Source organism: Kutzneria sp. 744 (assembly GCF_000568255.1).
GTDB lineage: Bacteria > Actinomycetota > Actinomycetes > Mycobacteriales > Pseudonocardiaceae > Kutzneria.
In genome coordinates this window covers 5,571,041-5,619,547 of the sequence record NZ_KK037166.1, presented here as the reverse complement: position 1 = coordinate 5,619,547, position 48,507 = coordinate 5,571,041, and the positions used below count along the sequence as shown (strand labels likewise).

The window sequence follows — 48,507 nt, the reverse complement described above, 5'->3', positions numbered from 1 at the left end:
AAGCCGACCGTGCTCAGGCGTCCACGACGCGGCGAGCGAGCCGGTAGCGAACGCCGGTGATCTCGTGCTGCTCGCCCTCGACCCGACTGGGCGGTGATCCGGTAGTGGCCTTCATCGTCGTCGTCCACGCGGTGCCGGACCAGCTCCAGCGGCGTGACCCGGTCCAGGTACTCGCCGGCGAAGGCGTCCCACATCTGCCGCGGCGACACCTCGCCGCCCTGCGAGTCGGTGACGCCCTGGACGACCTTGGAGAACTCGATCTGCAGCCGGCGCGGCAGGTCGAGCTGGTGCTCGGTCTTCATCACGTAGGCGACGCCGCCCTTGCCGGACTGCGAGTTGACCCGGATCACGGCCTCGTAGCTGCGGCCGACGTCCTTGGGGTCGATCGGCAGGTACGGGACCTCCCACGGGAAGTCCTCGACCGGCACGCCGGCCCGGTCCGCCTCGGACTTCAGGGCGTCCAGGCCCTTGTTGATCGCGTCCTGGTGGCTGCCGGAGAAGGCCGTGAACACCAGGTCGCCGCCGTACGGGTGGCGCTCGGCCACCGGCAGCTGGTTGCAGTACTCGACCGTGCGCCGGATCTCGTCGATGTCGGACATGTCCAGCTGCGGGTCGATGCCCTGGCTGAACAGGTTCATCGCCAGCGTGACCAGGCAGACGTTGCCGGTGCGCTCGCCGTTGCCGAACAGGCAGCCCTCGATGCGGTCGGCGCCGGCCTGGTAACCCAGCTCGGCGGCGGCCACGCCGGTGCCGCGGTCGTTGTGCGGGTGCAGCGACAGGATCACCGAGTCGCGGCGCTCCAGGTGGCGGTTCATCCACTCGATGGAGTCGGCGTACACGTTGGGCGTGGCCATCTCGACGGTGGCCGGCAGGTTGATGATCACCGGTCGCTCCGGGGTCGCGCCCAGGATCTCGGTGACGGCGTTGCACACCTCGACCGCGTAGGACAGCTCGGTGCCGGTGTAGGACTCGGGCGAGTACTCGAAGCGGAAGTCGGTGTCGGGCTGCTTGGCGGCCAGCTCGACGGCGTACTCGGCGGCCGCGGTGGCGATCTTCTTGATGCCCTCGCGCTCCTCGCGGAACACCACGCGGCGCTGCAGGATCGAGGTCGAGTTGTAGATGTGCACGATGGCCTTGCGGGCTCCGCGCAGCGCCTCGAAGGTGCGGTCCAGCAGCTCGACGCGGCACTGGGACAGCACCTGGATGGTGACGTCGTCCGGGATCGCACCGTCGGTGATGATCTCGCGCACGAAGTCGAAGTCGGTCTGGCTGGCCGCCGGGAAGCCGACCTCGATCTCCTTGAAGCCCATCCGGACCAGCAGGTCGAACATCTTGCGCTTGCGGGCCGGCGACATCGGGTCGATCAGCGCCTGGTTGCCGTCACGCAGGTCGACCGCGCACCACAGGGGCGCTGTGGTGATGCGTTTGTCGGGCCACGTGCGGTCGGGTACCGAGATCTCCTCGACGAGCTCGTGGAACGGCCGGTAGCGGTGGACCGGCATCGAGCTGCCGCGCTGCGTGTTCCAGGCCGGCTGCTCGGCCGGCGCGGGACGGGAGGGCATACGGATCTTGCTGGACTCGCTCATGGGGTGAACTCCTGCTGACCGGGATGACTCGACCGGCGGCAGCGCTGAACTCCGAGACGGGGGGCCGGTCTGGATCAGACCCCGTCACGGCAGCGAAGCAGGAGGGCGAAGCGCACGGGCGGAGCGTAACCGCTATCGCCGGATCGTGAAACCCGGGACCCACATGCTGGGCATGATCGGGCACCTGGGGGCTGTGGTTAGGTGGACGCATGGCGTCAGGGGGCAAGAAGTCGGGCGTGCTGTCCACGGTGATCAACCTGTTCGGCGTGCTCACCGCCCTGGTCATGATCATTCGCATGCTGCTGGTGCTGAGTGGGTCGACCGCCGACAACGTGCTGTTCTCGGTGGTCAAGGTGTGGTCCGACCTGCTGGTTCTGTGGTGGGGCAACATCGTGCAGCCGCAGGGCGCGCCGGCCAGCGTGATCATCACCTACGCCCTCGCGGCCGTGTTCTGGCTGCTGGTGACCCGCATCCTCGCCCGGGTGCTGCGCTGACCCGTGTAGCGATCACTCGGGGTGGGTATTCACCGCTCGACGCCACCCGATCGGGTGGCGACCTGTATCGAGCGAGGTGAGGTCGGTCATGGCTACCTACGTTCGTGGCGGTCGTGCGACGGCGGGAACGGTGGTCCGCGTCATCGGCACGATCATCGCGGTCATCCTGGTCGCGCACATCCTGTTCGCGCTGCTGGGCGCCAACCCGGGCAACCCGCTCGTGGTGTGGGTCGCGCAGTGGGCCGGCGCGCTGGCGCTGTGGTTCGGCAACCTGTTCGCCACCGGCAGCGAGGCGCTTAATGTGATCTTGAATTACGGCCTGGCCGCGGTGTTCTGGCTGGTCGTAACGGGTCTCATCGCCCGAGTGCTCTACCGCGCCGGCTGATCGACGCCGGTCGGCCGGCGTGGCAGACTGCCCCGTATGGCCGAACAGACGGAGACGCACGCGCGCGGCAGGGTTGTCGGCATCGTCGCCGCCGTCCTGCGCTGGGTCGGCACGATCATCGCCGTCATCCTTGTCGCGCACGTGCTGCTCACCGTTTTCGGCGCCAACCCGGACAACCCCATCACCACCTTCGTCCGCGCCTGGGCCGACCCGCTGGCCCTGGCCTTCCGCGACCTGTTCACGCCGGCCGACGCCAAGCTCCGCGTGCTGGCCAACTACGGCCTGGCCGCGATCTTCTGGCTCATCGTCACCAGCATCGTGGTGCGCTTGGTCCGCCGCCTGGGCTGAGTTGTCCACAGGGCCCCAGTTGTCCACAGGCCGCCCGGTTTCAAGATCCACCAGAGGTGCGCGCCGGTAGGCTGGGTGGGGACGGCGGCCCCCGGGGAAGGGCGGGCCGCGCTTAGAAGGCGGCGGAGCCCCAGGTGTCGGTGAAAACCAGCTCCGACAAGGGTTTCCGGACGCGAGGGGCTACTTCCCGGGCGGCGAGGTCCTCGGGGAGCAGGGAAGGGGAGCCCAGCACGCCGACGGCGATCACCACAACGGCGCGGGCGGTGGGGGGCAGACCGAAAGAAGCGGCGATGGCCTCGGGGGAGAAGCCGCCCATCTGGTGGGCGACGAGGCCCTCGGCGACGGCCTGGAGCACGAGGTTCTGGCCGGCGAGGCCGAGCACGTAGTCGGGCTTGGGCATGGGGCGGCCGGTCTCGTCCTCGGTGACGACACAGCCGACGATCAGCGCCGACGCGGCGCCGGCCCAGGACTGGTTGCCGGGGCGCAGGGCGTCGAAGATCTGCTGGAACGAAGGGTCGCCGCGGCGGCCGACGAGCCAGCGGGCGGGCTGGGTGTTGCCGGAGGAGGCGGCCCAGCGGGCGGCCTCGAACAGGGACTCGAGCTGCTCGTCGGTGACCTTGGCGGACGGGTCGAGGGCCCGGGGGCTCCAGCGCTCGCTGATGAGGGGATGCACCTCAAATAGCGTAGGGCCACGCGGTGATGGCGTAAGCGCCGAACCAGGCACTCATCACCGACACGGTGACCAGGGTGAGCCACTGGGTGCTGCGGAGCCGCCGGACCAACGCCATGCCGACGGGGATGAGCAGCACGAACGCCGGCAGCATGAGCCGGGCCTTGGAGTTCATCAGGCCGTTGGAGCCCAGATCCATGATCAGCACGGCGATGCCGTAGGCGATCAGTGGCCATGGCACGCGCCGCCGGATGCACAGCACGACCAGGGCGATGGCGACGACGCAGAGCCCGACGGTGAGGACCTCGAGCACGGAGCGGCCGGAGGCGAGGGCGTCGAGGGCGAACTTGAAGGTGGCGATGCCGCCGTCGAACTGGGAGCCCCAGCCCCGCTGCTGCACCTGGAACCAGCCGTCCCAGCTGCCGGTCCGAACGCCGACCCACGCCAGGTAGCCGACGAGGCCGACGGGTGCCACCAAGGCGCCGACCCAGGGCCGCCAGCCGTCCTCGCGCCGCACGATGGCGATCACGGCGGCGAGGCCGACGGCGACGATGACGGCGGCGGCGGTCGGCCTGACCAGCCCGGACAGGGCGCAGAAGACGCCGGCCCACGCCCATCGGCGCTCCAGCGTGAACACGAGCGACCACACGGCGAAGGCGCAGAACAGGGCTTCGGAGTAGGTCATCGACAGCACGACGGCCATCGGCGAGGCGGCGAACAGCGCGGCCAGCACGAGACCGAGCCGCCGCGAGCCCCCGGGAACCGACTCCCCGAGCCGGACCACGCCGTAGGAGCAGGCCAGGCCGGACAGCACGGTCACGGCGAAGGCGGCGTCGACCAGCGTCACCCCGGGCACGTGGGCGATCAGGCTGGTCAGTGCCGGAAAGCCGGGGAAGAAGGCCAGCAGGTTGCTCTGGTCGTGCTGGAAGTGGGCGTCCACGAGGTCGCGGCCGGCCGCCCCGTAGCCGCCCTGCGCGAGCCCCAGGAACCAGTGCCCGTCCCACGAAGTGAGAGCAGTGGTGATGGATCGGCCGTTGCGGGCGGCCATCCAGGCCAGCACCACGAGGCCGATGGCGCGCACGCCGAGGAACACCAGAGCGGGCGCGGTCAGGTACGCGACCTGCCGCGACGTCGCGGAACTGGCCTCGGGCCGGGCCGTCGTGATGGCTGACACCCCGATCCCTTCGTCTGGCCACCGGGTCCGAAGGCGAGGGTACGCTGCGTCCGGACACGCTCTGGCCCGGTCTGCGAGGAGGTTCGATCAGTGGCACTGGTCGTGCAGAAGTACGGCGGCTCCTCACTGGAAAGTGCCGAGCGGATCAAACGCGTGGCCGAGCGGATCGCCGCCACCAAACGGGCGGGCAACGACGTGGTCGTCGCGGTCTCGGCCATGGGCGACTCCACCGACGAGCTGCTGGACCTCGCGTCCCAGGTCGCTCCGGTGCCGCCGGCCCGCGAGCTGGACATGCTGCTCACCGCGGGCGAGCGGATCTCCATGTCGCTGGTGGCCATGGCCATCCACGCCTTGGGATTCGAGGCACGCTCGTACACCGGGTCGCAGGCCGGCGTGATCACCACCGCCGTGCACGGCAACGCGCGCATCATCGACGTGACGCCGGGCCGCATCCAGGACGCGCTGGCCGACGGCGCGATCTGCATCGTGGCCGGCTTCCAGGGCGTGAGTCAGGACAGCAAGGAGATCACCACGATCGGCCGCGGCGGCACGGACACCACCGCCGTCGCGCTGGCCGCGGCGCTCAAGGCCGACGTCTGCGAGATCTACACCGATGTGGACGGCGTGTTCAGCGCCGACCCCCGCATCGTGCGCGACGCCAAGCACCTGCTCCAGATCACCTACGAGGAGATGCTGGAGATGGCCGCGGCCGGCGCGAAGGTGCTGCACCTGCGCTCGGTCGAGTACGCCCGGCGGTACAACGTGCCGCTGCGCGTCCGTTCCTCGTTCAACAACAAGACCGGCACGCTGGTGACCGGGTCGATGGAGGACCTTCCCGTGGAGCAGGCGATCATCACCGGCGTCGCGCACGACCGGTCGGAGGCCAAGGTCACCGTGACGGCGGTGCCGGACCACCCGGGCATCGCGGCCCGCGTCTTCCGCGTGGTCGCCGACGCCGAGGTCGACATCGACATGGTCGTGCAGAACGTCTCCCAGGTCGCCACCGGCCGCACCGACATCACCTTCACGCTGCCCAAGACCGACGGCCCGCGGGCGGTGGCCGCGCTGGAGAAGGCCAAGCCCGAGATCGGCCACAGCGGCGTGCTCTACGACGACCACGTGGGCAAGGTGTCGCTGATCGGCGCCGGCATGCGCTCGCACCCGGGCGTCACGGCGACCTTCTGCGAGGCGCTGTCCGAGGCCGGCGTCAACATCGAGATCATCTCCACCTCCGAGATCCGGATCTCGGTCATCTGCCGGGATACTCAGTTGGATGACGCGGTCCGTGCCCTGCACGATGCGTTCGAACTCGGCGGCGACGAAGAGGCCGTCGTCTACGCGGGGAGCGGTCGATGAGCACCAACGGTCCTGTGCTGGCACTGGTGGGCGCCACCGGCGCCGTGGGCAGCGTGATGATCGAGATCATCAACGCCCGTGAGACGGTGCCGTGGGGCGAGATCCGCCTGATCGCCTCGGCCCGCTCGGCCGGACGCAAGCTGACCGTGCGCGGCGAGGAGATCACCGTCCGGGCGCTCGCGCCCGAAGTGTTCGACGGCGTGGACATCGCGATGTTCGACGTGCCGGACGAGATCTCGGCCGAGTGGGCGCCGATCGCGGCCGCCCGCGGCGCGATCGCGGTCGACAACTCCGGCGCGTTCCGCATGGACGACGAGGTGCCGCTGGTGGTGCCGGAGGTCAACGCGCACAAGGCGACCGAGCGCCCGCGCGGCATCATCGCCAACCCCAACTGCACGACGCTGTCCATGATGGCCGCCCTGGGCGCCCTGCACCGCGAGTTCGGCCTCAAGGAGCTCGTTGTCGCCTCCTACCAGGCGGTTTCCGGCGCCGGCGCGCCCGGCATCGACCGCCTGTACGAGGAGCTGTCGGTCGTCGCGGGCAAGCAGCTCGGCGTGAAGGCCGGCGACGTGCGCGAGGCGCTGCTCGCGGCCGGGCTGGACTTCGAGAGCTCGCCGTTCCCGGCCCCGCTCGCGCTGAACGTGGTGCCGTGGGCCGGTTCCTACAAGGGCGACGGCTGGACCTCGGAGGAGCTCAAGGTCCGCAACGAGTCCCGCAAGATTCTCGGCATCCCGGACCTGAAGGTCTCGGCGACCTGTGTGCGGGTCCCGGTCATCACCACGCACTCGCTGGCCGTGCACGCGACCTTCGAGCGCGAGGTGACGGTGGAGCAGGCGCACAAGGTGTTCGCCGCGCAGCCGACGATCGTGCTGATGGACGAGCCGGAGCAGAAGAAGTTCCCGACGCCGGCGGACGTGGTCGGCGAGGACCCGACCTATGTCGGCCGGGTGCGCCAGGCGCTGGACTTCCCGAACACGCTGGACTTCTTCGTGTGCGGCGACAACCTGCGCAAGGGCGCCGCGCTCAACACCTACGAGATCGCCGAGACCCTGGCCCCCGAGTTCGGCTGAGGCGGACATGACCGAGGTCGTGTTGGGTGTCGACCTCGGCACCACGGCGACGAAGGTGGTCGCCACCCAGGCTGGACGACTACAGAAACGATGGAGGTCCGGTGGGGGATAGCAACGCACTCTTTAAAATCATATTCGCCCTCACGAACGGACGGGTCGATAATGACTACTCGTTAAGGCATCGTATGCCTTCACGTTTTTACCGACGCGTCTAGAGCTGTGCGACGTATCCCATTGGTAGGGTCAAACAAACTTACTGGCACCCAAGTACTACGCGATAGCAACAGGCCCAGAATATAAAAAGGCCCCCTCTAGTGAAATATGTCGAGTTCCGAATTCAGTGTCCGCATCACCTGGGACCAACGAGTCGCGCACTAGAAGTAGTACAAAAACTGTTTCGAAAGTGGATATTTTACACCGCCGAGCAGGGCTACGCCCTGGAGACGGGCGAGCACGGCGAGGCCGTGCAGGATCCGCAGGCGGTGTTGGCGGCGGCCACGAAGGCGTTGGCCGAGTGCGTCGAGAAGGTCGACGGCGAGGTCAGGGCGCTGTCGTTCAGCTCCGCGATGCACACGCTGCTCGCCCTCGACGGCCACGGCGAGCCGCTCACCCCGGCCCTGAGCTGGGCTGATCACCGTGCGGCCGATGTCGCCAAACGCTTGCGGGCGGACGAGGAACTGGCGCTCGAACTGCACGCGGCGACCGGCGCCCCGGTGCATCCGTCGTTCCCGCTGGCCAAGCTGGCCTGGTTCGCCGAACACGAGCCGGAGCTGTGCGCCCGGGCCGTGAAGTGGGCCGGCCTCAAGGACTACGTGCTTTCCAGGTTCACCGGACGGCTGGTCACCGAGCATTCCAACGCCTCCGGCACCGGCATGCTCAACATGCGCCGGCTGGACTGGCACGAACCGGCGCTGGCCATCGCCGGCGTGCACCCGGACCAGTTGCCGACGCTGGTCGCGCCGACCAAGGCGTTGTCGCTGGTCGACGGTGTCGCCGGCCTGCCCAGCGGTTTGCCGGTGATCGCCGGCGGCGGCGACGGTCCGCTGGCCAACCTCGGTGTCGGCGCGGTGCGGCCGGGCATGGCGGCGTTGTCGCTGGGCACGAGTGGTGCGCTCAGGGTCGTCCGCGACCAGCCCGGTGTCGACGAGCGCGGCCGCGTTTTCTGCTACGCCTTGGCCGACGGGCTCTGGGTGCTCGGCGGCTCGGTGAGCAACGGCGGCGTGGTGGCGCAGTGGGCGTCCGAGGTGTTCGGGGTCCCAGTGGCGGACCTGTTGGCGGAGGCCGAAGCCGAGCCGCCGGGTGCCGCCGGCCTGCTGGCTTTGCCTTACCTGCTGGGCGAAAGAGCGCCGTGGTGGGATCCGGACCCGCGTGCGGTGCTGGTCGGGCTGCGCCGCGAGCACGGCCGGGCCGTGATCACCCGGGCCATGGTCGAGGGCGTCGGCCAGCAGTTGGCCCTGGTGCTCGATGCCGTCCGAGACGCGGGCGCGGCCGTGCACGAGATCCGGGCCACGGGTGGGGCTTTCCGTGGTCCACTGTGGACATCGGTGATCGCGGCGGCCTTCGGCCAGGAACTGTCCTTCGTGGATGGAAACGAGGGATCCGGTGTGGGGGCGGCACTTCTGGGCTGGCGTGCGCTTGGCGAGCTGCCGTCCCTCGACGCGGCCGCGGACCTGGTGACACCGGTCGGCACGGTCGCGCCGGAAGAGATCGACAGCCGCCGGATGGCCCGCAACCGTCCTGCCCTGGAGCGGATCTACGAGGCGCTCAGGGAACTCGACAGCTGAGGCCGACCGAGCTGGTGTCCGCCCACCGCGACCGCGATGGCCACGCCCAGCAGCCCGACCCCGCCGGCCGCGACGAAACCCCAGAGCGGCATGGAGTTGTCCATCACGAAGCCGATCAGCGGCGCGCCGATGGCCGCCCCGATGGTGTACGCCGAGCTGTAGACGCCCATCACCGTGCCACGCACGGACTCCGGCGCCAGTCGGGTCACGGCGTCCGAGGTCGACGAGAACGTCGGCGCGCACAGCAGGCCGTTGGGCACCAGGGCCAGCGCGAGCAGCCACCACTGGCCGGCCAACAGGCCGACCGGCACCATCGTCACGCCGACCAGCGTCATCAGCACGACAAGCGGCAGCGGCCGCCGCATCGCGCCGTGCACGATGCCGCCGATCACCGAGGCCAGGCACCACACCGCGATGACCAGCCCGGACCAGCCCACCTGTCCGCTCGCTCGCAGTGCCGCGACGATCGCCACCTCGGCCCCGGCCATGATCAGCACCATCGCGCCGGCCAGCACCAGCACCGCGACCAGCGGGCCGCGCAGCCACGACCGCAGCGGCACGTGCTCGTGCTGCGCGGCCTCCTCGGACTTCACCGGCGGATCCAGCACGAGCAGCCAGATCCCGGAGAGCACCGTGCCGGCGCCGACGCACAGCATCGCCGTGGTCGAGGAGAACGCCGTGGTCAGGAACACCCCAGCGGCCGGCCCGACCATGTACGAGAGCTCGGTGAGCACCGAGTCCAGTGAGAACGCCGGCCGGCGGTAGCTGTCGTCCTCGGGCAGCAGCGCGACCATCGCCTGCCGGGCGGTGGACATCACCGGCAGCGACAGCAGGCCGCCGACGAACGACAGCACCATCAGACCCCAGTACGACAGCCAGGGCGCGGCGGCCCAGAACACCCCGGCGGCGATGGTCGTCAGCAGCAGCACCCGGCGGAGGCCGCGCCGGTCGAGCATCCGGCCGAGCACCGGGCCGCCGATCGCGATGCCGAGCGTCGAGGCCGCCGCCACCGCGCCGGCCTCGCCGTAACCCATGCCCAAGCCGAGCACCACGTGCAGGGTGATGGTCACGCCCGCGGCGGCCACCGGGATGCGGGCCAACCCGGTGACCACGAACAGCATGCGCACACCGGGAAGGGCCGTCACCCGGCCGTAGGACGTCAGGACCACACACCGATGTGACAAGGTCTGCGGCCGCGGCGCAACCGATTTCTTGTCTGATTCCAGAAAGCGTGGTGTCCTGGGCGGGATATGGCTACCGACGGATCCACCGTGGAGACCCTGAGGCGCAGGTTGCGCACCGCGGGGTTACGGGTGACGGCGCCGCGCCTCGCGGTGCTGGAGTGGCTTTCCGGTCACCCTCATACCACCGCTGACCAGGTCGCCACCGGAGTCCGCGACCACATCGGCTCGGTGTCGACGCAGGCCGTGTACGACGTGCTCAACGCCTGTGTGCGGGCCGACCTGGTGCGCCGGATCGAGCCCGCCGGCTCGCCGGCCCGGTTCGAGACCCGCACCGGTGACAACCATCACCACCTGGTCTGCCGGGGCTGCGGCCGCACCGAGGACGTGGACTGCGCCGTCGGGCCGGCGCCCTGCCTGGAGCCGTCGGACTCGATGGGCTTCGACGTTGTCGAGGCCGAGGTCGTGTTCTGGGGCTACTGCCCGGACTGCAAGCGGGCTCAGGCCAGCCAGCTGCCGACCGGGTAGCCGTTCAGCTCGTCGGCGTTGACCGCCTTGCGCCTCGGCCGCCCGTTGCGCCCGATGGCCAGCCCCGTCCGCAGCGCGCTGGCCGCCTCCAGGGTGGCCTCCTTGAACGCGTGCCCGATGCCCGTCATGCTCGCGAAGCCATGGAACAGGCCTTCGTGCCGGCGCAGCACCACCGGCACGCCGGCCTCGGCGACCCGGCGGGCGAACAGCTCGCCCTCGTCCCGCAGCGGGTCGAAGCCGGCCGTCGCGATGTACGTGGGCGGCAGCGCGCTCAGGTCCTCGGCCAGCAGCGGCGACACGCGGGGATCGGTGCGGGTCTCGGGGTCCGGGACGTAGCGCTCCATGAACCAGTCCATGCCGGTGTCGGTCAGGAAGTAGCCGTTGGCGAACAGATCCCGCGACCGTCGGCGGACGGTCGCGTCAACCGTCGGGTAGAGCAGCAGCAGGAACACTGGGCGGGGATTGCCCGAGCCCACCTGAAGTGCCGTCACGGTGGCGAGATTGCCGCCCGCGCTGTCGCCGCCGAGGGCGATGAGCTTGGGGTCCGCGCCCAGCGACGTCGCCTCCGCCGCGGCCCACTTGAACGCCGCCACGCAGTCGTCCACTGCGGCCGGGAACGGGTCCTCCGGCGCGAGCCGGTAGCCGACGGACAGCACCCGGACGCCGGCGTTGCGGGCCAGGAACCGGCAGAGGTGGTCGTGGCTGTCGATGTCGCCGATGGCAAAACCGCCGCCGTGGAAGAAAACCAGCAGCGGCGAGCCTTCCGGCAGGTCGCCGGGCCGGTACAGCCGGGCCGGAATGTCGTTGGGCAGCTGGAGATCCTTGGTCGTGACGGGCTCGATCGGCGCGCCGCCGACCAGCACCCGACCGGCGCGGATCGCCGCACGGGCCTGGCGGACGTCCGTGCCGTGCAGCTCGGTGCCGGCCAGCTGCTGCATCTTCAGCAGCAACTGCGCGTCCAGGTCGAGGGTCTGACCGTCGAGCCGGACGGGCTTGCCGGCCAGTAGTCGCCGGACCGGAGTGGGCAGCGCGAACAGCGCCTGGAGCACCCGGGCCTGCCACCGGAGCGGAACGGACTGCGCGAGGCTCGCCATGGCCCAGGACACTACCGGTCGGTAGGACCCATGCCGAGGGATCTTGACCTCAAGCATGCTGTAACTCGTACGGTGGACGTATGACGGTGACAGTGGTGGGGATCGGGGGCTCATTGCGGGCCGACTCGCAGTCCGAGCGGGCGCTGCACGTGGCGCTGTCGGGTGCGGAAGAGGCCGGCGCGAAGACGATCGCGCTCACCGGAACCGATCTTGTGCTGCCGTTCTACGACCCGGCCGTGCCCGAGCGCCCCGAGTCCGCGCAGCGGCTGATCGAGCTGCTGCGCGAGGCCGACGGCGTGGTCCTGGTCTCGCCCGGCTACCACGGCTCGCTGTCCGGCCTGGTCAAGAACGCCCTCGACTACGTCCAGGACCTCAGCGGCGACCCGCACCCGTTCCTCGACGGCCGTGCGGTCGGCTGCGTGACCAGCGCCATGGGGTGGCAGGCGGCAGTGAGCACGCTGACCGCCCTTCGCTCGATCGTGCATGCCTTGCGCGGCTGGCCCACGCCGCTCGGCGTCCCGCTGAACACTGCGGAGGTGCGCTTCGAGGCCGACGGCACCTGCTCCGATCAGCGCGCGTACGACTCGCTGCGGCTGGTCGGCCGTCAGGTCGCCGAGTTCGCCCTCGGTGAAGTCGGTCACCACCGGCTACATTGAGCCGGTTCGTGGCGTTGTACCCGTCAGTAACTTCGTGAGCGAGGAGAAGACGATGGCAGCGCTGTACACCGCCGAGGCGATCGCGATCGGCGAAGGCCGCAACGGCGAGGTCCGGTCCTCGGACGGCGTGATCGACGAGATCCTGTCCGTGCCGAAGGAGATGGGCGGTCCGGGCGGAGACAAGACCAACCCCGAGCAGCTGTTCGCCGCCGGCTACGCGGCCTGCTTCCACAGCGCTATGCAGGCGGTCGCCCGCCGGCAGAAGATCACGCTGCCGGAGACCTCCATCACCGCCAAGGTGAGCCTGTACTCGCTGGACAACGGCGCCTTCACCCTGGGCGTCGAGCTGGCCGCGCACGTGCCCGGCTTCGAGCAGGGCGCCGCCGACCAGCTCGTGACCGCCGCGCACCAGGTCTGCCCCTACTCCAACGCCACCCGCGGCAACATCGAGGTCACGGTCACCGCGACCGTGTGACCTGAGCCGCCGTTAGCCCGCGCCTCCTCGGGGTACTCGATCGACACGTGATCCCGAGGAGGCAGATATGGGCAAGGCCCCGATCACCAGCCCGCTCGAGGCCGGGGCGAAGGAAGAGACCGGTCGCGTCCTTCAGGAGGCGCTGGTCGACCTGATCGACCTGTCGCTGGTGGCCAAGCAGGCGCACTGGAACGTCGTCGGCCGCAACTTCCGCAGCGTGCACCTCCAGCTCGACGAGCTGGTCGCCGCCGCGCGGCAGTACACCGACCAGGTCGCCGAGCGCGCCTCGGCCATCGGCGTGTCCCCGGACGGCCGGGCCGCCACCGTGGCCAAGGACTCCGGGGTGCCCGACTTCGACACCGGCTGGCGTGACGACGAGGCCGTGGCGCGGGCCATCACCACGACGCTGGGCGAGGTCGTGCAGCGCATGCGGGCCCGGATCAAGACCACCGACGACACGGACCTGGTCACCCAGGACCTGATCATCGAGCTGACCGCCAAGCTGGAGGAAGCCCACTGGATGTGGCAGGCCCAGCTGGCCTGAAGCGTTGCGGGTGGGGCCTTGCGGCCCCACCCCTTGCTGTCACATTCCCAGCGCCCGGCGGGTGAAGTCGACCTCGATGGCCGTCTGCTTGATCGTCTCGGCCACCACCAGCGATCCGTGGCCGGCCTCGTACCGGTACACCTCGTACGGCGCCTTCCTGGCCGCCAGGCGATCCAGGTAGTTGTCGATCTGGCGGATCGGGCAGCGCGGGTCGTTCTCGCCGGCCAGCACGATCACCGGCGCGGCCACCTCGTCCACGTAGGTCAGCGGCGAGCACTCCCGGTACAGGTCGGGCAGTTCCTCCGGCGAGCCGCCGAACAGCGCCCGGTCGAAGGCCCGCAACGGTTCCATCTCGTCCTCGTAGGCGGCGACGTAGTCCGCGACCGGCACGCCCGCGACGCCCGCCGCCCAGCGCTTCGGCTGCACGCCCAACGCCAGCAGCGTCAGGTAGCCGCCCCAGGACGCGCCGTTGATCACGCACTTCGCCGGGTCGGCCAGGCCGGACTCGACCGCCCAGTCGTGCACCGCGGCGATGTCCTCCAGCTCGGTCAGGCCCGGGCGGCCCTCGATGGCGTCCCGCCAGGCCGAGCCGTAGCCGGTGGAGCCGCGGTAGTTCACCTGCACCACGGCGAAGCCGGCGTCCAGCCACACCGCGCGGTAGGCCGAGAACCGGTCCTCGTCGTTGGCGTGCGGGCCGCCGTGGATGGAGAAAACCGTTGGCAGCGGGCCATCTCCGGCGTTCGCCGGCTTGGTGATCAGCGCGTGCACGTCGCCGACGAAGGCGTCTTCCATCGGCTGCGACGACGGCGCCTTGTCGCCCGGCGGCTGCAGCAGCACCCGGTCGCCCTCGGCCGTCAGCACGCGCACCGCGGACGGGTGCTCGGCCGAGGACCAGGAGTACTCCACGGCACCGTCCGGCCGCGCGCCCGCGCCGCCGATCGTCCCCTGTGGAGTGTTCAATGTGGACAGCTGTCCGGCGGCGATGTCGTAGCGGTGCAACGTGGTCCGCGACCGGTGGCTGTGCACGATCAGCAGCGACTTGCCATCCGTGAACCAGTCGGCGGCGACCTCGCCCGGCAGGTCGAGGCGGATCTCCGTCTCGGTGTCCGCCTCCACGTCCCAGATCAGCAGCTCTTCCTTGCCACGGCGCTCGTGCAGCACCAGCAGCCTGGGATCACCCTCCACCGGGCTGAACGAGATCCCGTCCAGTCCCTTGCCCTTGCCGTCCCACTTCTCCGCCACCACCGCGCCGTCGGCCGCGTTCACCACGCGCAGCGCCGGGTGCCGGCTGTCGCCGTGCTCCGAGTGCGAGATCGCCAGCAGCCGCTCGTCCCGCGACAGGCTGGCCACCCCGCCGTCGTTCTCGTTGACGTAGATGACCTCGGGCTTGCCATCGCGGGTCACCCAGATCGTCGTGCCGTCATCCGTCGAGGCCCCGACCGCAATCCTCGAACTGCCAACCTCCAGCCCCGCCGGATACCCGTCGTGCACACCCTCCAGCGCCGGCCTGTGCTCGCCCCCGCTGTACGGCTCGACCACCCAGCTACCGAACTCGTCCCCGTCGGTGTCGTTGAACCACCAGATCTGCTCCCCGTCCGGGCTCAACGTCGCGTGCATCGTGCCGTTGGGCCGGTTCGTCACCTGGCGGTGCTCATCCGTCTCCCGGTTCCAGGCGTACACCTCCCACACCCCACTGGCGTTGGAGACGTACAGCGAGCGCTCCGGCGCGTTCAACGCCCAGTCCGGCAGCGACACCCTGCGCGCCGTGAACCGGTCCCTCCAGCGCTTCTCCGCCTCAGGATCCTCGAACAGCCGCTCCGGCACGCGCGCAACAGGATGAGTAGTCACCCCTCGATCCTGTCACGAGAGTCCCGTGCTTTTCGTAGCCGTTCGGCGCGGACCGGCCCGGTGGCGGCCGGCCCCGATCCGCGGTCCCCAGCGTGCCAGCGCCGATCCATCCTGTAAACGTTTTCGTCCAGTATCTTGCCGGCCATGCCGGTCTCAGTCCTGGTGCCGATCATCGTCGGCCTCATCGGCGTTCTGGGCGTCGTGTCCGGTCAACTCGTCACCACCTGGCGCGAGCGGGCCCGCGAGGCCGCCGCCATCCGCCGCGCCGACCAGATCTACTGGCGCGACAAGCGTTTGGACGCATGCCTCGCCCTTCTGGTCACCATGAACGCGTGGCGCGAACTTGCCGTCGACACCTGGCGTGGCCCCGCCGATGACCAGACCCTCGCCGAGCTGCACACCGCCGTCATCGCCATGAGCGATCAGCTCGCCATCCTCAAACTCATCGGCACCGACCCCATCCGCACGGCCGCCACCTCTGCCGTCGACGACCTCCTCACCACCTCCGCCGCCGCCCGCAACTCCCCCGCGACCGCCGACCTCGACCAGGCCTCCCGCCACCTGACCGCCACCATCCGCACCCTCCGCGACCATTTCCGCGCAGCCCTCCCCATCCCCTAAACCCTCCCCAAAGCAAAACGGAGCGAGAGGGGCGAACGGAGAACTAAGCGGCGAGCGCAGCAAAGCCCACCGCAAAGGCGCAGCCAAGCTGGGTCTCGCGAAGGCGCAGCCAAGCCCGGGTTGCGAAGGCGCAGCCGAGCTTTGGGGGGTGCAGGGGGGCGAAGCCCGCCCTGCCTTGGGGTCTGGGGCGAGAGCCCCAGAAAGCAAAAAGGGAGATCTCCGTGCGGTGGAATCCGCACAGAGATCTCCCAGATCTCCCGTCGGGGTGACAGGATTTGAACCTGCGACCTCTTCGTCCCGAAGCAAAGTTCCGGTCTGCTTCACGACGCTGTTCGTGCAGGTCAAAGGTGGTACGGCGTCCATGTGCGTCCAGGTGCGTACGCCCCTGATCAAGGGGGTTGTCACGCAGTTGGTCACTCACTGCCCGAACCAGAGGGCAACCGATCATGTCCGCCCGGCGTTCACTGGACGTGAAGTGGCTGATCGTGGCGTCGCTCGTCGGCGCGACCGGGTGCGTCGTCGTCCTGGTGTTGTCGCTGGCGCTCGGCCCCGCGTTGCCGATCACCGTGATACCCATGCTGCTGGCTACCGCACCGGCCATGGTCATCCTCGTCGTCGGTGTGGTGATGACCGCCGATGACAACCACTACCGCACCTTCCACAGATTCAGCCCGACATCGAAGCGGCTGGTCCTCCTGTTCGCCGTGCTCGCCCTGCTCGGCTTGATCGCGTTCCTTGCCGGCATGGGTCACACTCTCCCGGAACGGGTGGGCGACGAGTATGTGGTGGTGAGCAACCATGGCCATGACCGCACGGTGGTGAGCGAGTCCGACTATCTGGTCGCGACCGCCGCGATCACCAGGCTCGGAGCCGATCTCGCCTTGATCATGTACTCGGTCTCGGGCCTGGCCAATCTGGTCCGGATGCACTACCGCGCGCCCATGACCCGTGAAAGCCCGTCGTCCTGATCGGATAGCGGGTTCTCGACAGCCGTGGCGGTGAGATTTGAAGCTGCTAGGGGGTTTCACTCACACTCTTTCGAGGTCTGCGAACCACCGTCCGGTGCCGTTCCCCCGAGTCCACCCGGGTGCTCTGCCGCAGGTCAGGGCTGTTGTCGTATCGCATTGAACCTGAGCAAACTCCAGCGGACGCCAGTCGACTGAGACGAAGACTGAGACGACTCGTGGGGCAGCTCAGCCCCGGCGCTGGGCTGGCTGCCACAGTTGCCACGCTGCATGCCCTCGCTCGGGTCACCCGCCGCCGTGGCGGGAAGCGACCCAGACGCGTGGGTGGCTTTCACACGACGAGCAGCACTTCCAGGAGCCAGGTGGGCCTGGGCACTTCTCCAAAGAGACGCTTCCGCTACAGGCCAGGTGGTGGAACATCCGAACCAGCCCGTGGCGTCGTTGACCTGCACTGACCGAAACAGATACAGCGGCGCGCCGAGAATTTCGTCCAGCAATCACACTGCCAAGCCAACGGAGGAAGTACTATCGAAGCATGCTAAAAGTTCGCCTACTCGAAGCGCTAGCCAAGATTCCCCAATGGCTCTTCACCACGCTCAGTGCATTTTTCGTTGCAGCGGGAGTAATAGTCTCTACAATCGGAAAGAATCTAACAGGGCCGGCCTACTATATCGCCGTCATCTCTAGTGGAATCTTGGCCGGAATCGGAATTGTCCTACAGCGAGTGCAGCAGAAGCAGGAGCAGAGGCAGTCAAGATTCAACATAAAGCTCGAAATTAGTCCCACGACCCCCAAGATTCCGAGGTATACTGACTCCGGAAATCTAATTAAGAGCTGGCTTGAATCTGAGCAGGAAATTTGCCTAAGTTCGTTGAAATCGAGAACCAAAGGAGGGTTTGTAGATCTAGACAATCCGGAGCGAACAAGGCGATTTGGGGATGCCGACCCTCAAAACAGTCCGACAAGTCGAGAGATAATCGCCCTGGAGAAACGACAGAAGTCGGGGGAAACGCTAAGCAAGGAGGAGCAGGAGGCATTGACAAAAGCGCATGCAGCCTTTTCGGGGATGCTGCGGGCAAGTGCAGGTTTCTCAATCTTTCAAGAATTCGAAGATAGAACCGAAGATGCTTATCGAAATGAGGTCTCAAAGTACATTAAGTCGCTAGCAATCTACGCCAAAGACTGGTTGCTATGGAGCTATGCAAAGTCAGGTTACGGAAGAATTGAGGTCACGATAGTTAACTCTACAGATAAGACTTTGAATGAGGTCGAACTAAAGCTCGGGCTACACGAGAAAACAGCTGTTTATGACGGGCGTACTATTGCAAACCCGCGAACCCAACGACCCGAAAGACCAGCAGCTTTCGGTCAACGATCAGCCAGGTTGGAGATACCCAGCCTACTTACACAAGGCCTCCTGGTGCCGCCACGCGCGAGGTCAACGACGCAAGAGGCAGGACTTTTGCGACCAATATCGATTTCAACCAACCAGGCGACAGAGGTTACTTTCTCACCCGTAACAATTCGGCCACACTCGGCAGTAAAGCTAGAGGCGATTCATGTGCTAGCTGACCAACCTTCCGGCACAACAATAAGCGTCACATGGACCGCCTCTGCGACCAATGCAGATGGAAGGCAGTCGGGAGTGTTTGAAATTTCCACATCAAACAAAGCGCTGCCAGTACAGGAGTGGGTGATCTCAAAGCTTGAACTTCCCAATAAGCAGTAAACAATCACGTTCAACCCATACCTGACCGAGTCCGATTAGTCAGTTCGAATTTCGTAGCCCAGTTCGTATCGGTCAGCCGCAAGGATCATGTCGTTGACTTCCAATGCGACGCCGTTGGTATTGCGGGCGATGCGGGTCACGTGCAGCACTGGAACGCCCTCGGCCAGTTGCAGTGTGCTGGCTTCCTCGGGCGAGGGCATCCGAGCGCGAACAATCTCCTCGAACGGCGCGAACTCCTGGCCCGCCTCTTCAAGACGGCCGTATGCGCCACCAGGGCCGGTGTTGGTCTCCTCGATCGGAGTGCCGCGCGTAAATTCACGTGGAAGTCGCGACACGGCGAGTTGGACCGCCAGGCCGTCGGCGCGCATGACGCGGTCCCGGACGGTGACCTCCGTGCCGGGTTGGATGCCCAGCAGTTCCGCAGTACGTTCGTCGGCCGGCTCGAACCGAATCTTGACCGTTGTGGACGGCGTGAAGCCGCCAGCGGCGGCGTCACCGAGGAACGCGCCCTTGTTCTCCTGCCGGGCGGCCTTGGACAGGCGGCTTCGGGATAGGCGTTGCACCTTGCGCGGCGGAGTCACAAACACGCCGCGGCCGTGCTGGGAGTACACGACGCCTTCGGCGCGCAGGAGTCCGACGGCGTCGCGGATGGTGGGGCGGCTGACGTCGTAGGTCGCGGTGAGGTCCTGCTCGCTGGGCAGCTGAGCGCCGGGCGCGTATTCGCCGCTGGTGATCCGCTCGCGGATGTCGGCCGCGATCTGCCGGTACACGGGCACACCGGACCGCTTGTCGATGACCACGGTGGCACCTCCCTGGTCAGCATGTCTGGACGTCCTCACAAGCCTACGACTACCCGCGACATGCGGGTCCACGCGTCTTGACCAGCTTCGGGGCATGGTGCCAAGCTGGTCTCAACTTGTAAAGACGAGTGGACGTGCTGATAAGTGGGGTGGACATGGACGCCCGAACCGGGGCCGTAGCGGTCCTGACTGCGATCGTCGACGCGCTGGTCGAGTTCGGCCGGCGGCGTCGCGAACGCAGGCGGGTTCTGTCTGTCCTGGTCAGCGAGGTGAAGCAGCGGCGCGCGGCGCCCACCACAGCAGCCGTCGACCCGGGGTACGCCTCCCCGGACGCCTCCGGGTCGGCGGCACCCCTCGAAAGCCGAGCGCGCGCATGATGAACAAGCAGCTGATGCTGGCCTTGCGCACTGCCGAATGGCGCATGGGTGACATGTTCGCCGACCTGCTGCACGACCGCTGCACCCAAGCCAAGCGCGAGGACCTTGCCGGCGTGCTGTCCGTGCTGATTCCCCTGCTGACCAACGGCGCGAGGATCGTCATCGACACCGGGCAATGCGTTGAGGATCCCGCGCTCGACGTGAACCCCGCCCTAGCGGGCCACGGCGTTGACGAGGACGTCCCCCCGCACAAGCGCTGAGACTTGTTCGGTGGCAACTTCGTAGCAGAGCTGGCTGGTCCCCGGCACCGTTCGCGCCGAATGCGGACTGACGATCAGTCCAGGGCACGACCACAGTGGATGGTCGGCCGGCAACGGCTCTGGGTCGGTGACGTCAAGGGCGGCGCGTAGGCGCTGAGCGGCCAACTCCTGCACAAGGGCGTCGGTGTCGACGATGCGACCCCGGCCGGCGTTGACCAGGAGCGCGCCCTCCGGCATGGCGGCCAAGATCTTGGTGTTGATCAGGCCTTCGGTGTCGGGGGTAAGCGGGCAGATGACGACCACGACGTCGTGCTCGGTTACCAGGTCGGGAAGTTCGTCGACCCCGCGAACGTCGGCGCGGGCGGTTCGACCGACCAGCGTGGGGGTCGCGCCGAACGGCGGGAGTAGGCGGGCAACGGCGGTTCCGATCGCGCCGGCCCCGATGATGAGGACGCGCTTGCCGTGCAAGGTTTCGAAGTCGGTGCCGGGGAGTCGGTGAGCCCAGGTGTGCTTGTCCTGGTAGCGAACAAGCGCAGGCCACCGGCGGTACGTGGTCAAGATGGCCGAGAGGACCCACTCGCTGACCGGGCCGGCATGGGCGCCGCGGGCATTCGCCAGCATGACGCCGGATGGGACGTGAGGGTTCCACTCGTCGACGCCGGCGCTCAGCAGCTGCACGAGCCGGAGGTCGGGCAGCTGCTTGACGAGCGCGAATGGGCGCTCACTCCCGCGGTAGGGCGGCAAGAAGACTTCGGCGGTGCGCTGCTGGTCAGACAAGCTGGCCCCGTTCGGGTCGTACGTGATGACCTCGACGCCGGGCAGCTGACCAAGCAGGCTCACGCCAACCTGGTCCTCTGCCTCGTTGCTGACCAGCACGCGCAACACGTTGCTCATGCAGTCACGGTAGCCAGCAGCTGCTCCGCCTGTTCCTGCAATGGCCGAGCATCTGCGGAGTTGCTGATGATCGTGTGTTCGGTCGCCGGCTCGAACTTCAAATCGAGTCCATCGATGTACTTCTCCCAGTCCGCGAGCTTGGCGGCGTCGCGCGCCGCGCCGCGATGACGGATGTACCGGCGCATTGAATCGGCGTCGGTCCGAACCCAGATGACGTGCAGGTCAGCACCCAACCGCGCGAGGTTGGCGGCCGTGCGGTCGCACCACGTCTTGTCGGCCAGTTCGAGCGCGAACGGCGCGGTGACGATGGTGCTCGTGCCGCACTCGACGTTCTCCATCATGCCGGCGATAAGCGCCTCGTACTCGACGGGCCGGATCGAGGTCCGATACAGCTCTGACTCCCGGTCGTGGGGCGACTTGCCGAGCAGCTCCAACGCCTGTTCCACCACGGCGCGGGTGGTCGTGTCCTTGTCGAGCATCGGCCAATGTGTCTGCCTCGCAAGGATCCGGCCCAGCTCGGTCTTGCCACTGCCCGCGTAACCGCCGATGAGTAGGACCTTCGGCCTGCTCGGAAGGCTTCGCTCTGTGGGCGGCGGGTAGTTGACGAGGCGGCCAGCGCGCGGCTTGCCGATGATCAGCCCTTCCGCCGCGAGGATGTCCATCGCCCGGCTGACCGTCGCCGGTGACGTGTCGTACTGCTCCGCGAGCTGCTTCGACGTCGGCAGCGGCGCGCGATGGGGGAGCCGGCCGGCTTCGATCTCCGTGCGCAGGTGGTGCGCCAGGGCCTGTGATGTCGCCTTGCCCGAACTGGGGACGTTCCCGAGCTCCGAGTCCATCTGAGTCAGCGCCTCTCCTTGGCGAGTCAACGTGGCTCAAACCGTACCAGTGACCCGCGCGCACGGACTACCTGACACCCGGTAGATGGGCATTTACCTGCGGAGATGCGACGAGTTTCACAACACCTGTTGACTCGTGTTGACTCGCCTTGCTACGTTCTGACTCGCGTTGAACCGAAGTGAACCAGATCACCTCCCCGGAGGAGATCCACCACTCGGCCGTTCTTTGAGAACTGCATACGTTCCTGGATTCAGCGACTGGGCATAGGGGCTGACAACGGGGGCGGACCGCACGGCGACCACGACCGACGTGGCAGCCAGGTCCGTCTAAACCGGAGGGACACCCGACACGTTCGGGCCGTCCCGCAAGGTGCTTAAGCCTTTCCGCACAGAGCTTTCTGTGCGTCGACATGCGTTTGTCCAACTCGCTGCGTGTGCATGGTCCCGACGGGAAACCGTGGCGACACCTCAACCCGTGTGCCTGTCCGAAGTGGACGTATCGCAGCTGTTCTTTAAGAACTCCATAGCGTTCAAGCGGCCTGCCCGTCAGTCCCGCCAGCCACCCCCATTGTGGGGGTAACCGCCCCCACTGCGGGGGTGGCTGTTCAGCCTCCACCGTGTTCGTAGGTGCTGGCGGGCCGCCGCTCCAGTCGCGATTGCGGCTGGCTCTCCCGTGGACCGGCCACGCCGGCACCGGAGAGCACACCAACACCAACCGCACCCGTTGGGTGCCGTTCCTCCGCACCACCCGCCAAGCGCGGGCGCCCGCCGGCTTACCGGTGGGACTGCGGAGGTTCGGGAACCAACGGCATCGCCCTTGTTCCTGTCCATTCCCGACACAAGGAGCACCACACCGATGCACGCCAACGACTTTCCCGGTATCGACGACATCGCCGAGCCGACCGCCGCCAACCTCGACGCGATCGTCGCGGCCGGCACCCTGACCGCGCTGGACGCGGAGTTTCACTACCTGATCAGCCACCCGAGGCTGTCGGCCGAGTTCGCCAAGATGCGGGAGCAGGGGCCGACGGCCTCCGCCTCGCTGCTGGACGGCTCCGCCCGCGCCCGGCGGGACCGCCGCATCGCTCAGCGCGCCTTGGGCAGCACCGTGCGGGTGCTGCGGGTCCACTTCGACGCCATCGCCACCGCGCCCGTCTCGACCGGTGAGGCGGCCGCCTGATGGCCGAGATTCCGGTTCCCGCCGGCTTGCTCGCCGCCCGCGATCACGTCCGTGACGAACTGCGCCGCGCGGACAGCAAGGCCACTACGCTGCTGTCTCTGGTCGGCGCGGCGCTGGCCGGCGTCGTCGCCTTGACCGGGAGGAACCTGCCGCCGGTCGCCACCGTCGCGTTGTGGACCTCGGCCGTGCCGATCGGACTGAGCGTGCTTCTGCTGCTCTCGGCCATCCGCCCGAACCTCAACGGCGCGGCGCCCGGTAGCTGGCTGGCGTCGCTGACCACCGAGCCGCACGAGCTGATCAAGTACTACCGGACGGCGCATCCGGTCGACGTCGTGTACGACGTGCAGAGCCTCGCCCGGATCGCTTGCCGGAAGTTCATCCGCATCCGGCGCGCGGTGCACCTGCTCGTGCTGGGCCTGTTCGTGCTGGCCGGCGCGCTGGTCGCCTCCGTGGTGCCGTTGTAATGGCCAACAAGGTCCGGCCCGTCGTGCAGATGGCGGTGGCGTGGTCGCCGTATCCGGAGTTCACCCACGGCACCGAGGGCGGCTTGCCGCTGCTGCCGGTCGGGTGGGCGCCCAAACCGCTGTTGGCGACCGTGCGGCAGCTCAAGACGCTGGGACTGCGTCCGGGCGGTCACGACCCGGTGGCCGTGCTTTACGGCTACAGCCGCACCGGCGGCGCGCAGTGGTTCGCCAACCTCTACCTGATCAGCACGGCCAAGCCGATGCTGGCGATGACGCCGGCCAAGTGGCGTGCCCTCGCCAAGGCCAACCTCGCGCGCCGCTGCTGCCCGGAATGCGGCCGGGACCGCGGCTACATCATCGCGCCGAGCCTGGGCATGTGCTTCCCCTGCGTGGAAGACAGTGAAAACACCGACCCCGCAACACCTTCGGAAGTTGCAGCGTGAGCGACTACCGCAGCGCGATGGACGCGCCGATCGAGATTCGCGCCACCCGCCCCGGGTCCCCGGAAGCGGCCTCCTGGGTCTACCCCGACCAGGTCGACAGCACCCGCGAGCGCCTGATCGAGCAGGGCTACACCGTCACGTCCGTGACCAGCCACCGAAACGGGGATTGAGATGTCGAACAACAGCACCTGCCGTAACGGCCACTCCGCCAACAGCTCCGGCAATTGCTTCGTCAGTGGCTGCCCCGATGAGCACCGGCCGTCCGGCCGTGAGGACGGCAACTCCCCGGCATGGTCCGAGCGCACGTCCCGTTGACGCCCCGGTCCGGCAGCCCTCCCGCCAAGAAGACCTGCCGGACCGGGTCAACCACCCACCTGATCTACGACCAGAAGGGACACCACAGTGTCTCGCATCCTCGCCGTGCCCATGACCACCACCCGGCCTGACGTGTTGCTGTGGGGCACCTGCCCCCGCTGCCGGGAGATCCACTACACGCTGACCACCGAGGGCCTCATGCCGGAGCACCCGGTGCCCGGCTTCGGCCCCGGCCGCCCGACCTGCCGCGGCTCGTTCAAGCAGCCGCTGCCCGGCAGCGTGGAGCCCGCGCAGACCTGCTTCAACGCCAGCGGCAACTACGGCGTCGTGCAGATGGGAGCGGCGGCATGAGCAATCCCGACACGCCGCCGATGGCGTTCCCGGCGGAGCTGGAGACGCTGGCTGCGCAGGCCCGCGCCGACCTCGATATCGCCCGCAACGCCGACCCGGCCGACTTTCCCGCCTGGTGCCGCCGTATCGCCGCCGCCCGGCGGGTGCTGGCCGAGGTCTACAGCACCGCCCGCCAGCACACCGAGCCCGGCTCGCTGGCGTCCTGGGCGTTGTACGACGCCACGCGGCTGTGCGACGCGCACGCCGTGCGCCTGATCGCCCAAGCCAACGCCGCCGAGCAGGAAGGCCAGTGACCGCCATGCAGTACCGAGACACCCTCAAGAACTTGACGTGGGTGGCGGCCGCCGCGTTCGTGGGCTTGACCATCCTCACGCTGCTGTCGCAGGCGCTCACGCTGGTCCTGGCGCTGGTGCTCGCCCTGGTCGTCGACTTCGGGGAGCGGCTGGTCGCCATGGGGAAGGTCCTGTGCGACATGGTCGTGGAGGCCGGCACGGTGGCGACCCCGCCGATGCCCACCGGCTACCGCACCCGCGACATGGCCGCGTGGAGCACCACGTGAACCCGGCCGTGGTGTGGCCGGACCTGACGCCGATGCAGGCCGATGGGTTGGCCTGCGTCATCTGCCGCGCCAACTACCTGACCGCCCGCGGCAGTGCCCACCGGCCGGTCGGCTACGCCCCGGGCGGTGGGCAGGTCTTCGCCTGCCTCGGCGCGTGCGAGCAGGCCCTCACCGATCCGTGGGTCGAGTGGGTCTGCGACGACTGCACCACCGCCTACGGCTGGCACGACACCGAGGCCCTGGGCACCTGCCCCTGCGGCGGCTACCTGCGGCCGATCGGCCCGGACGGATTCGAGGTGACCTCATGAGCTTCACCACCATCCCCAACCCTGACGGCACCCGGCAGCCGTGCCGCACCTGCCAGGAGCCGACCGTGCTGGTCACCACCGGCACCGGCGCCGAACGCGTGCACTGCGGCACCTTCACCGCCCGCTGCCACACCACCACTTCTCGGAGGACGACGTGAAGCTGGGGACAACCGCGCTCACCGGGGGCCTGCTCGTGCTGGTCGTGGTCGCTGCGGCCCGCAACGGCGACCACACCACCACGCACACCCCGACGCCTCCGCTGGCCCCGGCCGCCGGGACGACTCACCACCCCGACCCCACCGCCACCGGCCGCGCCGGCACGGCCACGGTGACCGGCACCGAGTACGCCCGCGACCCGAACAACCCAGCCACCGGCACCCACTACGCCGAGTGCCGCGACACCGACGGCAGCGAGTACCGGGTCGTCGTCAGCGCGGCCACCGAGTACAGCCTGCGCACCGGGCAGCCCTGCCCGGCCGGCCCGCATCTGCCCACCGTGCGCCAGCAGTACCCCGAGCTCTACGACGAGCTCACCAAACCGTTGCCCTACAACGGCGGCGACCCTGACGGGCCCTGCGGCTCGTGGTCGGCCGTCGATCAGGCCCTCGCTGAGCAGGCACGCGCCGCGTGGCAGCGCTGCATGACCGCCCACGGAAACAGCCAGTGACCACCAACAAGGAGGTGACCCGATGACCACGCCCCGTCTCTACGACCCCCGCTCGCAACGCGCGGTCGCCGCCGGTATGGCCGAGCAGTACAAGGCTGAAGCCGCGAGGACCAATGCCGAGGCTGCGTTGGCCCTGGTCGCGGTGCAGACCGCGCAGGCCGAGGCCGCCGAACGGCTGGCCGCCGAGCGTTCCGCCCGCAAGCGCACCGAGCGGGAGACCGACCGCGCCGAGCGGCGCCGCCGCCGGGCCGAGCTGGTCGCGTGGGTCTCCGCGCGCTGGCAGCTGGCGCTGTGGCTGCCGGTCATCGTCGCCCCGGGTGTGTTGGCCTGGCAGGCCCAGTCCGCGTCTGGTGACGCCGTGTTCGGTGCCGGGCTTGGCTGGCTGCTGGCCTTGTTCACGGAGACCTCCGCGTGGCATGAGCGGATATAAGTATACAAACGAACGGGTAACTAGGCGTAATGTGGTAGCTAACGGGCCCAAGCGTGACTCCATTCTGACAGGCGAAAACGTCGGCCGTAGCCGTAACCGTGTCACATCATTATAAGCTCGTCACCGGGTGCCGACTTTCAAGTATAAGTACCTCTTTTACTATGCCCGGGATTGAACTGACCTCCGCGTGGGCCTTGCTTGGCGCGCGTGGAGATCCGGCGCCGCGCTGGGCTGCCGGTCGGGGCGACTACCGCCGCGGTGTGGTTGGTTGCTGCGGTGTCGGCCGCGCTGAACTACACCCACGGCGCGGCCGACCCGAACGCCAGCTGGCACGGCGTCGTGATGGCGCTGGTGTCGGTGGCCGGCATCGCGGTGCACCAGATCTCGCACTGGCGCACCGACGTGATCACCGCCGCCCGGGCGTGGTGGACCGGCCGGGCGGCGCGGCGGTTGGACCGTGCGGCCCGGCGTCGGGTGGCCCGGTTCGAGCGGGCCGCGGTCCGCTCCGCCACCGCGCTGTTGCACGCCGATGGGCGGGTGGAACTGCGGTACCCGGACGGGCCGGTCGCCTTGACCCGGTTCGGGCGGAGGGTGGCGGAGGCCCCGGCCTACAGCCTGGCTGAGGACGTCGCCCGCATGATCGACCGCACCGCCGCGGTGACCGGGTTCCGGCCTGTGGCGCTGCCCGGCTCCGGGCCGGTCAACCTGCACGAACAGTCCGACCCCACCCCGGTTGCAGCCGATGCCTCCGACCCGGATCGGGAGCTCTACCGCGAGGTCCGCGACCTGATCGCCGACGGCCAGCTGTCCTCGGCGCCGTCCGGGTGGCGGATCTACACCCACGTCATGAACCGGAGCGGCGACAAGGCCCGTGCCTACCGCGTGGCCGCGCTGCTGGCCGACGACCAGAACCGACCGCACTCGATCGAGCAGGAGGAGGTTGCCTGATGTCCACCACCACTGTGACCGGGGCACCGACCCCGGACGAACCCCAGATCCCCGACAACGTCCGGCCGCTGCGTCCGCTGGTCACCGGTGGTGCAGACCCGGGCACGACCGACCCTCACGCCACCGTGGCCGTGCCCGCTGAGGTCGAGGTTGAGCAGGCCGGGGAGATCGTCGACGCCGAAATCGTCGACGACATCCCGGCCGCGCTGGTCGACACCCCGACCATCGGCCGCCCGTCCTACCTGGACCGGATCTCCCAGCGGGAACGGCGTCCGATCCTGCCCGAGTGGACCAAGTCATGGGCCGACACCGAATCCGCAATGCGAGCGATGCTCACCCACCTGGGACACACCACGGCGTTTCACGCCGTGCGCGCACCCTGGTACGTGTCCAAGCTGGCGTTGCGGTCCCCGATCGGCGCCGGCCGGATGCTGCGCGGCATCAACCACTGGGTCACCGACGCCGAAGGCCGCCCGGTCCGCTCCGCCATGGCCCGCGCCGAGGACGCTGACCAGTACCTGAAGCTGTCGCGGCAGCGTGACGCCCGGGTACGACTGCGCACGATCATCATGCTGGGTGCGGCCGCGTTGGGCATGGCGTCCGCGGTCACCGGCTGGTTCCTGCTCCCGACGTGGGTGATCGGCGTGTGCATCTTCACCGCCGTGGTGCTGCTGGGGTTCCTGGGTGCCCCGGCGGATAAGCCGATCATCAGCCGCGCTGTGGTCGGCTCGTCGGTGCGTCCGCTGACCTCCGAGGTCATCGTGCACGCCTTGTCCGTGCTGGGCATCGGCCGGATCAACCAGGCCATGAGCAAGGACCCCAAGGGGGCGATCGCGTTCACCGCGCCGATCACCCGCGACGGGCCCGGCTGGCGCGCGGACATCGACCTCCCGCCCGGCGCTGTCGCGACCGACGTCATCGACCGCCGCGCGAACCTCGCCGCCGCGTTGGGCCGGCCGCTGGGATGCGTGTGGCCGGACGGCAACACTGAGGTCCACCCGGGCCGGTTGGTGTTGTGGGTGGGGGATCAGGACATGGCCTCCGCCCGTCAACCTGCGTGGCCACTCGCGAAGACGGGCACGGTGGATCTGTTCCGGTCGGTGCCGTTCGGCACCGATCAGCGCGGCCGCTGGGTCGACATCACCCTGATGTTCGTGTCCATGATCATCGGCGCGGTTCCCCGCATGGGCAAGACGTTCGCCCTGCGGGAGATCCTGCTCATGGCCGCGCTGGACCCGCGGGCGGAGGTCCACGCCTACGACCTGAAGGGAACTGGTGACTTGTCGCCGTTGGCGCAGGTTGCGCACCGCTACCGGGCCGGGGACGACGATGAGGACATCACCTACGCGCTGGCCGACCTGCGTGCGCTACGGGATGAGTTGCGGCGTCGCGCGAAGGTGATCCGGGAGTTGCCGAAGGACCTGTGCCCGGAGAACAAGGTCACCCCAGAGCTGGCCAGCAACAAGTCGTTGGGCCTGCACCCGATCGTCATCGGGGTCGACGAGTGCCAGGTGTGGTTCGAGCACCCCAAGCACGGCGGGGAGTTCGAGGAAATCTGCACCGACATCGTCAAGCGCGGCCCCGCACTGGGCATGGTGCTCGTGCTGGCCACCCAGCGGCCGGACGCCAAGTCCATCCCGACCGGGATCTCCGCCAACGCCATCATGCGGTTCTGCCTCAAGGTCAACGGGCACACCGAGAACGACATGGTGTTGGGCACCTCCGCGCACAAGAACGGCGTCCGTGCGACCACGTTGTCCCGCAACGACCGCGGCATCGGGTACCTGGTCGGTGAGGGCGACGACGCCAAGCTGACCAAGACCGTCTACATCGACGGCCCGGCCGCCGACGCCATCGCCGCCCGGGCCCGCGCCGTGCGCACCGCGCAGGGCCGGCTGACCGGCTTCGCTGCTGGTCTGGACGCCGAGGTCGACGACGTCGACGGCTCCACGCTGCTGGCCGACATCGCGTCCGTGTTCGGTGCCGATGAGGACAAGCTGTGGTCGGAGACCGTGGTCACCCGGCTCGCTGACCTGCGGCCCTCGGTCTACGGGCCGTGGGCGGAGCAGGAGGCCAAGGCCATGGCCGTGCAGCTGGCCGCCGCGCTCAAGCCCTACGGCGTGCGCACCGCACAGGTGTGGGGCACCGACCCCACGACCGGCAAGGGCGCCAACCGCCGCGGCATCACCCGCGACGACATCACCGACGCCATCACGGACAGTGACTAGACCGGGCGTCGACGACCGCCCGGTGACGGCCGATGGCGGGCGCTAGGTCTAGCAGGCATCCCCGCTAGACCTAGCGCCCCCGCTAGCGACCCCAACACCCTCTGATCAGTGCCCTAGTTCCTAGCGGCACCGGCCGAACACGGCCGAAAACACCTGTTGGAGGCCCTTGTGACCCTGTCCAGCCTGATCGACGCTGCCCTCTTCGCCTGCACCATGTCGATTACAGGACGTTACATCTTGGCGTGCTGGCTGTACCCGTTCAAGCCGCACAAGCGGTGCGGCGGGACCGGCGGACACCGCGGCATGGGCGGCATTCGGCTGTGCCACGGCTGCGACGGCACCGGCCGCGTGCTGCGCCTCGGACGCCGCCTGCACAACGCGTACACCCGCGTCCGCCACGACATCCGCGTCGACCGCCGCCGCGCTCAGGATCGGCGCCGCGAACTGGACCGTTGACCTACGTCCCGCGTTCACAGAAGCCAGAAACCCATGCACAGCAAGGGGACGTGACAACTCCACACAGGAGACACGCCATGTGCCGAACAGGAGGCCGCCGCTGCTCCGGCAGCAGTGGCAAAGCGAAAGCCAAGCTGCGTCAACAGATCCACCGCGCCCGCCGCGCCGTCAACACCGCACGCGCGGCCGGCGACACCGCCGCCGTAGCCGCGGGTGAGGCTCGGATCCAGGCGGCCACGACGGCGTTGAACAAGCTCAAGGAACAGGACACGCAGGCGCGGGAAACCGCTGCACAGCAAGGGGACGTGACACCACCGCGCACTGTGGAGCACGACACCGCCGAGCGCGTCGCCGTGGTCAACACCAACCACGGCGGCACCGTCGGCATCCAAGGCGACGTCGTCACGGGCGTTGGCGTGGTCATCGGCTCATCGTTCGGACCTGTCCACACCGGCGACGGCGTGCAGATCAACCGCGGTAGCTGGGGCGAGGTCGACGGTGACCGGGACGCCGAGTACCGCGAGGCCCGGCAGGTTGCCCGTGCCGCACGGAAGGAAGCCCGCCGGCTGCGTCACGAGGCCCGGCAGGAACGCCTCGCTGCTCAGGCGGGGGACGTGACCGACGACAACACCGGGAGAGGCGTCCACATGGGATCTGGCAGGAACGACGACAACGTCCGGTTCGGCAAGATCAGTAACAACACCGGCGTCGTGATGGGCAGCAACTCCGGGGGCATCTTCCTCGGCGGCTCGGCCAGCACGGGTGGACAGTCCAGCCCGGGCGACGACGCCGAACGCGCCGCCAAGGCCGCCAGGAAGGCCGAGAAGAAGGCCCGGAAGAAAGCGGTCGAGAAGGAGCGGCAGGTCAGCGGCGGGTCCGGCGACGTCATCATCGGCCGCAACGTCGGCGGTGTCGTGCAGGGCAACGGCTACACCGTCGTGGGCGGCAGCGTCTACCGGCACCCGGGCCGCTCGGTGTCCGTGCGCGGAACCGTGGTCACCGACGCCGCGACCGGCCAGCCGCTGACGCCGACCCACACCGCCCCCAGCACTGGTCGCGGCCACACCGTGATCTACCAGGGCGGCGTGCTCTACGTGAACGGCCAGCGCGTCGACTAGCGGGCCGCTCGCGAGATTCCCACACCACAGCAAGGGGACGTGACCCGTCCCCTGATTCGTCGTGCCATCCAACAGGAAGAGAGCAGTCCACCGTGGACTACATCGACACCGCCGACGCCGTCCTGTTCGCCTACGACTACCAGCGCACCCTGCGCGTGCTGACCATCCTGCGCCGGTGGGACCCCTTCCAGGGCCGCAAGGCGCTGCCAGGGGGCCACGTCGACCCCGGCGAGGACACGCGCGCCGCCGCCGCCCGCGAGCTGGCCGAGGAGACCAGCGTCATCCTGCCGGCCACGCAGTTGAGCCAGGTCGACGTCTACGCCGCGCCGGGGCGTGACCCGCGCGGCCCCTACCGCACGTTCGCCTACACCGCACTGCTGCCCACCATGCCCAGGCCCATCGCCGCCGACGACGCGGCCGCCGCCGAGTGGACGCCCGTCCCGCTGATTCGCGCCGAGCTGCACAGCATGGCGTTCGACCACCGCACGATCGTGCTGGACGCCGCCGCCACCCTCGGCCTGATCCGCGCCGTGTGACCCGTCCACCACCACACGCGAGACACCGTCCACATCGGAGGGTGCCGCGCATGGTTTCTCGACGTCATCCCAGGGACGTGACACATCCCTCAAGCTCACGCGAAGGGAACACACGTGATCAGCCCCGACAACTTCCCCACCCCAGCGTTGGCGCTGCGGTCGGCCGACCCCGTTGAGATCGACCGCGTGACCAGCTTCGCCCACGAGCAGGCCGAGGCCGCCGAGGCTCTGCGGCTACAGTTGCTGGCCGCTGACTGGCCCCACCTTCCGCTGCACCGGCGCATGGTCATGCTCCGGGCCGGCCACGCCACGCTCACGCAGTGGCGCTACGGGCTGGCCCGGCGGGCGCCCGGCCGCATCGGTGTCGGGATCCCCCTGGATGCCGACCGCTTCCGCCTGTCCATGCGGGACGCGGGCCCTAACTTCGACCGCCTCGGCTACACCGGCCGACTGCGTGCCGGGGCACGGTGGGACGCGGCCAGCAAGACCTACCAGGGCGGGCAGAACACCCCGGCCAGCCGGACCATCCTCTCCTACGGCAACGCCGCGCTGCACCGGTTCAACGCCGAGGCCCCCGGTAGCGAGCTGTTGCAGAACGTCGTGGTGCTACCCGGCGGGATGCGCGTGAACGGCAACCGGCTCGTGCGCGGCGAATCCGCCGCCCGAATCGCCACCTACCTCGTGCGGCGCATCGTCATGCGCGGGCACGACGCCAGCCGCATCGAGATCGGCGGCAACCCCGTCTACGCCATCACCACGGCCGACGACGACGCCGACGTTCTGCACGCCGAGGCCCTGCGCCAACTCGGCGAGGCCACCGAGCTGAGCTACGACAGGCGGATCGACGCTTGGCAGGCCGCCCGCTACCTGCTCTACCAGTCGCCGCGCACCAAAAAGGGCAGCGACGCCGTCACCCGCGCGTTCCTGGTCGCCGTCGGCGCGGTCCTGTTCGATCAGGCCCCGACCCTCGATCACGACGTCGACTTGCGGTGCATGGTCCTGGGCCAGCCCGCGGCCACCACCATGCCCGCCGACGCCCAACTCCACCGGCGGTAAGTCCGTCAGCACCTCCCGGCGAGGCAACGTCTACATCGGACGTTGCCTCGCCTGTCGTTTGCCCACATCCACGCGGGGACGTGACACGTCGGCCGCGCACGATCGAAAGGGCCACCACCCGTGACCAGCACCCGAGACATGCTCGCGGCCGCGCTGGCCGCCGCCGCCCACGGCTTCCACGTGTTCCCCATCCGGGTGAACTCCAAGAAGCCCCCGGCCTTCCACAGCCAGCAGCACTGCCCGGCCACCGGTATCTGTACCGCCGGACACCAGACGTGGGAGCAGCGCGCCATGGTCGACCCCGACCAGATCCGCTGGTACTGGACCAGCGCCCGCTACGCCGGCTGCAACGTCGGTATCGCGACCGGACCGAGCAACCTCGTGGTGGTCGACCTGGACACCCGCAAGTCACCGGCCGACGTGCCCAAGGACGGCTGGAACCGGAGGGGGATCGTCGACGGGCACGACGTGTTCACCCTCGTGTGCGAGCAGGCCGGGCAGCCAGTGCCGTGGGAGACCCGCGCCGTCACCTCCCCGCGCGGCGGCACGCACCTGTATTTCCGCGCCCCGCACGCGGTGCAGCTGCGCAACACCGAAGGCGACACCGGCAACGGACTCGGCTGGAAGGTCGACACCCGAGCCTGGGGCGGCTACGTCGTCGCCCCCGGATCGATCACCGATGACGGCCGCTACGAGCTCGCCGAAAACTGCGCCCCGCTCGACTTGCCGGGGTGGTTGGCTACCCGGCTTGCTCCCAAGCCCGTGGTGGCCACCACAGCGCCGCCTGTGCGCGGCTCTACGCGGCTTCCCGCCTACGTCGCGGCCGCCGTGCGGGGCGAGTGCGATCGGGTCGCCAAGACGCTCTCAGGGCAGCACGCCAAGACCCTGTTCTCCGCCGCCGGCAACCTCGGCCAGTTCGTCGGCGCGAACCTGCTCCCCCCGGTTGAAGCCGAAGCCGCCCTCTACGCAGCCGCACACCACATGCTCACCGCCGACTGCGACTGCACCGAGTCCGACCTCCGCCGCCACATCCGCAACGGCCTACGCGCCGGGGCGTTCAAGCCCCGCGTCGTGCCGACCGACCAGCAGCCCGCCACCGATCAGGGCGGGCTGTTCGGCCAGCGGGGCGCGGCATGAACCAGACGGGAGATCACACCATGGCCACGCCTACGACGTCCGTCCCGATCGACGGGGCCGCACTGCTGGACACCGTCCACGCGGCCATGACCAAGTACGTCATCCTGCCCAGCGAGCACGCCACCGATGCCGTGGTGTTGTGGATCGCCGCGAGCCACGCGCAACCGGCGTGGGCGCACGCCCCGCGGCTGGTCATCCGCGCCCCGGAGAAGCGCTGCGGCAAGTCGCGGCTACTGGACGTGGTCGAGGCGACTTGCTACAGCCCGCTTCTCACCGTGAACGCCAGCCCGTCGGCGGTCTACCGGTCGATCACCGAGGACCCACCGACGATGCTGGTGGATGAGGCGGACACCATCTTCGGGCCGAACGCCTCCGCGAACGAAGACCTCCGGGGCCTGCTCAACGCTGGCCACCAGCGCAACCGGCCTGCCATTCGATACGACGCCGCGAATAGCCGCGTAGAAACCATTCCCACGTTCGCTATGGCCGCGTTGGCGGGTATCGGCGCGATGCCGGACACCATTGAGGACCGGGCGGTGGTCATCCGGATGCGCCGCCGTGCGCCGGGGGAAAGTGTGTCGCCGTATCGGCACCGCCGCGACCGGCCCGGCCTGAACAAGTTGGCGTCGCAGTTGTACTCGTGGTTGCGAGCTGACCTTGCCGTGTTGGAGAAAGCCGAACCGGTCATGCCCGTGGAAGACCGAGCGGCCGACACCTGGGAGCCATTGATGGCTGTAGCCGATCACGCGGGCGGGCGATGGCCCGACCGTGCCCGCGCCGCCGTGCTGGCATTGACGGCGGAGGCGGAGGAGAACAGCGAGAACACCCTCCGGACGCGCCTGTTGCAGGACTGCCGCGCCGCGTTCGCCGACGGCACGTTGATTCGTACTGCGACGCTGCTGGAACGGCTCAATGCCGACCCGGAAGCGCCGTGGTCGGAAATCGGCCCGAACGGCTTGAGCGCGGTCAAGCTCGGGAAGCTGCTGGCCGAGTTCGACATCCGGCCGGCCACGCTTCGGTTTCCGGAAGGTGGGCAGGCCAAGGGGTACCAGAGCACCGACTTCGCCGACGCGTGGAGCCGGTACCTGGCGCCCGACGACCCCGCCGCCGGGGGTGAGCCGTACCAGCCGTACCAGCCGTCGCAGACCAGGTCAGAGCGGTACGGCTCGGAACCCTGGTACGGGTCAAGCCGTACCACGAACACAAGCCGTACCGCTCTGACCAGCGTTGCAACGGCTGGTACGGCTGGTACGGCTACCCCTCTCAACCGGGGCATCGAGGAGGTAGCGTGACCCAGCCCGACCGGGTGCCAACGGTGGTGCCGCTCAAGGCGCTGTACAAGATCCCCGAGGCAATGCTGCTGCTTTCGATGAGTCGATCCGTCATTTACGAGCAGATCCGCGCCGGTCGACTCAAGACCGTTGTCCAGGGCCGGTCTCGGCTCGTTCCGGCGGTAGCTATCAACGCCTACGTTCAACTGCTGATTGAGGAATCGGGGGTGGAATTTGACCAAGCGTCGTAGTCGTGGTGATGGTGGTCTGCATTGGGATGAGAATCGCAAGCGTTGGATTGCAACGGTAACCGTCGGATTTGACGGACGCGGTAAGAGAATCACCAAGCGCGCTAGCGGGCGGACGAAAACTGAGGCCAAGAACAAGCTTGACGCCATCATGCGTGACGTCAAGGACGGGCTTGCGATCGAGCCGCACAATTACACGGTCGCCGATGCCGTCAACAACTGGTTGCAGTACGGGCTGAACGGGCGCGACGGGCAGACCGTCACGACGTGCCGAATCCTCGCGGAAGCGCACGTCATCCCGTCGCTGGGCGCGCTCAAACTGCACAAGCTGTCGGCTGACGACGTTGACGAGTGGTTGGCGGAGAAGGCGAAGACGCTCAGTACGCGGACGCTGCGAGACATCCGGTCTGTTCTCCGTCGAGCGGTCAACCGAGCGCAGGCGCGCGACAAGGTGAAGCGCAACGTCGTGCTGCTCTGCGAGTGCCCGGAGGGGCAGACAGGCAGGCCGTCGAAGTCGCTGACGTTCGATCAGGCGGACGCCCTTCTACGTCGTGCGGAAGCTGACGATTCGACGATTGGGGCGTACATCGTGGTGTCCCTGGTCGGCGGGCCGCGCACTGAGGAGGTGCGACCGTTGACGTGGACACACGTTGACCTGAAAGGGAACCCCGACGCCAACCCGCCGGTTCCGCCGCACATCGCCGTGTGGCGGTCCGTACGGGCCGGCGGTGACACGAAGACCCGAAAGTCTCGCCGCACGCTTGCCTTGCCACAGAGGGCAATCACCGCCCTAAAAGCCCAACAGGCACGTCAGGAGGTGCACAAGAAGCGGGCGGGCGACCGGTGGCAGGAACACGGCTTGGTGTTCGCCTCGGAGGTCGGCACCGAGCTGGACGCGGCCAACGTCCGACGGCAGTTTCGGCGGGTACTCAAGGCGGCCGGGCTGCACGCGGCTGAGTGGACGCCGCGCGAGTTGCGGCACAGCTTCGTGTCCCTGCTCTCGGACAGCGGCATGACCATTGAGCAGATCTCGCGGCTGGTTGGGCACAGCGGAACGTCAGTTACGGAGGAGGTGTACCGGCATCAGATCCGCCCGGTGATCCAGGACGGTGCGACCGCCATGGACCAGATCTTTCCGGTCGCCGGAGCGTGATGCCAAGGGTCTTGAGTTGGACAGCGAAGTGGGCGCCTGGCTCAACCAGGCGCCCACTGCGTGGCGGCGTCATCGTGGCTCCGTCCGGTCACATGAAAATCTTGACCAATACCTCGTGTCCGTCGTCGCCACGGACTACGACCTGGCGGTCTTCCTTGAGCTCGGTCGCGATGAACTCGTAGAGCTGGATCGCCCGGTTCACGATGTCCACCTTCTTGAGGCCGGTGTCCTTCTGGAGCTTGAGCAACGCCTTCGCGCTCTCCTTGACCAACGCGATATTGACTCGCGCGACCACGCCCGGCTCGTCCACCTGCTGGTCTACGGCGTCTAGGTCCTTCCCGGCAGTGATCGTCCTCTCCCTTCTGGTCGTGCAGACGCGAGGCGCGCGCCTACCCCTCCCCATCGTCGCAGATCCCACACGACCTGGCCATCATTTGACACAGAAAATGTGTGAGATGAGTTGCTGGGATGTGTGGGCGGGGGTTACGCTGGCCACCTGAGCTGGCACCGCCGTGGGGCCTCGCGAACCGCGAGCCTCGACGGGGGCGTCAGACCGCCCCCAATGGAAATCGAGAGATGAGGAGTCCTCAGATGCGGAATTCCGTGTCTGGCCGTGGTCAGGCCGGGCGTCAACGATGGGCCAGCGTGTCCTCGTGGCGCTGGCCCAACCTCTAAACGCGAGGGTGGCGGCCTGTCCAGCTGTCACGACCCCCATGTCCGGGGCCTCTAGTCCAGAAGGGGACCTGAGTGCGCCGCTAGAGAAAGGCCGGGTGTGGACGATCCGGGGCAGGACGGCGAGGACGACTTCGCTGGGTTGGCATCCATTGAGGGCGAACGCCCGACGACTGACGCGCGGTTGCGCATCGAGAAGGAGGGGATGAGGGTGGTTGTTTCTGTTCCTCCGAACCACGCCTCCCATCTGCTCGATGCGGCGGTCGCCGCGCTTCTTGTCATTGCCGCGCTGTGCGCGCCGGCGGTGACCCTGAAGGCTGCGCCTGAAGGCCTCCCGAACTGGGCTGTGGTCGGAATGATCACAATTCAGCTCGGCGTGGTGATCTTGGTTACTCTGCGCATCTTCACCAACAAGCCGGGCTCATCGAGCCGCCTGTCCGGCTGACAAGGAGACCAAGAAGGGATGCTCCGCAGCGGCCGCGCGGAGCATCCCTTCTTGTCCAAGCCTTCCCGTTCACCCCGTCGTCAGTCAGTGCGACAGCGTCGGGGCTGGAGGGTAGTCACGCAGTTAGACACTCAGACACAAATCAGGGGCTGTCCACTCCACAGTGGACAGCCCCTGACCTGGTCGGGGTGACAGGATTTGAACCTGCGACCTCTTCGTCCCGAACGAAGCGCGCTACCAAACTGCGCCACACCCCGGTTGATCGAACGAGGAGAAGTCTAGCTGATGTCGGCCCCAGCTCCGAATCGGGTCCTGCTTTGGCGACCGGACCCGTCGTGACCTGCGCCGTTGCTGCGGGGCACGAGCGTGAGCAGGCTGGCTTCCGGCGGGCAGGCGAAGCGGACCGGCGCATAGGGCGAGGTCCCGAGGCCTGCGGAGACGTTGAGCCAGGTGTGGGCACCCCAGCGGGAGACGCCGCGGGCGCGGGTGCGATCCAGCTCACAGTTCGTGACGACGGCGCCGTAGCCGGGGATGCGGAGCTGGCCGCCGTGGGTGTGGCCGGCCATGACGAGGTCGTAGCCGTCGGCCGCGAACAGATCGAGGACGCGGGGCTCGGGGGAGTGGGTGACGCCGAGCCGCAGCGCCGCCGTGGGGTCGGGCCGGCCGGCGATGTTCTCGTAGCGGTCGCGCTTGAGGTGCGGGTCGTCGAGGCCGGCGGCGACGATGGACTGGCCGGCGACGGTGATGGTCTGCCGGCTGTGGGTGAGGTCGTCCCAGCCGTGTTCGACGAACGCGGCGCGCAGATCCCGCCAGGGCAGGGGGATGCCGTGGATGCGCTTCTTGCGGGCCTTGGGCAGCAGGTAGCGCACGGGGTTCTTGGGCTTGGGCGCGTAGTAGTCGTTGCTGCCGAACACGAACACGCCGGGCAGGTCGAGCAGCGGGCCCAGCGCCCGTACGACGGCGGGCACGGCGTGCCGGTGGGCGAGGTTGTCGCCGGTGTTGACGACGAGGTCCGGGGATAGCTTGGCCAGCTCGGCGACCCAGCGCTGCTTGGAGCGCTGCCCGGGCATCATGTGCAGGTCGGAGATGTGCAGCACACGGAGCGGCGCCGCGCCTTCGGCGAGCACCGGCACCGTGGCTTCGCGCAGTGTCCACCTGGTCCGCTCGATGGCGGCGGCGTAGCCGACCGTGGCTGCTCCGAGGGCCGTGGTGCCCAGGACTATCCGACCGAACGTCTTCACGCGCTCCAGGGTACGGCGGTTTACTCGATCGGGGTCGGGGTGCCTGTCGGAGTAGCGTTCGCGCTCATGGCGGAGCTGAAGGAGAAGCTGCGGAGCGACTTGACCGCGGCGATGAAGGGGCGGCAGACCACTGTGGTCGCCACCCTGCGGATGGCCCTGGCGGCTGTGACCGTCGAGGAGGTGGCCGGCAAGACCGCGCGGGAGCTGTCGAACGACGAGGTCCTCAAGGTGTTGTCCCGTGAGGTGAAGAAGCGCAACGAGGCCGCCGAGGCGTTCGCGGGCGCTGGTCGCCGGGAGCAGGCCGACGCCGAGCTGGCCGAGGCCGAGGTGCTCAAGTCGTACCTGCCGGCCCAGCTGTCCGATGAGGAGCTCACCGACCTCGTCTCGCAGGCGATCGCCGAGGTCGCCGCGCAGGCGGGCGAGCAGCCGGGGCAGAAGCAGATGGGCCAGGTCATGAAGGCCGCCAACGCGAAGGTCGCCGGCCGGGCCGAGGGTGGCCGGGTCGCCGCCATCGTGAAGGCCAAGCTGCTGGGCTGATGGCGGTAGTGCCGTTTTCGGTGCACGAGTTGGACGAGTTGCGGTTGCCGTTGGCGGTGCGGCGTCGGGTCCGCCGGTTGAAACGGTCGGGTCGGGCCGGCGTCGTCCTGGGGGCGATCATGACGCCGGGCCGGCGCAGGCCGACTTCGCTCGACCCGACTGTTTCCCTGCGGGGCAACGGGATCAGGCTGGAGCTGTCGAACTGGCACTCTCGTCGGTCCGTCGCGCGGGGGCTGGCCGCCGGCGGCCACGGTCTCACGCTGCGGGCGTGGCGGGCCACGTCGGAGAGTTTTTTCGAGTACGGCATCGAGCTGGCCGACGGCGACGTTTTCGTCGCCGTCGCCCGGCCGATCCAGCCGTGGACGCTGTTCGGCCCGCGCCGAGAATCGGACGAATGGTATCTGGGTGTGGTCTGACGACGTGGCTTGGGCCGCACACTCGGTCGGGGCCAAGCGTGGATGCGGTCGCTGAGTGAAACGGATTTCCACCATGACCGAGTACGGCCGCGAGAGGGAACGTCGACGCCGGCAACGTTCCTTGCTGTGGTTGGGCTACGCGGTGGCGATGGGCGTTTTCGTGGCACTGCGGGTGGGGCCATGGGTCGTGTTGGCCGCAGCCGTCGGCGCGTGCGTGCTGATCTACGCCGTGGGCACGCTGATCGTCTGGCGTGATCGGCAGGCGGAACTGCGTCGGCGGGCCGCCGGCGAGCCGCCGTCGTGGTCGGCGCAGCTGCCGTTGGCCGTCGCGCGGCAGTTCGGCGGCGTCGTCCCTGGGCGGCATGTCCGCGCCAACGCGCCGCAGACCGGCGAGCTGCTCGGCCGCCTGCGCTACCTGGGCGACCGGCTACGGTGGGAGCCCAGCGCGTCGTTGCGGGCCCATGTGTGCTTCATCCGGGGTTCGGCAGTGCGAAGAATTTGTTTAGGTTGAAATGTCCAACATTTTCCATTTGAAATTGGGACAGAGATTACAAGGGCCAAGGCCACACCACGACCCGTCGATGCAACCTCGAGTAGTTTTTAATGGTTGCAGGCTGATGGTGTTTCTATGGACCTGTCTTGGTTATTGAAGTGGTTCACGAAATGCGTGAAGCTTGGTTACTCGCCAAGGGCACCGGCCTCGAACCGTGTTCAGCTACCTCAGCCGCCTGGCGTGCCCGCGCCTGATGAGGGCGCGGGTGATGTCGCGCCGGGGGCCTGGGGCACGAAGCCGGTGCTCACGTAGAGCGTGACGGTCTGGCTGTGCGGGGCGGAGCCGATGGGGGTCTGGCCGACGACGGTGCCCTTGGGGGCGGTGGAGTTGAAGTCGGCGGTCTGCACACCCGCGTAGCCGGCGGACTTGAGGACGTTGGTGGCGTCGTCGACGCCGCGGCCGACCACGTACGGGATGGCGGGCCCGTGGTTGTTCTTGTCCATGTACTGCGGATCGGCCTTGGGCAGCTGGAGCGGGGGCGAGCTGCCGAGGATCTGGTTGAAGGCGTTGAAGAACGGCGGCGCGGCGATGGTGCCACCGAAGGCGCCGACGTTGCCGCCGCAGGACTTGCTGGTGCGGATGGGCAGCGTGCCGCAGATCGGCTCCGGCTGGGAGCCGTCGTTGAACACCAGCGAGGAGGTCGAGTAGTTGGGCAGGATGCCCAGGAAGCCGACGGACTCGGAGGTGTCGGTGGTGCCGGTCTTGCCGGCCAGCGGGCGGGTCCAGTGCGCGTTGCGGGCGGCGGCGGCCGAGGTGCCGCTGATGGTGTCGTCCTTGAGGCCGTTCATGATCGTGTCGGCCACGGCCTTGTTGACGACCTGCTCGCACGGCGGGGTGTTGATCTGGACCGGCTTGCCGGTGTGGTCGACCACGCTGGCGATCGGGTTGGGCTCACACCACACGCCGCCGCTGGCCAGGGTGGCGCCCACGTTGGCCAGCTCCAGTGGGCTCAGCGGGCTCACGCCGAGAGTGAACGACGGCTGGTTGAGGAACGACTGGCTCTGCGGCTTGGTGGTCAGCTCGTTGGCGCCGTTGGGGTCGGGTGCCGAGCCGGCCTGGTTGGTCTGCATGGTGTTGCGCATGCCCAGCCGGGAGGCCATGTCCAGCACGGACTGCATGCCGGCGCCGAGCTCAAGGTTGGTGAACGAGGTGTTCGGCGAGATGGCCAGCGCCTCGTGCAGGGTGATCGGGTCCGGGTTGGTCTGGTCGTCGTTGGCGACCGTGTGGCACTTGGTGTCGGGGTACCGGATCGGCGGGAAGAAGCACTGTGTCTTCGGGTTCGGGATGCCGGTGTTGAGCCCGACCTGGCCCTTTTCCATGGCGGCCGCGGTGGTGAACAGCTTGTAGATCGAGCCGGCGCCGAAGTTGTCGCTGACGTCGGCGGGCAGGTTGGTCAGGGTCTGCCCCTGCGCGGCGTCCACGCCGAGGTCGCGGTTGGCCACCAGGGCGACGAGGTCGTGGGTCTGCTGGCCCGGTTTGACGATCACCATGGTGTTGGCGATGCCGTTGGCGGTCTTGGGCACGTTGTGCTCGACGGCCTGCTTGGCGACCTTGGAGATGTCCGGGTCCAGGTTGGTCCTGATCACGTAGCCGCCGGTCTGCAGCTGGTCCGCCGTGAAGCCGGCCTGCGACAGGTAGCCCTGCACGTAGTCGCAGTAGAAGCCGTCCTCGGGGGCGACGCCGACGCAGCCGGAGCCGGGCAGCTGCGGCTCGGGGCCGACGCCCAGGTCCGTTTTCTTGGCGGCCTCGCCGAGGTCGGTGGTGATCTTGCCGGTCGAGACCATGGCGTCGATGACGACGTCGCGGCGCTTCTTGGCCGCCGCCGGGTGCTGCCACGGGTCGAAGCTGACCGGGTTGTTGACGACACCGGCCAGCAGCGCCGCCTGGGGCAGCGAGAGCTTGTCGGGGGTGGTGTTGAAGAACACCTGGGAGGCGGTGCCGATGCCGTCCACCCGGCCGAGGAAGGTGACCAGGTTGAGGTACCTGGTCAGGATCTCGTCCTTGGACAGCTTCTTCTCCAGCTGGAGGGCGACCCGCGCCTCCTTGAGCTTGCGGGCGACGGTCTGCGCCTGGGCCTGCTCCTGGGCCGACTTGTCGTCCCGGCCGGCCACCAGCACCTGGTAGTTCTTCACGTACTGCTGGGTGATGGTGGACGCGCCCTGGGTGGCGCTGCCGTTGACCTGGTTGCTCAGCAGCGCGCGGAAGGTGCCCTGCCAGTCGACGCCGGAGTGCTGGTAGAAGCGGCGGTCCTCGATGGCGACGATGGCCGCCTTCATCACGGGCGCGATCTGGTCACCCGGTGTGTTGACCCGGTACTGCTGGTAGAGGTACGCGATCGGTTTTTCGTTCTTGTCCTCGATCACGGACATCAGCGGCGGGTCGGTGGTCACCAGGTCCGCCGAGGTGGCGTCCACGGTGTCGCTGGCGCGGTTGGAGACCACTCCCAGCGCCCCCACGGTGGGGAACAGCATGCCCGCCACCAGAACCCCGGCCAAAAGGCACAGACCGACCAACTTCACAAGACCGTTGCCGACACGCACGACAGTCACACTACGCGTCATCACGTGGTGCTCCGGTGTGAGCGCTCACTGCGACGTTCATTCACCACTTCGGGTGGGTGAAGCTCACATTCGGGTAACCCGGTGTTGGCAGGGGAACCAGATGGCTCTACAGTCCGTCAACGTCTCATGACAACGCCTGACGGCACTCCGCACCCGCGGGGAGCCTACGGCAGCCGGTACCGGGGGGTATCGGTTTTTGGACGAGACGTAGGGGAGCGGGGGCCATGCAGTTCGTTCAGGGGGATTGGCGTGTCAGTGCCTCGTGTCGTGACGAGGACCCGGAGCAGCTGTTCGTCAGGGGTGCTGAGCAGCGCAAAGTCAAAACCATCTGCCTGAGTTGCCCGGTGCGGACGGAGTGCCTGTCCGAGGCGCTCGATAACCGCATCGAGTTCGGCGTGTGGGGCGGAATGACCGAGCGTGAGCGCAGGGCTCTGCTGCGTCGCCGGCCGGATGTGGACTCGTGGTTCGAGTTGCTGGAGTCCGCGCGGCGCGAGCATGCCGATCTTGACGAGTACAAGGTCAGTTGATCGACGTCCTTTGTTGAACAATCAAATTAATTAACGGTGATCATGCGAATTTCGCCGACGGCGGCAATCGCCGCCCTCGGCGAAACAAGCGTGCGCGGTTTCACTCACCGGCCAGCCGGCGGCCGATTTCGCGCAGCCCAGCCAGATCGTGCACGTCCTCGGCCAGCGCCGGCACGCCGGTGACGGCCACCGACGGGTGCGCCTTGGTGAACCGGGCCAGCAGCCGCTGCTCGCGGGTCGCCACGGCCACCCGATCGGCGTGCACCCGCAGCACAGCGGCGGCCAGCGGCGCCTCGCCGCCCCGGTCCAGCTCGTCGGCGGCGGCCAGCGGCGCCTCGCCGCCCCGGTCCAGCTCGTCGGCGGCGGCCAGCGCCTTGCCCGCTGGCAGCTTGGCCAGCACCGGATGAGTCCGGTTGAGCACCAGCCCGGCCAGCGGCATCGACTCGGTGGCCAGCCGCTCCACGAAGTAGGACGCCTCCCGCAGCGCGTCCGGCTCCGGCGCGGCCACCACCAGGAACGCGGTGCCGGGCGAGCGCAGCAGCTGGTAGGTCTTCTGCGCACGCTCCCGGAAGCCGCCGAACATGCTGTCGAAGGCCTGCACGAACGCCGACGCGTCGGCCAGCAACTGCCCGCCGATGATCGTCGAGATGGCCTTGGTGAAGATGCCGAAACCGGCGCCGACGATCTTGAGCAGGCCCCGGCCGCCGGCCCGCGCCGGGGCCGAGAGCAGCCGGATGATCCGCCCGTCGAGCACGGTGGACAGCCGCTGCGGGGCGTCCAGGAAGTCCAGGGCCGACCGGCTGGGCGGGGTGTCGACCACGATCAGGTCCCACGATCCGTCGGCGGCCAGCTGCCCCAGCTTCTCCATGGCCATGTACTCCTGCGTGCCGGAGAACGAGGAGGAAATGGTCTGGTAGAAGGGATTGCCCAGGATCTGCTCGGCACGGTCGGGCCCCGCGTGCGCCAGCACCATGTCGTCGAACGTGCGGCGCATGTCCAGCATCATCGCGTGCAGCCGGTCCTCGGTGTCGAAGCCCTCGACCGTCACCTGGCGCGGGGTGTTGTCCAGTTCCCGCAGGCCGAGCGACTGCGCCAGCCGCCGGGCCGGGTCGATCGTGAGCACGACGGTGCGCCGCCCCCGCTCGGCCGCCCGCGCGGCCAGCGCCGCCGCGGTGGTGGTCTTGCCGACGCCGCCGGAGCCGCAGCAGACGATCACCTTGGTCGCCGGGTCGTCCAGCAACTTGTCGACATGAAGCTTGGCCGGCATCAGCGGACCCCCTGGTCGACCAGCGTCTCGGCCAGCTCGTACAGCGCGCCGACATCGACGCCGTCGACCAGCTCGGGCAGCTCCAGGGCGGGCAGGTCGGCCTCGGCCAGCAGCTCGCGGGCCCGCTGCTCGGCCCGCACGCGCACGGCGTGGTCGACGGTCTCCTCGACCAGCCCGGCCAGCTCGTCCTCGGCCAGCTCCAGGCCCACGGTGGCCAGCCCGGTCCGGACGCGGGCGGCGTCCACCCGGCCGCCGGCCGCCGCCGGCAGCGAGCGGTTGGCCAGCCGCGCCGGCCGCACCCGGTTCACGAACACCGCGCCCGGCCGCAGGTCGGCGCCGTCCAGTTCGGCCACGGCGTCCAGGGTCTCCCGGACGGGCATCTCCTCCAGCAGCGTGACCAGGTGCACGGCGGTGTCGCCCGAGTGCATCAGCCGGACCACGCCCTCGCTCTGGCCCTTGATCGGCCCGACCTTGGCCACGTCCTGCACGGCCTTGGTGACGTCGAGGAACTTCACCACGCGGCCGGTCGGCGGTGCATCCAACACCACGTGGTCGTACATGTGCCGGCCGGCGTCGTCGGTGCGGCCGACGCACTCCTTGACCTTGCCGGTCTGGAGCACGTCCCGCAGACCGGGGGCGAGCGTGGTGACGAACTCGATCGCGCCCATGCGCCGCAGCGTCCGGCCGGCGAAGCCCAGGTTGTAGAACATGGCCAGGTACTCCATGAACGCGGCGTCGGCGTCCACGGCGAGCGCGCGGATTTCGCCGCCGCCGGGCGCGGAGGCGATGCGCTCCTCGGAGTAGGGCAGCGGCGCGCGGTCGAACAGCTGGGCGATGCCCTGGCGCTCCTCGACCTCGACGAGCAGCACGCGACGGCCACCGGTGGCCAGCGCGATGGCCAGCGCCGCGGCCACAGTGGTCTTGCCGGTGCCGCCCTTGCCGGTGACCACGTGCAACCGGGCCCGGGTGAGCTCCTCGGTCCAGCCGGCGGTCCAGCCAACTATGGGTGTGGTCACGCCGCCAAGCCTAGGTGGCCGCACTGCCTCTCCGCTGGCCGTGGCTGTGAGGCTTCCCCCACCATCGCGAGGCCGCGCCGGTGCCTGGACCGTCGCCGGATTTCACCCGCCGCCACCCGACGTGCCCGCCACCTGAGCCGATGCGGCGGGTTAAATCCGGCTAGGGAAGGCACCGGTCACGAGCGGCCGAGCCGCGACGCCGAAGGCGGCGCCAAAAACACCGTTACCCGATGTGATGCATGAGGACGAGGATCATGTACTGAGCGGCGACAACGCCCCAGACCACGGTGCTGGGCAGCACGGTGGCGATGAGCAGGCACAGGACCGCGAACACCAGCGTCGACCAGAGGGCGGCGCGGGTCACATCGCCGGCGTTGCGGTGCCGGTCGTCACGGACCTTGCCGGTGATCAGCAGCGTCATGATGATGCCGCCGAAGGCCATGAGGCAGGTCGCGATGATCCGCCACGTCTCCACGTGATCGAAAATAGCGCGCCGGATAGGGTGCTGGCATGACTAAGTGGGAGTACGCCACGGTCCCGCTCCTGATCCACGCGACCAAGCAGATCCTGGACCAGTGGGGCCAGGACGGCTGGGAGCTGGTGACCGTGTTGCCCAACCCGAGCGGCGAGCAGCATGTCGCCTATCTGAAGCGGGAGAAGGCATGAGCTGGCTGGCCAGGCTCAAGGAACTGGGCATCGAGCTGCCCGCGGTGGCCGCGCCGGTCGCGGCCTACGTGCCGGCGGTGCGCACCGGTTCGCTCGTCTACACGTCGGGCCAGCTGCCGTTCGTCGCGGGCGCGCTGCCCGCGACGGGCAAGGTGGGCGGCGAGATCGGGCAGGACGAGGCCAAGGCCTACGCCCGCACCTGCGCGCTGAACGCCCTGGCGGCGGTGGACGCGCTGGTCGGCCTGGACTCGGTCACGCGCATCGTCAAGGTGGTCGGCTTCGTGGCCTCGGCCGAGGGCTTCACCGGCCAGCCGGCCGTGGTCAACGGCGCGTCCGAGGCGCTGGGTGAGATCTTCGGCGAGGCCGGCGTGCACGCCCGTTCCGCCGTTGGGGTGGCCGAACTGCCACTCGGCGCACCCGTCGAGGTTGAGCTGATCGTCGAAATCGGCTAATTCAGTAACCCGTTCGGGTGGCGCTAAGGTGGCGTCTCCTGGTCTGCTAGACCGCGAGAGTCACCTTCGCCACTGGAAGGGGCGGTGGGCGTGCGGGACAACGCCGAGCTGAACGCGCATGAGCTGCTGCTGAGACTGGCCGGACGGCTGTCCGACGCCCAGCTGTGGCGGTTTCGGGACTGGCTGGCCAGCGGGGCACTGCCCGTGCTCGGCCGGGCGCTCCCGCGTGCGCTGCTGCACGACCGGGTCGGCCTGACCGCCGACGAGCACGCGCTGCTGCGCGGCATCGGCGCCGACCCGGCGCTGACCAGCTCCGTGCTGGGCCTCGGCGCGGTGCCGGACCCGGCCTTCACCTTCGTCGGCGAGGCCGCCGACCAGGCCGCCAGCAGCGACCCGGTCGGCGTCGTGCTCGGCGCGACGCTGCGCGGCCGCGAGGGCCTCGGCGAGGTCCGCTGCGCCTGGCGGCACGCCGCCGACGGTCGTGTGCACCGCGTCGTGCTGGTGACGGCCGTGTCCGACCAGCACCGGCTGACCGGCGAGCTCCAGCGCATGCTGCGGGCGCTGGGCGAGCACGAGCCGTGCGTCGAGGTCGTGGCGCCGGACTTCGAGCTGCCGCCGTACCACCGCGCCGCGGTGGACGTGTCCGAACTGCTGTGCTTCGGCGCTGCCGATCTCGCCACCGCCTGAAAGGAGACCCGTCGTGTCGGACGTCGCCACTGGGGACGGACTGCCCGATCGGCTGCACGACATCCTGCTGCGGATGGCCGGACGCGTCGACGACGACGCGCTGACCTCGGCGCGCGAGCTCGTGGCCATCGCGGAGTCGGATCGCGCCGTGGAGCTGCTAGTCGGCTGCCTGATCGCCGGCGGCGTGCCGGTGACCCCGGCGGAGAACGGCCAGCTGCGGTCGCTGCTGGACCAGTCCCGCTCGGAGCCGGCGCTGGCCGACCGGCTCAAGGTCCGCGACACCTGGTACTCCCCGCCGCACCGGTTCAGCTACGAGCCGGACGCGGGCGCGGGCATCGGCGCGGCGCTGGCCCCGGTGGTGGACTTCCTGATCGGCGTGCAGTCGGTGCACGCGGTGTGGCGGGTGACGCCCGCGGGCGCGACTCCCGGCGCGGTGCCGCAACGGATCGTGCTGGTCGAGATCGGCCCCGACGGCTTCGCGCCGGCGACGGCGTACCGGATCGGGCAGGCCCTGGAGGCCGCCGGCATCCGGGCCGTGGTCGAGGTGCTCAAGACGGGCGCGGACCGTAGCGACTACCACCGGCTGGCCGCCTCGGACGCCAAACCGATCAACTTATCGGGCCAGCACGCGGCCGCCCCGACATCGAGCGGCGGCCGTCGGGCCAAGGGCGGCGGCTCGGTCGTGCCGATCAAGCCGGTCGCGCGCGCCGAGGCCAAGCCGGACGTCGTGGCCCAGGTCGAACTGGTCGAGCCGGTGCAGCCGGTGGCCACCGACAAGACCGCCCAGCCGCCGGTTCTGGAGCCCTCGGCCGACCCGTCGGCGCTCGGGCTCGTGGACTACAAGCCGATCGCCGAGGACAAGCTCAGCGACGTCGAGCGCGACCTGCTCCGTCAGCTGCACGAGGAACTGGCCCAGCGCGAGCA

58 protein-coding genes, 1 tRNA gene and 1 pseudogene are annotated in these 48,507 nt (G+C 68.8%); 44 read left to right on the top strand and 16 right to left on the bottom strand.

Annotated elements, in window-relative coordinates; translation table 11 throughout:
• Positions 1-52 precede the first annotated feature (52 nt).
• Positions 53-1,586 (bottom strand): annotated as a pseudogene (gene leuA / locus KUTG_RS25255) (2-isopropylmalate synthase); the annotation flags it as partial.
• 209 nt (positions 1,587-1,795) lie between these two features.
• Between leuA and KUTG_RS25250 the strand changes: the two are divergent.
• The 3 genes from KUTG_RS25250 (at position 1,796) to KUTG_RS25240 (ending at position 2,813) form a co-directional block, all read left to right on the top strand.
• Positions 1,796-2,080 (top strand): hypothetical protein, encoded by a 285-nt coding sequence (locus KUTG_RS25250; protein ID WP_043720130.1) that lies wholly within the window; start codon positions 1,796-1,798, stop codon positions 2,078-2,080.
• A gap of 88 nt (positions 2,081-2,168) precedes the next feature.
• Complete coding sequence (locus tag KUTG_RS25245) at positions 2,169-2,465, top strand: hypothetical protein (RefSeq protein WP_084581307.1); 297 nt, start codon at positions 2,169-2,171, stop codon at positions 2,463-2,465.
• A gap of 36 nt (positions 2,466-2,501) precedes the next feature.
• Entirely contained in the window at positions 2,502-2,813 is a 312-nt protein-coding gene (locus KUTG_RS25240) for a YggT family protein (protein WP_052395394.1), read from the top strand.
• A gap of 112 nt (positions 2,814-2,925) precedes the next feature.
• Here the strand turns inward: KUTG_RS25240 and KUTG_RS25235 are convergent, their stop codons facing one another.
• Positions 2,926-3,486, bottom strand: a complete 561-nt coding sequence (locus KUTG_RS25235; protein ID WP_043720126.1) for a nitroreductase family protein — start codon at positions 3,484-3,486, stop codon at positions 2,926-2,928.
• A 1-nt stretch (position 3,487) separates the two neighbouring features.
• Positions 3,488-4,657: a glycosyltransferase family 39 protein gene (locus KUTG_RS25230; RefSeq protein WP_232240935.1), complete on the bottom strand. Its 1,170-nt coding sequence runs from the start codon at positions 4,655-4,657 to the stop codon at positions 3,488-3,490.
• A 90-nt stretch (positions 4,658-4,747) separates the two neighbouring features.
• Here KUTG_RS25230 and KUTG_RS25225 point away from each other — a divergent pair, with 90 nt between their 5' ends.
• The 3 genes from KUTG_RS25225 to KUTG_RS25215 all read left to right on the top strand — a co-directional run bounded on the left by KUTG_RS25225 (position 4,748) and on the right by KUTG_RS25215 (position 8,867).
• Positions 4,748-6,013 (top strand): aspartate kinase, encoded by a 1,266-nt coding sequence (locus KUTG_RS25225; RefSeq protein WP_043720124.1) that lies wholly within the window; start codon positions 4,748-4,750, stop codon positions 6,011-6,013.
• Positions 6,010-7,083: an aspartate-semialdehyde dehydrogenase gene (locus tag KUTG_RS25220; protein WP_043720121.1), complete on the top strand. Its 1,074-nt coding sequence runs from the start codon at positions 6,010-6,012 to the stop codon at positions 7,081-7,083. The genes KUTG_RS25225 and KUTG_RS25220 overlap by 4 nt, the downstream gene beginning before the upstream one ends.
• A gap of 314 nt (positions 7,084-7,397) precedes the next feature.
• Positions 7,398-8,867: a gluconokinase gene (locus KUTG_RS25215; RefSeq protein ID WP_232240934.1), complete on the top strand. Its 1,470-nt coding sequence runs from the start codon at positions 7,398-7,400 to the stop codon at positions 8,865-8,867.
• Here KUTG_RS25215 and KUTG_RS25210 read toward each other — a convergent pair.
• On the bottom strand, positions 8,837-10,036 hold the full coding sequence (locus KUTG_RS25210) for an MFS transporter (protein WP_043720119.1): 1,200 nt from the start codon (positions 10,034-10,036) through the stop codon (positions 8,837-8,839). The genes KUTG_RS25215 and KUTG_RS25210 overlap by 31 nt on opposite strands.
• An 81-nt stretch (positions 10,037-10,117) precedes the next feature.
• Here KUTG_RS25210 and KUTG_RS25205 point away from each other — a divergent pair, with 81 nt between their 5' ends.
• The gene (locus tag KUTG_RS25205; RefSeq protein WP_052395392.1) at positions 10,118-10,576 is read left to right on the top strand and encodes a Fur family transcriptional regulator; all 459 of its coding nucleotides are present in this window, start codon (positions 10,118-10,120) and stop codon (positions 10,574-10,576) included.
• Here the strand turns inward: KUTG_RS25205 and KUTG_RS25200 are convergent.
• Positions 10,549-11,670 carry an alpha/beta hydrolase gene (locus KUTG_RS25200; protein ID WP_084581303.1) on the bottom strand — a complete coding sequence of 374 codons (1,122 nt, stop codon included), beginning with the start codon at positions 11,668-11,670 and terminating at the stop codon, positions 10,549-10,551. The genes KUTG_RS25205 and KUTG_RS25200 overlap by 28 nt on opposite strands.
• An 80-nt stretch (positions 11,671-11,750) precedes the next feature.
• On the opposite strand from KUTG_RS25200, the gene KUTG_RS25195 reads away from it, so the two are divergent.
• The 3 genes from KUTG_RS25195 to KUTG_RS25185 all read left to right on the top strand — a co-directional run bounded on the left by KUTG_RS25195 (position 11,751) and on the right by KUTG_RS25185 (position 13,345).
• Positions 11,751-12,326, top strand: coding sequence for an NADPH-dependent FMN reductase (locus tag KUTG_RS25195; protein ID WP_043720118.1), 576 nt, complete (start codon positions 11,751-11,753; stop codon positions 12,324-12,326).
• Positions 12,327-12,378: 52 nt separating this feature from the next.
• Positions 12,379-12,801: an organic hydroperoxide resistance protein gene (locus tag KUTG_RS25190; RefSeq protein ID WP_043730572.1), complete on the top strand. Its 423-nt coding sequence runs from the start codon at positions 12,379-12,381 to the stop codon at positions 12,799-12,801.
• Between the two features lie 67 nt (positions 12,802-12,868).
• Positions 12,869-13,345, top strand: a complete 477-nt coding sequence (locus KUTG_RS25185) for a Dps family protein (RefSeq protein WP_043720115.1) — start codon at positions 12,869-12,871, stop codon at positions 13,343-13,345.
• A gap of 39 nt (positions 13,346-13,384) precedes the next feature.
• Here the strand turns inward: KUTG_RS25185 and KUTG_RS25180 are convergent, their stop codons facing one another.
• On the bottom strand, positions 13,385-15,193 hold the full coding sequence (locus tag KUTG_RS25180; RefSeq protein WP_043720113.1) for a prolyl oligopeptidase family serine peptidase: 1,809 nt from the start codon (positions 15,191-15,193) through the stop codon (positions 13,385-13,387).
• A gap of 144 nt (positions 15,194-15,337) precedes the next feature.
• On the opposite strand from KUTG_RS25180, the gene KUTG_RS25175 reads away from it, so the two are divergent.
• The 3 genes from KUTG_RS25175 to KUTG_RS58945 all read left to right on the top strand — a co-directional run bounded on the left by KUTG_RS25175 (position 15,338) and on the right by KUTG_RS58945 (position 18,508).
• The gene (locus tag KUTG_RS25175) at positions 15,338-15,814 is read left to right on the top strand and encodes a hypothetical protein (RefSeq protein ID WP_043720112.1); all 477 of its coding nucleotides are present in this window, start codon (positions 15,338-15,340) and stop codon (positions 15,812-15,814) included.
• Positions 15,815-16,341: 527 nt separating this feature from the next.
• On the top strand, positions 16,342-16,782 hold the full coding sequence (locus tag KUTG_RS25170) for a hypothetical protein (protein WP_232240933.1): 441 nt from the start codon (positions 16,342-16,344) through the stop codon (positions 16,780-16,782).
• 532 nt (positions 16,783-17,314) lie between these two features.
• Positions 17,315-18,508, top strand: coding sequence for a hypothetical protein (locus KUTG_RS58945; RefSeq protein ID WP_157494758.1), 1,194 nt, complete (start codon positions 17,315-17,317; stop codon positions 18,506-18,508).
• 35 nt (positions 18,509-18,543) lie between these two features.
• Here KUTG_RS58945 and KUTG_RS25165 read toward each other — a convergent pair whose 3' ends face one another.
• A complete protein-coding gene (locus KUTG_RS25165; RefSeq protein ID WP_043720109.1) occupies positions 18,544-19,308 on the bottom strand; it encodes a GntR family transcriptional regulator in 765 nt (254 codons plus the stop codon).
• A gap of 376 nt (positions 19,309-19,684) precedes the next feature.
• On the opposite strand from KUTG_RS25165, the gene KUTG_RS25155 reads away from it, so the two are divergent.
• Positions 19,685-19,945, top strand: coding sequence for a hypothetical protein (locus KUTG_RS25155; RefSeq protein WP_043720103.1), 261 nt, complete (start codon positions 19,685-19,687; stop codon positions 19,943-19,945).
• Here KUTG_RS25155 and KUTG_RS25150 read toward each other — a convergent pair.
• Positions 19,898-20,821: an NAD(P)-dependent oxidoreductase gene (locus tag KUTG_RS25150; protein ID WP_232241484.1), complete on the bottom strand. Its 924-nt coding sequence runs from the start codon at positions 20,819-20,821 to the stop codon at positions 19,898-19,900. The two genes, KUTG_RS25155 and KUTG_RS25150, sit on opposite strands and share 48 nt — an antisense overlap.
• 14 nt (positions 20,822-20,835) lie before the next feature.
• On the bottom strand, positions 20,836-21,675 hold the full coding sequence (locus tag KUTG_RS25145; RefSeq protein WP_052395391.1) for a P-loop nucleotide/nucleoside kinase family protein: 840 nt from the start codon (positions 21,673-21,675) through the stop codon (positions 20,836-20,838).
• 856 nt (positions 21,676-22,531) lie between these two features.
• Here KUTG_RS25145 and KUTG_RS25140 point away from each other — a divergent pair.
• From KUTG_RS25140 to xerC, 21 genes are all read left to right on the top strand, one after another.
• A complete protein-coding gene (locus KUTG_RS25140) occupies positions 22,532-22,855 on the top strand; it encodes a hypothetical protein (RefSeq protein WP_043720101.1) in 324 nt (107 codons plus the stop codon).
• The gene (locus KUTG_RS25135) at positions 22,855-23,319 is read left to right on the top strand and encodes a Pycsar system effector family protein (RefSeq protein ID WP_052395390.1); all 465 of its coding nucleotides are present in this window, start codon (positions 22,855-22,857) and stop codon (positions 23,317-23,319) included. Before KUTG_RS25140 ends, KUTG_RS25135 begins: the two co-directional genes overlap by 1 nt.
• On the top strand, positions 23,319-23,762 hold the full coding sequence (locus KUTG_RS25130; protein ID WP_198047305.1) for an RRQRL motif-containing zinc-binding protein: 444 nt from the start codon (positions 23,319-23,321) through the stop codon (positions 23,760-23,762). The genes KUTG_RS25135 and KUTG_RS25130 overlap by 1 nt, the downstream gene beginning before the upstream one ends.
• Positions 23,759-23,932 (top strand): hypothetical protein, encoded by a 174-nt coding sequence (locus KUTG_RS58940; protein WP_157494756.1) that lies wholly within the window; start codon positions 23,759-23,761, stop codon positions 23,930-23,932. The genes KUTG_RS25130 and KUTG_RS58940 overlap by 4 nt, the downstream gene beginning before the upstream one ends.
• Before the next feature lie 232 nt (positions 23,933-24,164).
• On the top strand, positions 24,165-24,428 hold the full coding sequence (locus KUTG_RS25125) for a hypothetical protein (RefSeq protein ID WP_043720098.1): 264 nt from the start codon (positions 24,165-24,167) through the stop codon (positions 24,426-24,428).
• Positions 24,425-24,721, top strand: a complete 297-nt coding sequence (locus tag KUTG_RS25120) for a hypothetical protein (protein ID WP_043720097.1) — start codon at positions 24,425-24,427, stop codon at positions 24,719-24,721. Before KUTG_RS25125 ends, KUTG_RS25120 begins: the two co-directional genes overlap by 4 nt.
• Positions 24,718-24,987 carry a hypothetical protein gene (locus tag KUTG_RS25115; protein ID WP_043720094.1) on the top strand — a complete coding sequence of 90 codons (270 nt, stop codon included), beginning with the start codon at positions 24,718-24,720 and terminating at the stop codon, positions 24,985-24,987. Before KUTG_RS25120 ends, KUTG_RS25115 begins: the two co-directional genes overlap by 4 nt.
• Positions 24,984-25,295 (top strand): hypothetical protein, encoded by a 312-nt coding sequence (locus KUTG_RS25110; RefSeq protein ID WP_157494755.1) that lies wholly within the window; start codon positions 24,984-24,986, stop codon positions 25,293-25,295. Before KUTG_RS25115 ends, KUTG_RS25110 begins: the two co-directional genes overlap by 4 nt.
• The gene (locus KUTG_RS58935) at positions 25,292-25,453 is read left to right on the top strand and encodes a hypothetical protein (RefSeq protein WP_157494754.1); all 162 of its coding nucleotides are present in this window, start codon (positions 25,292-25,294) and stop codon (positions 25,451-25,453) included. Before KUTG_RS25110 ends, KUTG_RS58935 begins: the two co-directional genes overlap by 4 nt.
• Complete coding sequence (locus tag KUTG_RS25105) at positions 25,450-25,962, top strand: hypothetical protein (protein WP_043720089.1); 513 nt, start codon at positions 25,450-25,452, stop codon at positions 25,960-25,962. The genes KUTG_RS58935 and KUTG_RS25105 overlap by 4 nt, the downstream gene beginning before the upstream one ends.
• Before the next feature lie 22 nt (positions 25,963-25,984).
• Positions 25,985-26,392, top strand: coding sequence for a hypothetical protein (locus KUTG_RS25100; protein WP_043720088.1), 408 nt, complete (start codon positions 25,985-25,987; stop codon positions 26,390-26,392).
• Positions 26,393-26,599: 207 nt separating this feature from the next.
• Positions 26,600-27,340, top strand: a complete 741-nt coding sequence (locus tag KUTG_RS25095; RefSeq protein WP_157494753.1) for a hypothetical protein — start codon at positions 26,600-26,602, stop codon at positions 27,338-27,340.
• Positions 27,340-29,568, top strand: a complete 2,229-nt coding sequence (locus KUTG_RS25090; protein ID WP_052395389.1) for a DUF3631 domain-containing protein — start codon at positions 27,340-27,342, stop codon at positions 29,566-29,568. Before KUTG_RS25095 ends, KUTG_RS25090 begins: the two co-directional genes overlap by 1 nt.
• Before the next feature lie 168 nt (positions 29,569-29,736).
• Positions 29,737-30,024 carry a hypothetical protein gene (locus KUTG_RS53860; RefSeq protein ID WP_052395388.1) on the top strand — a complete coding sequence of 96 codons (288 nt, stop codon included), beginning with the start codon at positions 29,737-29,739 and terminating at the stop codon, positions 30,022-30,024.
• A 77-nt stretch (positions 30,025-30,101) separates the two neighbouring features.
• Entirely contained in the window at positions 30,102-31,142 is a 1,041-nt protein-coding gene (locus KUTG_RS25080; RefSeq protein WP_043720083.1) for a hypothetical protein, read from the top strand.
• A 92-nt stretch (positions 31,143-31,234) separates the two neighbouring features.
• A complete protein-coding gene (locus tag KUTG_RS25075) occupies positions 31,235-31,678 on the top strand; it encodes an NUDIX domain-containing protein (protein WP_043720082.1) in 444 nt (147 codons plus the stop codon).
• A 114-nt stretch (positions 31,679-31,792) separates the two neighbouring features.
• On the top strand, positions 31,793-32,734 hold the full coding sequence (locus KUTG_RS25070; RefSeq protein ID WP_157494752.1) for a hypothetical protein: 942 nt from the start codon (positions 31,793-31,795) through the stop codon (positions 32,732-32,734).
• Positions 32,735-32,854: 120 nt separating this feature from the next.
• A complete protein-coding gene (locus tag KUTG_RS25065) occupies positions 32,855-33,871 on the top strand; it encodes a bifunctional DNA primase/polymerase (RefSeq protein ID WP_052395387.1) in 1,017 nt (338 codons plus the stop codon).
• Positions 33,872-33,957: 86 nt separating this feature from the next.
• A complete protein-coding gene (locus tag KUTG_RS25060) occupies positions 33,958-35,163 on the top strand; it encodes a DUF3631 domain-containing protein (RefSeq protein ID WP_232240932.1) in 1,206 nt (401 codons plus the stop codon).
• Positions 35,160-35,393 (top strand): helix-turn-helix domain-containing protein, encoded by a 234-nt coding sequence (locus tag KUTG_RS25055; protein ID WP_232240931.1) that lies wholly within the window; start codon positions 35,160-35,162, stop codon positions 35,391-35,393. The genes KUTG_RS25060 and KUTG_RS25055 overlap by 4 nt, the downstream gene beginning before the upstream one ends.
• Positions 35,394-35,541: 148 nt before the next feature.
• Positions 35,542-36,543 carry a site-specific integrase gene (gene xerC / locus KUTG_RS25050; protein ID WP_232240930.1) on the top strand — a complete coding sequence of 334 codons (1,002 nt, stop codon included), beginning with the start codon at positions 35,542-35,544 and terminating at the stop codon, positions 36,541-36,543.
• Between the two features lie 88 nt (positions 36,544-36,631).
• Here the strand turns inward: xerC and KUTG_RS25045 are convergent, their stop codons facing one another.
• Positions 36,632-36,838, bottom strand: a complete 207-nt coding sequence (locus KUTG_RS25045; protein WP_043730553.1) for a ribbon-helix-helix domain-containing protein — start codon at positions 36,836-36,838, stop codon at positions 36,632-36,634.
• A gap of 477 nt (positions 36,839-37,315) precedes the next feature.
• Between KUTG_RS25045 and KUTG_RS25040 the strand changes: the two genes are divergently transcribed.
• Positions 37,316-37,660, top strand: coding sequence for a hypothetical protein (locus tag KUTG_RS25040; protein WP_043720070.1), 345 nt, complete (start codon positions 37,316-37,318; stop codon positions 37,658-37,660).
• Between the two features lie 180 nt (positions 37,661-37,840).
• Here the strand turns inward: KUTG_RS25040 and KUTG_RS25035 are convergent.
• Together KUTG_RS25035 and KUTG_RS25030 are read right to left on the bottom strand one after the other, a co-directional pair.
• Positions 37,841-37,917, bottom strand: a tRNA-Pro gene (locus tag KUTG_RS25035).
• Positions 37,918-37,938: 21 nt separating this feature from the next.
• On the bottom strand, positions 37,939-38,901 hold the full coding sequence (locus KUTG_RS25030) for a metallophosphoesterase (protein ID WP_052395386.1): 963 nt from the start codon (positions 38,899-38,901) through the stop codon (positions 37,939-37,941).
• Between the two features lie 66 nt (positions 38,902-38,967).
• On the opposite strand from KUTG_RS25030, the gene KUTG_RS25025 reads away from it, so the two are divergent.
• The 3 genes from KUTG_RS25025 to KUTG_RS25015 all read left to right on the top strand — a co-directional run bounded on the left by KUTG_RS25025 (position 38,968) and on the right by KUTG_RS25015 (position 40,365).
• Positions 38,968-39,438 (top strand): GatB/YqeY domain-containing protein, encoded by a 471-nt coding sequence (locus KUTG_RS25025; protein ID WP_043720068.1) that lies wholly within the window; start codon positions 38,968-38,970, stop codon positions 39,436-39,438.
• Positions 39,438-39,854 carry a hypothetical protein gene (locus KUTG_RS25020; protein WP_157494750.1) on the top strand — a complete coding sequence of 139 codons (417 nt, stop codon included), beginning with the start codon at positions 39,438-39,440 and terminating at the stop codon, positions 39,852-39,854. Before KUTG_RS25025 ends, KUTG_RS25020 begins: the two co-directional genes overlap by 1 nt.
• Positions 39,855-39,927: 73 nt before the next feature.
• The gene (locus tag KUTG_RS25015) at positions 39,928-40,365 is read left to right on the top strand and encodes a hypothetical protein (RefSeq protein WP_043720063.1); all 438 of its coding nucleotides are present in this window, start codon (positions 39,928-39,930) and stop codon (positions 40,363-40,365) included.
• 209 nt (positions 40,366-40,574) lie between these two features.
• Here KUTG_RS25015 and KUTG_RS25010 read toward each other — a convergent pair whose 3' ends face one another.
• Complete coding sequence (locus KUTG_RS25010; protein ID WP_198047304.1) at positions 40,575-42,968, bottom strand: transglycosylase domain-containing protein; 2,394 nt, start codon at positions 42,966-42,968, stop codon at positions 40,575-40,577.
• Positions 42,969-43,192: 224 nt separating this feature from the next.
• Between KUTG_RS25010 and KUTG_RS25005 the strand changes: the two genes are divergently transcribed.
• Positions 43,193-43,495, top strand: coding sequence for a WhiB family transcriptional regulator (locus KUTG_RS25005; RefSeq protein WP_043720062.1), 303 nt, complete (start codon positions 43,193-43,195; stop codon positions 43,493-43,495).
• Between the two features lie 100 nt (positions 43,496-43,595).
• On the opposite strand, the gene KUTG_RS25000 is transcribed toward KUTG_RS25005, so the two are convergent.
• From KUTG_RS25000 to KUTG_RS24990, 3 genes are all read right to left on the bottom strand, one after another.
• Entirely contained in the window at positions 43,596-44,762 is a 1,167-nt protein-coding gene (locus KUTG_RS25000; protein WP_043720059.1) for an ArsA family ATPase, read from the bottom strand.
• On the bottom strand, positions 44,762-45,778 hold the full coding sequence (locus tag KUTG_RS24995) for an ArsA-related P-loop ATPase (RefSeq protein WP_043720057.1): 1,017 nt from the start codon (positions 45,776-45,778) through the stop codon (positions 44,762-44,764). Before KUTG_RS24995 ends, KUTG_RS25000 begins: the two co-directional genes overlap by 1 nt.
• Before the next feature lie 223 nt (positions 45,779-46,001).
• Entirely contained in the window at positions 46,002-46,253 is a 252-nt protein-coding gene (locus KUTG_RS24990) for a hypothetical protein (RefSeq protein ID WP_043720056.1), read from the bottom strand.
• 35 nt (positions 46,254-46,288) lie between these two features.
• On the opposite strand from KUTG_RS24990, the gene KUTG_RS58930 reads away from it, so the two are divergent.
• The 4 genes from KUTG_RS58930 to KUTG_RS61630 form a co-directional block, all read left to right on the top strand.
• Positions 46,289-46,444, top strand: coding sequence for a DUF4177 domain-containing protein (locus tag KUTG_RS58930; protein ID WP_116174671.1), 156 nt, complete (start codon positions 46,289-46,291; stop codon positions 46,442-46,444).
• Positions 46,441-46,896, top strand: coding sequence for a RidA family protein (locus KUTG_RS24985; protein ID WP_043720053.1), 456 nt, complete (start codon positions 46,441-46,443; stop codon positions 46,894-46,896). Before KUTG_RS58930 ends, KUTG_RS24985 begins: the two co-directional genes overlap by 4 nt.
• Before the next feature lie 90 nt (positions 46,897-46,986).
• Positions 46,987-47,583, top strand: coding sequence for a hypothetical protein (locus KUTG_RS24980; protein ID WP_043730546.1), 597 nt, complete (start codon positions 46,987-46,989; stop codon positions 47,581-47,583).
• 13 nt (positions 47,584-47,596) lie between these two features.
• A partial coding sequence (locus KUTG_RS61630; protein WP_043720052.1) for a hypothetical protein occupies positions 47,597-48,507 on the top strand: 911 nt, incomplete at its 3' end.

Bases quoted from the DNA above. Each gene is read 5' to 3' on its own strand.
- KUTG_RS25250 (WP_043720130.1), top strand. From the start codon at position 1,796: ATGGCGTCAGGGGGCAAGAAGTCGGGCGTGCTGTCCACGGTGATCAAC.
- KUTG_RS25245 (WP_084581307.1), top strand. From the start codon at position 2,169: ATGGCTACCTACGTTCGTGGCGGTCGTGCGACGGCGGGAACGGTGGTC.
- KUTG_RS25240 (WP_052395394.1), top strand. From the start codon at position 2,502: ATGGCCGAACAGACGGAGACGCACGCGCGCGGCAGGGTTGTCGGCATC.
- KUTG_RS25220 (WP_043720121.1), top strand. From the start codon at position 6,010: ATGAGCACCAACGGTCCTGTGCTGGCACTGGTGGGCGCCACCGGCGCC.
- KUTG_RS25205 (WP_052395392.1), top strand. From the start codon at position 10,118: ATGGCTACCGACGGATCCACCGTGGAGACCCTGAGGCGCAGGTTGCGC.
- KUTG_RS25200 (WP_084581303.1), bottom strand. From the start codon at position 11,670: ATGGCGAGCCTCGCGCAGTCCGTTCCGCTCCGGTGGCAGGCCCGGGTG.
- KUTG_RS25195 (WP_043720118.1), top strand. From the start codon at position 11,751: ATGACGGTGACAGTGGTGGGGATCGGGGGCTCATTGCGGGCCGACTCG.
- KUTG_RS25190 (WP_043730572.1), top strand. From the start codon at position 12,379: ATGGCAGCGCTGTACACCGCCGAGGCGATCGCGATCGGCGAAGGCCGC.
- KUTG_RS25185 (WP_043720115.1), top strand. From the start codon at position 12,869: ATGGGCAAGGCCCCGATCACCAGCCCGCTCGAGGCCGGGGCGAAGGAA.
- KUTG_RS25175 (WP_043720112.1), top strand. From the start codon at position 15,338: ATGCCGGTCTCAGTCCTGGTGCCGATCATCGTCGGCCTCATCGGCGTT.
- KUTG_RS58945 (WP_157494758.1), top strand. From the start codon at position 17,315: ATGCTAAAAGTTCGCCTACTCGAAGCGCTAGCCAAGATTCCCCAATGG.
- KUTG_RS25155 (WP_043720103.1), top strand. From the start codon at position 19,685: ATGAACAAGCAGCTGATGCTGGCCTTGCGCACTGCCGAATGGCGCATG.
- KUTG_RS25145 (WP_052395391.1), bottom strand. From the start codon at position 21,675: ATGGACTCGGAGCTCGGGAACGTCCCCAGTTCGGGCAAGGCGACATCA.
- KUTG_RS25140 (WP_043720101.1), top strand. From the start codon at position 22,532: ATGCACGCCAACGACTTTCCCGGTATCGACGACATCGCCGAGCCGACC.
- KUTG_RS25135 (WP_052395390.1), top strand. From the start codon at position 22,855: ATGGCCGAGATTCCGGTTCCCGCCGGCTTGCTCGCCGCCCGCGATCAC.
- KUTG_RS25130 (WP_198047305.1), top strand. From the start codon at position 23,319: ATGGCCAACAAGGTCCGGCCCGTCGTGCAGATGGCGGTGGCGTGGTCG.
- KUTG_RS25120 (WP_043720097.1), top strand. From the start codon at position 24,425: ATGAGCAATCCCGACACGCCGCCGATGGCGTTCCCGGCGGAGCTGGAG.
- KUTG_RS58935 (WP_157494754.1), top strand. From the start codon at position 25,292: ATGAGCTTCACCACCATCCCCAACCCTGACGGCACCCGGCAGCCGTGC.
- KUTG_RS25100 (WP_043720088.1), top strand. From the start codon at position 25,985: ATGACCACGCCCCGTCTCTACGACCCCCGCTCGCAACGCGCGGTCGCC.
- KUTG_RS25090 (WP_052395389.1), top strand. From the start codon at position 27,340: ATGTCCACCACCACTGTGACCGGGGCACCGACCCCGGACGAACCCCAG.
- KUTG_RS25080 (WP_043720083.1), top strand. From the start codon at position 30,102: ATGTGCCGAACAGGAGGCCGCCGCTGCTCCGGCAGCAGTGGCAAAGCG.
- KUTG_RS25060 (WP_232240932.1), top strand. From the start codon at position 33,958: ATGACCAAGTACGTCATCCTGCCCAGCGAGCACGCCACCGATGCCGTG.
- xerC (WP_232240930.1), top strand. From the start codon at position 35,542: ATGCGTGACGTCAAGGACGGGCTTGCGATCGAGCCGCACAATTACACG.
- KUTG_RS25025 (WP_043720068.1), top strand. From the start codon at position 38,968: ATGGCGGAGCTGAAGGAGAAGCTGCGGAGCGACTTGACCGCGGCGATG.
- KUTG_RS25020 (WP_157494750.1), top strand. From the start codon at position 39,438: ATGGCGGTAGTGCCGTTTTCGGTGCACGAGTTGGACGAGTTGCGGTTG.
- KUTG_RS25015 (WP_043720063.1), top strand. From the start codon at position 39,928: ATGACCGAGTACGGCCGCGAGAGGGAACGTCGACGCCGGCAACGTTCC.
- KUTG_RS25010 (WP_198047304.1), bottom strand. From the start codon at position 42,968: ATGACGCGTAGTGTGACTGTCGTGCGTGTCGGCAACGGTCTTGTGAAG.
- KUTG_RS25005 (WP_043720062.1), top strand. From the start codon at position 43,193: ATGCAGTTCGTTCAGGGGGATTGGCGTGTCAGTGCCTCGTGTCGTGAC.
- KUTG_RS25000 (WP_043720059.1), bottom strand. From the start codon at position 44,762: ATGCCGGCCAAGCTTCATGTCGACAAGTTGCTGGACGACCCGGCGACC.
- KUTG_RS58930 (WP_116174671.1), top strand. From the start codon at position 46,289: ATGACTAAGTGGGAGTACGCCACGGTCCCGCTCCTGATCCACGCGACC.
- KUTG_RS24985 (WP_043720053.1), top strand. From the start codon at position 46,441: ATGAGCTGGCTGGCCAGGCTCAAGGAACTGGGCATCGAGCTGCCCGCG.